This is a genomic window from Rhizobium sp. P2_G9, assembly GCF_056403475.1.
In genome coordinates, this window is sequence record NZ_JBFUFK010000068.1 from 1 (window position 1) to 44,880 (window position 44,880).

The 44,880-nt window shown below is 61.1% G+C and carries 44 protein-coding genes; 31 read left to right on the plus strand and 13 right to left on the minus strand.

Annotation, left to right across the window (positions count from 1 at the left end; genetic code table 11):
* Positions 1–335: 335 nt before the first annotated feature.
* From AC1DYF_RS36100 to AC1DYF_RS36160, 13 genes are all read left to right on the plus strand, one after another.
* A complete protein-coding gene (locus tag AC1DYF_RS36100) occupies positions 336–569 on the plus strand; it encodes a hypothetical protein (protein WP_477883183.1) in 234 nt (77 codons plus the stop codon).
* 43 nt (positions 570–612) lie between these two features.
* The gene (locus tag AC1DYF_RS36105; RefSeq protein WP_477883185.1) at positions 613–1,569 is read left to right on the plus strand and encodes a hypothetical protein; all 957 of its coding nucleotides are present in this window, start codon (positions 613–615) and stop codon (positions 1,567–1,569) included.
* Positions 1,570–1,599: 30 nt separating this feature from the next.
* Positions 1,600–2,595, plus strand: coding sequence for a DUF5309 domain-containing protein (locus AC1DYF_RS36110; RefSeq protein ID WP_477883187.1), 996 nt, complete (start codon positions 1,600–1,602; stop codon positions 2,593–2,595).
* Positions 2,596–2,608: 13 nt separating this feature from the next.
* Positions 2,609–3,037 carry a hypothetical protein gene (locus tag AC1DYF_RS36115; RefSeq protein ID WP_477883189.1) on the plus strand — a complete coding sequence of 143 codons (429 nt, stop codon included), beginning with the start codon at positions 2,609–2,611 and terminating at the stop codon, positions 3,035–3,037.
* Between the two features lie 64 nt (positions 3,038–3,101).
* Positions 3,102–3,275 carry a hypothetical protein gene (locus tag AC1DYF_RS36120; RefSeq protein ID WP_477883191.1) on the plus strand — a complete coding sequence of 58 codons (174 nt, stop codon included), beginning with the start codon at positions 3,102–3,104 and terminating at the stop codon, positions 3,273–3,275.
* The gene (locus tag AC1DYF_RS36125) at positions 3,272–3,598 is read left to right on the plus strand and encodes a hypothetical protein (RefSeq protein ID WP_477883193.1); all 327 of its coding nucleotides are present in this window, start codon (positions 3,272–3,274) and stop codon (positions 3,596–3,598) included. The genes AC1DYF_RS36120 and AC1DYF_RS36125 overlap by 4 nt, the downstream gene beginning before the upstream one ends.
* Positions 3,599–4,032: 434 nt before the next feature.
* Positions 4,033–4,635, plus strand: a complete 603-nt coding sequence (locus AC1DYF_RS36130; protein ID WP_477883195.1) for a phage adaptor protein — start codon at positions 4,033–4,035, stop codon at positions 4,633–4,635.
* Entirely contained in the window at positions 4,632–5,231 is a 600-nt protein-coding gene (locus tag AC1DYF_RS36135) for a phage adaptor protein (protein WP_477883197.1), read from the plus strand. Before AC1DYF_RS36130 ends, AC1DYF_RS36135 begins: the two co-directional genes overlap by 4 nt.
* Complete coding sequence (locus tag AC1DYF_RS36140; protein ID WP_477883199.1) at positions 5,228–6,841, plus strand: hypothetical protein; 1,614 nt, start codon at positions 5,228–5,230, stop codon at positions 6,839–6,841. Before AC1DYF_RS36135 ends, AC1DYF_RS36140 begins: the two co-directional genes overlap by 4 nt.
* Entirely contained in the window at positions 6,841–7,305 is a 465-nt protein-coding gene (locus AC1DYF_RS36145) for a hypothetical protein (protein ID WP_477883201.1), read from the plus strand. Before AC1DYF_RS36140 ends, AC1DYF_RS36145 begins: the two co-directional genes overlap by 1 nt.
* Before the next feature lie 4 nt (positions 7,306–7,309).
* Positions 7,310–8,740 carry a tail fiber domain-containing protein gene (locus AC1DYF_RS36150; protein ID WP_477883203.1) on the plus strand — a complete coding sequence of 477 codons (1,431 nt, stop codon included), beginning with the start codon at positions 7,310–7,312 and terminating at the stop codon, positions 8,738–8,740.
* Between the two features lies 1 nt (position 8,741).
* Positions 8,742–9,032, plus strand: a complete 291-nt coding sequence (locus tag AC1DYF_RS36155) for a hypothetical protein (RefSeq protein WP_477883205.1) — start codon at positions 8,742–8,744, stop codon at positions 9,030–9,032.
* The gene (locus tag AC1DYF_RS36160) at positions 9,032–10,303 is read left to right on the plus strand and encodes a phage tail tip lysozyme (RefSeq protein WP_477883207.1); all 1,272 of its coding nucleotides are present in this window, start codon (positions 9,032–9,034) and stop codon (positions 10,301–10,303) included. The genes AC1DYF_RS36155 and AC1DYF_RS36160 overlap by 1 nt, the downstream gene beginning before the upstream one ends.
* Positions 10,304–10,452: 149 nt before the next feature.
* Here AC1DYF_RS36160 and AC1DYF_RS36165 read toward each other — a convergent pair whose 3' ends face one another.
* Complete coding sequence (locus AC1DYF_RS36165) at positions 10,453–10,647, minus strand: DUF805 domain-containing protein (RefSeq protein WP_477883210.1); 195 nt, start codon at positions 10,645–10,647, stop codon at positions 10,453–10,455.
* 500 nt (positions 10,648–11,147) lie between these two features.
* Between AC1DYF_RS36165 and AC1DYF_RS36170 the strand changes: the two genes are divergently transcribed.
* Complete coding sequence (locus tag AC1DYF_RS36170) at positions 11,148–13,361, plus strand: hypothetical protein (RefSeq protein ID WP_477883212.1); 2,214 nt, start codon at positions 11,148–11,150, stop codon at positions 13,359–13,361.
* Here the strand turns inward: AC1DYF_RS36170 and AC1DYF_RS36175 are convergent.
* Positions 13,358–13,687 (minus strand): hypothetical protein, encoded by a 330-nt coding sequence (locus AC1DYF_RS36175; RefSeq protein ID WP_477883214.1) that lies wholly within the window; start codon positions 13,685–13,687, stop codon positions 13,358–13,360. The two genes, AC1DYF_RS36170 and AC1DYF_RS36175, sit on opposite strands and share 4 nt — an antisense overlap.
* A gap of 25 nt (positions 13,688–13,712) precedes the next feature.
* The gene (locus tag AC1DYF_RS36180; protein WP_477883216.1) at positions 13,713–14,072 is read right to left on the minus strand and encodes a hypothetical protein; all 360 of its coding nucleotides are present in this window, start codon (positions 14,070–14,072) and stop codon (positions 13,713–13,715) included.
* 87 nt (positions 14,073–14,159) lie between these two features.
* Between AC1DYF_RS36180 and AC1DYF_RS36185 the strand changes: the two genes are divergently transcribed.
* From AC1DYF_RS36185 to AC1DYF_RS36205, 5 genes are all read left to right on the plus strand, one after another.
* Positions 14,160–14,729, plus strand: a complete 570-nt coding sequence (locus tag AC1DYF_RS36185; protein ID WP_477883218.1) for a hypothetical protein — start codon at positions 14,160–14,162, stop codon at positions 14,727–14,729.
* A gap of 28 nt (positions 14,730–14,757) precedes the next feature.
* Positions 14,758–14,976: a hypothetical protein gene (locus AC1DYF_RS36190; protein WP_477883220.1), complete on the plus strand. Its 219-nt coding sequence runs from the start codon at positions 14,758–14,760 to the stop codon at positions 14,974–14,976.
* 83 nt (positions 14,977–15,059) lie between these two features.
* Entirely contained in the window at positions 15,060–15,293 is a 234-nt protein-coding gene (locus tag AC1DYF_RS36195; protein WP_477883261.1) for a spike base protein, RCAP_Rcc01079 family, read from the plus strand.
* Positions 15,294–15,305: 12 nt separating this feature from the next.
* Positions 15,306–15,482 carry a hypothetical protein gene (locus AC1DYF_RS36200; RefSeq protein ID WP_477883221.1) on the plus strand — a complete coding sequence of 59 codons (177 nt, stop codon included), beginning with the start codon at positions 15,306–15,308 and terminating at the stop codon, positions 15,480–15,482.
* A 3-nt stretch (positions 15,483–15,485) separates the two neighbouring features.
* A complete protein-coding gene (locus AC1DYF_RS36205) occupies positions 15,486–16,727 on the plus strand; it encodes an SGNH/GDSL hydrolase family protein (RefSeq protein WP_477883223.1) in 1,242 nt (413 codons plus the stop codon).
* 552 nt (positions 16,728–17,279) lie between these two features.
* On the opposite strand, the gene AC1DYF_RS36210 is transcribed toward AC1DYF_RS36205, so the two are convergent.
* Positions 17,280–18,050: a hypothetical protein gene (locus AC1DYF_RS36210; protein WP_477883225.1), complete on the minus strand. Its 771-nt coding sequence runs from the start codon at positions 18,048–18,050 to the stop codon at positions 17,280–17,282.
* A 236-nt stretch (positions 18,051–18,286) separates the two neighbouring features.
* On the opposite strand from AC1DYF_RS36210, the gene AC1DYF_RS36215 reads away from it, so the two are divergent.
* Together AC1DYF_RS36215 and AC1DYF_RS36220 are read left to right on the plus strand one after the other, a co-directional pair.
* Positions 18,287–18,751: a hypothetical protein gene (locus tag AC1DYF_RS36215; RefSeq protein ID WP_477883227.1), complete on the plus strand. Its 465-nt coding sequence runs from the start codon at positions 18,287–18,289 to the stop codon at positions 18,749–18,751.
* Positions 18,735–19,073 (plus strand): hypothetical protein, encoded by a 339-nt coding sequence (locus AC1DYF_RS36220; RefSeq protein WP_477883228.1) that lies wholly within the window; start codon positions 18,735–18,737, stop codon positions 19,071–19,073. Before AC1DYF_RS36215 ends, AC1DYF_RS36220 begins: the two co-directional genes overlap by 17 nt.
* A 6-nt stretch (positions 19,074–19,079) precedes the next feature.
* On the opposite strand, the gene AC1DYF_RS36225 is transcribed toward AC1DYF_RS36220, so the two are convergent.
* The 3 genes from AC1DYF_RS36225 to AC1DYF_RS36235 form a co-directional block, all read right to left on the minus strand.
* Positions 19,080–20,759 carry a diguanylate cyclase gene (locus tag AC1DYF_RS36225; RefSeq protein WP_477883263.1) on the minus strand — a complete coding sequence of 560 codons (1,680 nt, stop codon included), beginning with the start codon at positions 20,757–20,759 and terminating at the stop codon, positions 19,080–19,082.
* 272 nt (positions 20,760–21,031) lie between these two features.
* Positions 21,032–23,191, minus strand: coding sequence for a putative bifunctional diguanylate cyclase/phosphodiesterase (locus tag AC1DYF_RS36230; RefSeq protein WP_477883229.1), 2,160 nt, complete (start codon positions 23,189–23,191; stop codon positions 21,032–21,034).
* A gap of 252 nt (positions 23,192–23,443) precedes the next feature.
* The gene (locus tag AC1DYF_RS36235; protein ID WP_477883230.1) at positions 23,444–24,820 is read right to left on the minus strand and encodes a TadE/TadG family type IV pilus assembly protein; all 1,377 of its coding nucleotides are present in this window, start codon (positions 24,818–24,820) and stop codon (positions 23,444–23,446) included.
* Positions 24,821–25,489: 669 nt separating this feature from the next.
* Between AC1DYF_RS36235 and AC1DYF_RS36240 the strand changes: the two genes are divergently transcribed.
* From AC1DYF_RS36240 to AC1DYF_RS36250, 3 genes are all read left to right on the plus strand, one after another.
* Entirely contained in the window at positions 25,490–27,391 is a 1,902-nt protein-coding gene (locus AC1DYF_RS36240; RefSeq protein WP_477883232.1) for a HAMP domain-containing methyl-accepting chemotaxis protein, read from the plus strand.
* Between the two features lie 331 nt (positions 27,392–27,722).
* Positions 27,723–28,706 (plus strand): AraC family transcriptional regulator, encoded by a 984-nt coding sequence (locus AC1DYF_RS36245; protein ID WP_477883234.1) that lies wholly within the window; start codon positions 27,723–27,725, stop codon positions 28,704–28,706.
* Positions 28,707–28,846: 140 nt separating this feature from the next.
* On the plus strand, positions 28,847–29,863 hold the full coding sequence (locus tag AC1DYF_RS36250) for a helix-turn-helix transcriptional regulator (RefSeq protein WP_477883236.1): 1,017 nt from the start codon (positions 28,847–28,849) through the stop codon (positions 29,861–29,863).
* 36 nt (positions 29,864–29,899) lie between these two features.
* On the opposite strand, the gene AC1DYF_RS36255 is transcribed toward AC1DYF_RS36250, so the two are convergent.
* Both AC1DYF_RS36255 and AC1DYF_RS36260 read right to left on the minus strand, forming a co-directional pair.
* Entirely contained in the window at positions 29,900–30,322 is a 423-nt protein-coding gene (locus tag AC1DYF_RS36255) for a hypothetical protein (RefSeq protein WP_477883237.1), read from the minus strand.
* 107 nt (positions 30,323–30,429) lie between these two features.
* Positions 30,430–34,785, minus strand: coding sequence for a glycosyltransferase (locus AC1DYF_RS36260; protein ID WP_477883239.1), 4,356 nt, complete (start codon positions 34,783–34,785; stop codon positions 30,430–30,432).
* Positions 34,786–35,076: 291 nt separating this feature from the next.
* Between AC1DYF_RS36260 and AC1DYF_RS36265 the strand changes: the two genes are divergently transcribed.
* Genes AC1DYF_RS36265 through AC1DYF_RS36280 form a run of 4 tightly spaced genes read left to right on the plus strand, consistent with a single transcriptional unit; the run spans position 35,077 to position 39,381 of the window.
* Positions 35,077–36,726, plus strand: a complete 1,650-nt coding sequence (locus AC1DYF_RS36265) for a caspase family protein (protein ID WP_477883241.1) — start codon at positions 35,077–35,079, stop codon at positions 36,724–36,726.
* On the plus strand, positions 36,723–37,445 hold the full coding sequence (locus AC1DYF_RS36270) for a formylglycine-generating enzyme family protein (protein WP_477883243.1): 723 nt from the start codon (positions 36,723–36,725) through the stop codon (positions 37,443–37,445). The genes AC1DYF_RS36265 and AC1DYF_RS36270 overlap by 4 nt, the downstream gene beginning before the upstream one ends.
* Before the next feature lie 58 nt (positions 37,446–37,503).
* Positions 37,504–38,316, plus strand: a complete 813-nt coding sequence (locus AC1DYF_RS36275; protein ID WP_477883244.1) for a formylglycine-generating enzyme family protein — start codon at positions 37,504–37,506, stop codon at positions 38,314–38,316.
* Positions 38,317–39,381 (plus strand): NAD-dependent epimerase/dehydratase family protein, encoded by a 1,065-nt coding sequence (locus AC1DYF_RS36280; protein WP_477883246.1) that lies wholly within the window; start codon positions 38,317–38,319, stop codon positions 39,379–39,381.
* Between the two features lie 46 nt (positions 39,382–39,427).
* Here AC1DYF_RS36280 and AC1DYF_RS36285 read toward each other — a convergent pair whose 3' ends face one another.
* From AC1DYF_RS36285 to AC1DYF_RS36300, 4 genes are all read right to left on the minus strand, one after another.
* A complete protein-coding gene (locus tag AC1DYF_RS36285) occupies positions 39,428–39,919 on the minus strand; it encodes a GNAT family N-acetyltransferase (protein ID WP_477883248.1) in 492 nt (163 codons plus the stop codon).
* 1 nt (position 39,920) lies between these two features.
* Positions 39,921–40,193, minus strand: a complete 273-nt coding sequence (locus AC1DYF_RS36290) for a type II toxin-antitoxin system TacA family antitoxin (protein WP_477883249.1) — start codon at positions 40,191–40,193, stop codon at positions 39,921–39,923.
* 94 nt (positions 40,194–40,287) lie between these two features.
* Positions 40,288–40,908 carry a TetR/AcrR family transcriptional regulator gene (locus AC1DYF_RS36295; RefSeq protein ID WP_477883251.1) on the minus strand — a complete coding sequence of 207 codons (621 nt, stop codon included), beginning with the start codon at positions 40,906–40,908 and terminating at the stop codon, positions 40,288–40,290.
* Positions 40,909–40,992: 84 nt separating this feature from the next.
* A complete protein-coding gene (locus AC1DYF_RS36300) occupies positions 40,993–41,937 on the minus strand; it encodes a nucleoside hydrolase (RefSeq protein ID WP_477883253.1) in 945 nt (314 codons plus the stop codon).
* A gap of 99 nt (positions 41,938–42,036) precedes the next feature.
* On the opposite strand from AC1DYF_RS36300, the gene AC1DYF_RS36305 reads away from it, so the two are divergent.
* From AC1DYF_RS36305 to AC1DYF_RS36315, 3 genes are all read left to right on the plus strand, one after another.
* Positions 42,037–43,056 (plus strand): isopenicillin N synthase family dioxygenase, encoded by a 1,020-nt coding sequence (locus AC1DYF_RS36305; protein WP_477883255.1) that lies wholly within the window; start codon positions 42,037–42,039, stop codon positions 43,054–43,056.
* 127 nt (positions 43,057–43,183) lie between these two features.
* Complete coding sequence (locus tag AC1DYF_RS36310) at positions 43,184–44,041, plus strand: ABC transporter substrate-binding protein (RefSeq protein ID WP_477883257.1); 858 nt, start codon at positions 43,184–43,186, stop codon at positions 44,039–44,041.
* A 133-nt stretch (positions 44,042–44,174) separates the two neighbouring features.
* Positions 44,175–44,880 (plus strand): amino acid ABC transporter permease (locus AC1DYF_RS36315; RefSeq protein WP_477883259.1); only part of this gene is annotated, 706 nt, incomplete at its 3' end.

Below are 44,880 nucleotides of genomic sequence, written 5' to 3' on the forward strand. Positions count from 1 at the left end.
CGATGGCCGACCCTTGCCCCCTTGCCCCGCTCTGCGCGCGATGCCATACAAAACCGTAAGGTCGGGACGAACAGGAAGGCCAACCCGTCGAACAAACAGGAAATCCCTAACTCATACCTTGACAGCAAAATCCTCATGTGAGGGGGGAGAAGACTCGTGGCACTCTCCCGGCGTCAATCAGGACACAGCGGAGCCGCGGGTTAAGCTCCCCTTGTGAGGGTTCGACGGACGGGTCGAGACCAGTGGCTCGACTTTGTAAGTCGTGAGGGGTCTTTGCGTCATATCGATAGCTCTGCGGCCGATCCGGGCGATAGGCGCCGCAACCGGAGACTTCGATGACCGATGACGAACGCAGGCGCATGGCACAGGCCCTGCTCGATATGCCGCTGTTCAACCAGCTCTGGGACGAGCTCGAGACGTCGGCGATCGATCGCTGCATCCATGCGAAGCCCAATGACGACGAGACACGACGCGTGATGGCCGCCGAGGCCCGCGTCATCAGACTTTTCCGCGACCGGATCAGGAGCCTGGCTCAATCCGCCGTCGAGGGAAAGAAGGCGCCGGCATAGGGCCGGCGCGGAGCGACAAGCTCCCAAACCCAAGGACATGACCATGACGACAGCAACCGCCAACCCGGCCTCGGCCGGGAGCGATAGTGCATCGCAAACCCTTTCCCTCGACGATGCCGCAAGCCTGGATTTCCACGATCCCGAAGAGGACAACGGCGGAGCCTGGCGACCGGATGGCGAGGAGAGGAACGACGCCGTCAGCCTGGAAAAGGCGGCGCAAAACCTGAAGACCGATGACGAAGGCGATGAGCCGACCGGCGAGGCCGGGGCCAACAAAGCCGACGAAGCCGATGACGGTGACAAGCAGCCCATCCTGATGAAAGGCGGCGAGCAGGTCACGCTTGGGGAACTCAAGCACGGCTATATGCGGGACAAGGATTATCGACACAAGACGCAGGCTCTCGGCAATTCGCGCCGATCGCTTGAGTCGACGGCAGCTCGCGTCCTCAAATCCGTGGACGCCGTCGCCGGATTTCTTGCAGAACAGCTTCCCGACGAACCGTCGCGGCATCTGGCGATGACCGACCCAGGCGAATATACCCGCCGCAAGGCGATGTTCGACGCCGGCATCGAGCAGATCCAGTCCATCCTGTCCTTCGCCAACGACACCAAGACGGCGTCGCGGGAGATGACGGCTGAACAGTTGCAGGCGACGCTTGCCCAGGAAAACGCACTTCTCGTCGACGCATTTCCCGAGCTTCAAAAGCCGGACGTGCGGGAAAAATTCTTCGCCGATGCGTTCAGCACCGGCGGCGATTTCGGCTTCAGCCCCGACGAGATGCGCGCATTCAACGACCACCGGTATTTCAAGGTCATGCATTGGGCCATGAAAGGACTGGAGGCCGAGCGGGCGCGCGCGAAAGCGATGAGCAAGCTGGACAATGCCCCGCCGCTCACGCCCAAGGCGCGGCAGGCGGGCAAGACTGCAGGAAGTCGTGACGCGATGCGAAAGCTGTCTCAAACCGGGTCGATCCACGACGCGCTCAAGATCGACTTCTGATCCGACACTTCCATCAAAGGAAAATAGGCAATGGCTGTTATCGCCAATACCTTCACCACCGCCAGTGCGGTCGGTAACCGAGAAGAGCTGTCCGACGTGGTGTCCCGCATCACGCCGGAAGACACGCCGATCTATTCGCTGGTCGAAAAGGGCAAATGCGTTTCGATCCATCCCGAATGGGAAACCGATGATCTCGCCGCCCCCGGCGCCAATGCGCATGAGGAAGGCGAGGATTATACCTTTGCCAACGTCACGCCGCCGGCGCGGATGGGCGACTATACCCAGATCGTGCGCAAGGACTGGATCATTTCCGGCACCCAGGAGGAAGTCTCCGAGGCCGGCAATGTGCAGAAGCGCAAATACCAGCGCGCCAAGAAGGGCGTCGAAGTCCGCAAGGACATCGAATTCGCCATCGTCTCCAACACCGCTTCCGTGGCCGGCGCGACACGCTATCTCGGCGGCCTGCCGTCCTGGCTGGTCACCAATGTGTCGCGCGGCGCCAGCGGCGCCAATGGCGGCTTCAGCTCCGGCACCGGGCTGACGGTGGCGGCGACCAACGGCACGCAGCGCGCCTTCACCAAGACGATCCTCGATAGCGTCATGCAGCAGGGCTACAATTCCGGCGCCAACCTGCGTTATGCCGTCACTTCGCCCTATGTGAAGAGCGTCTTCGTCACCTTCATGTCGGACACCAATGTGGCGTCGTTCCGCTATGCCGTCTCCTCCGGCGGCGAGAAGAACACGATCATCGCCACCGCCGATTATTATGAAGGTCCGTTCGGCAAGGTGATGATCATGCCGAACCGGGTGCAGGCGGCCGCTGCCGGCGTCGCCCGCAACGCCTTCTTCCTCGATCCCGACTTCGTCTCCTTCCTTTGGCTCAGAAAGATCCAGGACGACAACGATGTCGCCAAGACCGGCGACGCCGAGAAGGGCGTGATCATTGGCGAGGGCACGCTGAAGGTCAGCAACGAGAAGGGCCTCGGCGTCGCCGCCGACCTCTTCGGCCTGACCGCCAGCTCGTAAGGGAGATCTGACCATGGATAGCTACAAGCCTTATTCGCTCACCGCCTCGGTGGTGCTCGACCGCACCCGGCATATGAAGACGCCGCTGGTGCTCAATGCCGCGGCCGGCCTGACCGTGACGCTGCCCGCCTCGACCGGCGGCGGCGACGAATACGAGATCATCGTCGGCACAACGGTGACCTCCAACAATGACGTGATCAAGGTCGCCAATTCGACCGACATCATGCAGGGCGTCTGCTGGCAGGCGGCCGATTCCGGCTCGACCTCGAATGCCTGGGAGGCCGGCGCGACCGACGACACGATCACCCTGAACGGCACCACGACCGGCGGCATCAAGGGCGACCGCATCCTCATCAAGGATGTCGCCTCCGGCCTCTGGGCCGTGCAGATGTGGGGCGCGGCCACCGGCACCGAGGCCACGCCGTTCTCGTCGACGGTGTGATGATCTGACACGAAGCGGGCGGAAAGTTCTCCGCCCGTTTCCACATCCCTTAACGGAGGCTCATATGCCCGCATCCAAGACAATTCCGATCAAGCTTCTCTATGACACCTGGTTCCAGGACGATATCCGCACGCCGGCCGGCACGGTGCTCAACGCCGATCTCGATGCCGCCAAGGCGCTGATTGCCGACGGCAAGGCCGAACGCGCCGATCCGCTGCCGGGCGACGACCAGGCATGATCATCCGCGACGGCGCCTGGACCCTGTTCGACTATGATTTCCGGACAGGGCGGCAGGTCTGGCACATGAATGACGGCGAGGGGCGGGACGTGTTCCGCACCGATTATCGCGTCGACGATGTGATCGACGCCAACCGGCAGGCGCGCAATATCGCCTCGGCCGGCTGGGCGGGGGACTGGCACCATGTCGCCTCCGTGCCGCTCAATGTGGCCTTCGATAGCGGCATCGCGCGGGCGCATGCGGAGGGGGATGACCGGTTTGTCAGCCGGTTCCTCAATGATGCGGATAACCGGGCGTGGCGGAGCAAGGACGGGCGGGTTTGAGGGGCTTGGTCGTTGATTTCAAACTCATGCGGTCTTCTGCTTTGTGGACGGCGTGGTTGTCGTCTGGGGCATACCCCCCTCTGTCCTGCCGGACATCTCCCCCTCAAGGGGGGAGATTGGATGGGGCGCCGTTCTGCCCAAAACAGCTGCCTCATGCCCGGTTCTCAGCGGATATTTGAGCCGGGGTGTGCGCCTCCTGCCAATCTCCCCCCTTGAGGGGGAGATGCCCGCCCTTCGACAAAAGCTCAGGAGGGCAGAGGGGGGTATCACAGCCTCTGCGATTGCCTGCATTCCAGCATTATGGTTGCGACGGACCCTTCGAGGCCTAATTCCGCTTCGCGCACCAACAACGCCCCGGCACCTCTAAGTCGAAAACCCATGCACAAAACTGAATCTCGAGCCACCCGGCTCAATCCCGCAAAGGCATGCATCTGATGTCCGGAATCACCGACTATGTCTCCTTGATGCTCGATGCGGCGGAATATGCGTCGCGAACCAACATCGCCCATGTCTTCCCGCGCTATCTCGGCATGGCGGAGACCAAGCTCAATCGGGCGCTGCGGGTGGCCGATATGGAGGTCGAGGGCACGGTGACGATCACCGAGGGGGATGGCACGCTGCCTACCGATTTTCTGGAGGCGCGGCAGGTGCTGTCGCCGACCGGTGTGCCGCTGCGGGCGATGAGCCTGCAGCAGATGGTCAATGCCTATCGCGAGCAATCCGGCACACCGGCCGGCTATGCGGTGGTCGGTTCGACGATCAAGGTGCGGCCGAAGGCGACCGGCGATCTGGGGGTGACCTATTTCGGCAGGCTGCCGGCTTTGACGCCGGCCAATCCGACCAATTGGCTGCTCAGCAAGGCGCCCGACGTCTATCTCTATGCCGTGGTCGCCGAAATCGCCATCGCGGCGCAGGATGCGGCCAAGACGCAGGCGGCGATGCAGTTTCTCGGGCTGGCGCTGCAGGGCCTGCAGGTCGAGGACGAGCGCCGGCGCTGGGGCAATGCGCAGGTGGTTGTCGGAGGCCTGACGCCATGACGCTGCTCTCTGCCGCCAATGAGGTTTGCGACATCGTGTCGCTCGATCGCTTCGCCAGTCTCGTCGGTGTTCACGACGAGGCGGCTTACAACATGCTCGCCATTGCCAATGAGGCGGGGCAGGAGATTGCCCGCCGGGCGGACTGGCAGGCGATGCTGCAGACGGCCAATATCGTCTCGTCGCCGTCGAACCTGCCGGTGGATTTCCAGCGCGTCGCTTCGGCCGGCGCCGTGCGCGCCGCAGACGGTTCGCCGATCCGGCCGGTGATCGATGCCGGCCAATGGGCGATGATCCAGACGACCTCGTCGAGCATGGGTTTTTATTTCGTCCGCGGCAATCAGATATGGTTCTCGCCGGCCTCGGCGGCCGTCGGTGCAGTCTTCGACTATTTCTCGCGCAACTGGGCGATGAACGCCTCGACACCGATCGAGGTCCTCAATGCGGATGACAACACCACGATCTTCCCTGAGCGGCTGCTGGTCAAGAACATGATCTGGCGCTGGAAGCGGCAGAAGGGGCTCGCCTATGACGACAACCTGGCGGAATTCGAGGCCGATCTGGCCCAGGAAATCGCCGCGGACGGAGGTGTGATGTGATTACGCCACGTCCCGGCCGCGTCGGGCAGAGCAATCGCGGGCCGGTGACGGTGGGCCAGGCGCAGCTGTCTCAGCCTATGGTGTTTCCGGCGCCGATCGGCGGCCTGGTGACCAATATCGACATCGCTTCGGAAGCCCCGGGCAATGCCTCGGTGCTGACCAACTGGTTTCCGACGCAGACCGGGATCCGCATTCGCGGCGGCTGCAAGAAGCACGGCATCGCCGTCGGCGGCGCGCCGATCGTGCGGCTGCTGCATTATAAATTCGGCTCGGTGGAAAAGCTGTTTGCCTCGACGGCCACATCGATTTTCGACATGACGTCACCGGCGGCACCGCCGGCGACCGTTTCGGCTTCGGTGACCGGGCAGACCAGCGGCGACTGGAGCGTGTTCCAGCACACCAATACCGGCGGCTCCTACCTGGTCGCCACCAATGGCGCCAATGCGCGGCAATTGTTCAACGGCACATCCTGGACGGCGACGCCGGCGATCACATTCACCGATTCCACCGTCATGGCCGATCTGAGCTATGGCTGGCTGTTTGCCAATCGCGAATTCTTCGTCAAGAAGAACACACTCGATGCCTATTATCTCGACGTGGCCGCGGTCGGCGGCGCGGCGACGCTGTTTCCTCTGGGCGGTACGATGAAGAAGGGTGGCTCGCTGCTAACAGGCTTCTCATGGTCGCTGGAAAGCGCCGGCAGCGGCCCGACCGAATATTGCTGCTTCGTCTCGACGGAAGGGGAGGTGGCGGTGTTTGCCGGCACAGATCCATCCAGTGCCGACTCCTTCGCTCTGCAGAACGTCTACCAGGTCGGCAAGCCGCTGGGCAAGAATGCTTGGCTGAAGCGTGGCGGCGATGTGTTCATCGGCACGGTCGACGGGCTGGTGCCGCTGTCACAAGCTCTGACGCGCGGGGTCGAGACACTGTCGCAGGTGTCGGCCTCGAAGAATATCGATGATCTCTGGCGTGCCGCGGCACTGGATTCGCCGACCGGCTGGATCATTTCGGAATGGCTCGAGGAGAGCCTGATTTTCGTCGCCTTCCCGGCCAGTCCATCCTTCGCCGATACGACCTTCGTGATGAACGCGATCACCGGCAAGTGGTCTGTGATCCGCAACTGGAACGCCACCTGTTTCGAGCGATTCCAGGGGGCGCTGTTCTTCGGCAGTTCCGGCGGCAATGTGTTCCAGGGCGATGTGACCGGCGCCGACGATGGCCTGCCCTTCCTGGCCGCCTATCTGTCCGCCTTCGTGCCGAGCAAATTCGGCCAGCGGATCAGCGCCGGGCTTGCCTCGATGCGGCTGATCAGCGCCACGGCGATCTCGGTCAAACTGTTCGCCAAGGCGGATTTCGACATCGCCTATCCGACGCCGGCCGACACCAACGAGGCGGAGACGGATTCGTCGACCTGGGATGCCGGCCTGTGGGACACGGCTGTGTGGGATTCCGCACCCGGCCATGCGCTCTACCGCTTCCGGCAGAATGTGCGGGCGAGCGGCGATTTCCTTGCAGTGGGCTGCGTCATCCAATCCGCCGGAGGGCAGAAATTGGCGATCACGGCGGATATCGGCATGCTGCAGGCGGCCGTTGGCGAGGCGAGCGCCTGATGCTTTCAGATGACAAGACGGCGCGCATGGCGGCCTTCCTGCGCTGGGCCAATGGCAATGCATCGGCGGCGGATTTCCTCGCCCAGATGGCGGAGCTCGCCCGGCTGGCGGACGACATCATCGACGAGGATGAAAACCGGCAGCGCAATATGGGCTGGCTCTTACACCGCGCCTTGGTGGTACTGCCGCGCAACGAATTCTTCGTCGCCCATGCCGCGGCGCTCGGGCCGCTGATGGATGTGATCATCGTGCAATGGCAGCAGAGCGACGAGTGGCGCAGCTCGCACAATGCGATGAAGCGGCAATTCGGCTTCGTGTTTCGCGAGGCGGTCGGATCGCTGGTGACGGCGGTGGCGTCGATCACTGGAGGGCTGGCGCATGCCAAGGCCGCGTCCGACGATTATTTCGAAATCTGTCATGCGACGTCTTCCGAGACGGTCGCGCAGTGGGCAATGGAAAGGTAGCTTCATGTACGGCTCAGCCCCCCAACCGCCGGACCCGCAAGAGACGGCCGCGGCGCAGACGCAGACGAACCTGTCGACGGCGATCGGCAACACCTATCTCGGGAATATGAATCAGATCACGCCCTACGGCAATCTGACCTATGCCCAGACCGGGCAAAACTTCGTCAACGACCCGAACGGGCAGACCTATTATATGCAGAAGGGCGTCAAGGGCGCTTCCGACCAATACGTCCTTGGCGACTCGCACAAGGATGACGCCGGCTGGTCGAAGCTCACCGGCTATCAGGTGCCAACCTTTACGGCGACGACAACGCTCAACGATACCCAGCAGGATACCCTTAACAAGGAACAGAACGCAGAGAACAATCTCGCGAAATTAGCGAGACAGGAGTCCGCCAATCTCGGCGACATCCTCGGCAAGCAAATCAACCTCGACAAGGCACCGGACGCCTGGGACCCCACGAATCTCAACCTGCCGAACTACAAGAGCTATCAGCAAGGCCCACAGCTTCAGACCAGCGTTCCAGACGCCGGCAACGTCCAGGACAATTACAAAGTCGATTTCAACACCAATGACTATGCCAATGCGCTGCTTGCGCGGATGAACCCCCAGCTTCAGCAGGACTCGGACGCGCTCAACGCAAAGCTGGTCAACCAGGGCCTTCAGCCAGGCTCGGAAGCCTATAACCGCGCCTTCCAGCAGCAGGGGCAGAAGGAAAACGACGCGCGCTACGGCGCGATCCTGAATGCCGGCCAAGAGCAATCGCGTATTGCCGGCCTTGCGGAGCAACAGGCGCAGTTCCGCAACGCTGCCCAGGCGCAGCAATATTCGCAGAACCTGCAGAGCGCGAATTTCAAAAATACCGGCAAGCAGCAGATGTATGCGGATGAGAATGCCCAGACATCGGCCAACAACGCGCTCCAGGACCAGTCGTTCAACGCTCGCCTCACCCGTGGCAATGCCATGGACCAGGCGCGGGCGAATTATCTGAACGAGCAATACGCGAACCGCAACCAGAACATCAACGAAATCACATCGTTGATGAGCGGCGCGCAGGTGCAGAGCCCGAATTTCGTCAACACCAATCCAGGGCAGATCGCCAATGTCGATTATGCCGGGATCGTCAACGACGCCTACAAGGACAAGCTGGCCGCCTACCAGCAGGACCAGGCCGGCATCGGCCAGCTGCTCGGCGGCATCGGCAGCCTGTTCCAGCTCTCCGACAGGCGGGCCAAGAAGGACATCAAGCGTGTCGGCACCGCTGACGGCATGGGCCTCTACGAATATTCGATGCGCGGTAAGCTCGACGACGGCAAGCGTCACCTGGGCGTGATCGCGCAGGAGGTCGAGAAGAAGCGGCCGGATGCGGTGATCACCGGCCACGACGGCATCAAGCGCGTCAACTACGGCAAGCTCTTCGCAGCGGGGGCGTGACATGGGCTATATCTTTTATCCGCAGGCCCCCCTGAACCAAAGTCAGAACCAGGGCCAGATGACGCCTGACGCGCGGCGCCGGGCGCTCCAGCAGCAGTTCGCGCAGCAGATCCTCGGGCAGCCGGCGACCACGGCCGCGGGCGGCGTGGGGCAGCTTCTGGCCGGCATCGGCCAATGGCAGCAGCGCCAGCAGGACAGCCAGTTTCCCCAGGCGCCGGGCGGCGCGCAGCCGTCCTTCCTCACCGGTCTCGGCAATCTCTTCACCGGCAACAACAATGGCGGGCTCTACTGATGGCTTTCGACTATATTTTCGGTGGCAAGACCGGCGAGACGCCGGAAACGCTGGCCCGCCGGCGCGCGGTTCAGGATTCGATCGCGGCGCAGATCCTCGGCCATCCGCCGACGACCGCTTTGGGCGGGCTTGGATCGATCCTGTCGGGACTGGCGCTCGGCTATGCGCGCTATCGCGACAACAAGGCTGAAGATGCCGAGCACAAGAGCGGAACGGAATCGCTGCAGCCGTTCTTGCCGGGCAATAGGTCCGGCACCCTGCCGGATGCTGCCATGACGTCGGTTCCGAACAGCACGTCCGTGCCCTCGGTCCCCGGCACCATGGCGAACGCGCGCAATGCCGACCGTGCCGCGAATCCGGACTATGCCCCGTCCTCCATGGCGGGACTGAATGCGAACGACATCTACAACAGCTTCATGGGCACGGTGAGGAACGGGCTGACCAACCCCTATGCGCTGGCCGCCGTGGCATCGACGGCAAATGCCGAAAGCAGGTTCTCGCCTGATAATGCCAACCGCACATGGAATGACCCCGGCGCCGGCAATGCGCCGGGAACGGCCGGCGGCATCATGTCCTGGCGCAATGACCGGCTGAAGAATCTTTATGCCTATGCGGCGGCCAAGGGCGAGAAGCCAGGTGCAATCAGCCCGCAAACACAGGCCGAATTCTTCCTCGGCGAAAACCCGAAGCTGACCGCGGCGCTTGAGAATGCTGGGAGCGTCGACGAGGCGCAAAGCCTGATGAACAATGCCTGGCGCTTCAGGGGGCATGACCGACCGGGCGGTGAAACGGCGCGGCGCCTGCAGATGGCCAATGCCTTCCTGCAGAAATCCCAGACCAACGATGCTGCAGTGCCGGGCCAGACTTCGTCTCAGACGCCGGGGGCCACTACGGACAATCCTCTCCAGTCCGCCGACAATGCCCTGTCGACGACGCAGACGCTGCGCCAACCGACGAACCCCTATGCCGGCGTCGATCCGCGCCTGATCCAAGCGCTGTTTAACCCCGGGCTTACCGCCGAACAGAAAACCTTCGTCCAGGCGATCATCACCCAGCAGATGCAGAATACCGACCCGGAGCATCAGCTGGCCCTGCGGAAGAGCCAGGTCGAGGTCAAGGCGCTGGAACACCCGCAGCCCAAGTGGGAGATCGTCAAGGGTAACGATGGCTCCATTTACAGGGTCGACCCCCAGACTGGTGAGAAACAGATGCTCTATGGGCCGCGGGGCGGGCAACTGCCGAACGATCAGACGAGCCCGGCCAACCCGTAGCAGACAACATCTCAGACGCGGGGTCTGAACAACGCACACACGGCCATGAATCCTGCCTTGTGGAACCGCATGACGCCGGCCAAAAAGCAGCGACTCCTCAATATGGAGACGAAATGAGCCATGGCTGAACGGCAATCCAGGTCGAGCTGCTACGGCCGCCGTTCAACCGGCCAGCTGCTGAAGGCGAACACCCAGAGCATGACCAGATTGACCAGGGGAACAATCATGATCAGGCACCACCATCCGGAATAGCCTGCCTTCGAAGCGATCTTGGCCGCCGGGACCAGATAGATGGCCAACATGATCAGAACAATCAGCCAATGCCAGATGCTCAAGCTACCCACGCGATTCTCCTTCTGTCGTCAGTTGCAAGCCACTATCGGGCGAAATTCGAAAATGTAAATCGCCGTGGCACACGCGGCTTCCATGCTTCTGTGGACAGCAGTTGATCGGCTTGGCTGCAAGGGGAAAAACTCCGGAACGCCGGTCATTCGTGCGGTTTGTCGCAAATGCCGTCTTCGGCCGAGGGATGCTGATCGTCGCCGGTCACGGGGGATGCAGGAAAATATGCTGACGAGTGGAAGGCTCTGTCCGATGCCGACATTCTCGCTCGCGCTGCTTCCGTGTCCCTGACGTCGATGCGTGCCGCAAGCCGATGGGCTCGCCTTCCGGCAATCTGTTCATTGACGCGCTATGGCAGGCGCCAATGTCACCGGGTCAATTGCCGGCGGTGGCATGGAAAGCCTGCCCTGAAATCCGTGCGATTGTCCACCGTCTTTCGATCCAACGCTGGGCAGCGCCACAGCATTGATCCCGCGAACATTCGAACCCAGTGAGGTAACTTATGCCCCGTACAGGCGGAGTCTACTCCGAACCTGCCGGCACGAAAGCCGTGTCCGGCCAGACGATCCAGTCGGTGCCGTACAACACCTTCGTCGACGACCTGGTGACCGACGCCAATGCGGCGCGGCCGGTCACGGCCGGCGGCACGGGCGCGACCACGGTCACCGAAGCACGAACCAATCTCGGCGTCGCCAATTTCGTCGACAAGGACGCCGTCCAGACGCTGACCAACAAGAGCCTGCAGGACGCCACGACCTTCATCGTCGACGAGACCGACGGCACGAAGAAAGTGCAGTTCCAGGTCTCGGGCGTCGCCACGGGTGCGACGCGAACCTGGACGTTCCCGAACACCTCGGACACGTTTGTCGGGACCACGGCCACCCAGACCCTGACCAACAAGAACCTCGATGACAACACGACCGTTTTCGTCGAGGCGGCCGACAATACCAAGAAGATGATCTTCGAACTGCAGCCGATCACGCCCGGCAATACGCGCGTGCTGTCGGTTCCGGACGCGACGACGACCCTGGTCGGCACCAATGTCGCCCAGACGCTGACCAACAAGACCATCAGCGGCGGCAGCTTTTCCGGCACGATTTCCGGATCATTCACCTTCGGCGGAACCGTCACGCTGACGCGGCCGGTGATCACGCTGCAGGACAGCACCACCACGTTCCAGGATGAAGGCGACAATACGAGGCAATTCCAGATCCAGTTGTCGGGTCTGACGCCCGGCGCGACGCGCGTCTGGAACGTTCCGGACAGCAACGACGCCTTCGTCGGCGTCAATACTCCGGCGACGCTGACAAACAAGACCCTGACCTCGCCGACCATCAATGCTGCCGCACTTATCGGCACGTTCAGCGGTACGCCGGCCTATTCCGGCAGGCAAAAAATCTCTGCCAGTGATGCCTCGACGGCAACGACCTATCTGAGCCTGTTTCCCACCGACCGGGGTGTCGGTAAGCCCAATCTCGACTGGATCAAGACAGCTACGCCCGGCAAATGGCAGCTGCAGATCGACGATGGGGCCGGGAATGCGGGGAGTATCATCGATATCCATTCCCCGACATTGACATGGAATGACGCTTCTCTTGTCGATGTTGTTTCCGGGCAGGTGCTGAGAAACAAATCGCTGGAAGACATCTCCACCGTGTTCTTCGACAATGGCGACAACACCAAGCAGATGATCTTCGAATTGCAGGGCATAACCACCAGCACCAAGCGGGTTCTGACGGTCCCGGACGCCAATACGACGATCGTGGGGACGGATGTCGCGCAGACACTGACCAACAAGACGCATTCCGGCGGCTCGATTACGGGCACGATTGCAGGCACGCCCACCTATACGGGTTTGCAAATCTTCAGTCTGAATACAGCGACCACAGCGACTGATTATCTTGAGTTGAAGCCGACCGATTGGGCCACCGGCAAGCCCATGCTGGCCTTTAACAAGGCGTCCACGGCCAACCTCTGGAATATCGGCCTGTGGGACGGCACGAACGCCAGCGGCACGATCAATTTCAACGCGTCGACTGGGCTGAATTGGAACGGCAACCAGATCGCCGACGTCTCGACGTCGCAAACGCTCTCGAACAAGACGCTGGCATCACCAGCGATGACTGGCACGCCCACGGCGCCGACGCCGACCGGAACAGACAACAGCACAGCTGTCGCGACCACGGCCTTTGTTCAGGGGGTGGTTGGGCCTAGCAGCTATATGAAGATTAGCAGCGCGGCAGCATCCGGTTCTTCGGTGGTGTTTAGCAGCATACCGTCATCCGGTTATGAAAAGTTCATTCTGATTGCCAAGAACGTGGCGAGCAACGCTGTGGCGACGCAGGATGGCTGTAGCATTTATTGCTCGACGGATAGTGGATCAACATTTCACAACACGTCTGGAGATTACCGAAGTTCGGCAGGCGCTTCGCGAAATTCTCTGATCACTTTCAGTATCTGCGGCGCGAACTCCACATTCCAACACAGTTCTAGCGAGATCGACCTTTTTGGCCTCGGAGACTCCAACATGGCTACCTATGCGAATCTGGCGGCTGATGGGGCTTGGTCAAGCACAACGAGTGGGCCGTCCGTTAGCGTATCAGTGACCGACTCGGGCCGAGCAGCGGCGGAGGCAGACAATGCGATCAAGCTTCAGCCGCTCAGTGGAGCGACTTTCACTGCCGGGACTTTTACTCTTTACGGTGTAAAAAGCTAATTCGATCGGCTCTTTTTTGGTGCCTCTGGTGGCGGTTCTTGTGGTGTCGACTGCGGCGCAGGTACTCGCCGCTCCATTCCGCTAACGCAATGTCCGAGCAATTGATGGAGTTGTTGCGCCGTCGCCAAATTGAGCCTGAGCCGACAAGCAACCTCTATTTCCGGATCCGCGCCCATATCCTGGAATACGGCACCGAAAGATAACAGCAGCGTGCCGTTCGAAATGACAGATTCTGTGATCGTGTCGACATAGAGGGGTGGCCCTGCGCTGTTCTTGACTTTTTTTGGCTTGCTCATCGCGCTCATTCTGATCGGTTGTTCTGCCATCGTCACACTCCCTTTGCAGCGAAAATCAATAGCATGTCGTATCGAAGCGTGTAGGCGTTCCATTGACGAACGTGCTACTTGCCGTCGTCGTGCAGGACCGCGGCCGGTTCATTGCGGCCTGCATTTGCATATTGGCGCCTATGTTCTGCAGCCCGACGCCGGCATGCTGAAACGCCAACCTGTGGCTCTGCTCTCGTTGGGTGGTCTGAAACATTCGGCATTGCACATAGGCATCAGATCCTGGCTTTGCTCCAATGGAGCGGCAGTATTGGTCGTCCATCGCTGCAAGCTTTTTCTGGCCAATAATGGCGTCACCCACGGGCGTGCCTTTGCACCCGGTCAACACCGGCAATAGAGCTAAAGTAGCGATCGAAAATCTCTTCATGGCTGCCTCTGCTTCATCCGAGGGCATCAAGCACAACCTCATTTGGAAGTCGAGCGGCTTCCGTCACCATCAACAAGGACTGACATCATGAACCGCGCGAACTTCTTCGCCAGCGTGCGCACATCGCTGTTTGCCAATCACCTGACACAGTCCCAAGTCGACGGCATCGACGCAATCCTTGATGAATGGGACGCCGAAGGGCTGACGGATAACCGCTGGCTGGCCTACATGCTTGCCACGGCTTTTCATGAAACGGCGCAGCATATGCAGCCGATCACTGAATTCGGCGGCGTCCATTACTTCGACAAGTACGACACGGGCGAACTGGCCAAGCGCCTCGGCAACACGCCGGCGGCCGATGGCGACGGTTTCAAATACCGCGGCCGCGGCCTGGTGCAGATCACCGGCCATGCGAACTACCAGAAATTCGGCCTCGCCGACGATCCCGACAAGGCGCTCGATCCGCGGACGGCGGTCAAGATCCTCTTCGTCGGCATGAAGACCGGCATGTTCACCGGCAGGAAGCTCTCGGACGTCTTCGCCGGCGCCAAGGCCGACTGGGTGAACGCCCGCAAAATCATCAACGGCCTCGATCGCGCCAACGACATCGCGGCGCACGCGAAAAAGTTTCTCGCCGCGCTGGAGGCGGCGGTCTGATTTCAACTCCCTCCAGAAAGGAAGCATCATGAACAGCAATGCAATGCACAATCTCCTCAACGTCGCCCAGGTCATCCTCGGTTCGCTGCTGACCTTCGACTGGACTTCGATCGGCGCCTCCACCGGCACTGCCGGCAAGATCGCCGGCGGCCTGGTGCTCGCATCCAGCGTCATCAAGCTCGGCATCAATGTCGCGCGCGACGGCCTTGGCGGCCTCATCGCGTCCCAGCCGTCCGTCCAGAAGTAAACCGGCCCGGAACTCCGCCGGCGCGTTTCGGCGCGCCGGCGCGTGCATCGCCTTCTTAAAAGCACGGCAGAAAGGACAGCGATATCAGCGCTCCGGCGCTGCAGTTCGCCGCCGTGACGCCGACAGATGCCGCAGCATTCAGTTTCGGCCTGGCGCGCGCGCTCTATATCGGTACCGGCGGCAATGTCGTCGTCTATGACGCGGACGGCAATGCGGTGACATTCAAGAATGCCGCCAGCGGCTCCGTCCTTCCCATCCGCACCGGCGGCGTGGCCAGCACCAATACGTCGGCCAGCGATATCGTCGCGCTCTACTGAGGGGGATTTTTGATGGCTGCTATTTCTCTCGGCGCCGGCGTCGGCGTGTCGTCGAATGTGGGCGTGGTCGGCGCTGCGGCCTCTGCGCCCTTTCCCGCACCGGCGGGCCTGCATTGGGAATTCGTCACACAGAATGGAACCAGCGTTTTGAACGCGCGCGGGCCGGTTCTCATCTTACGGAGCAATTGATCCATGACCACCTGGGATGCGGCACAGAGACACCCCAATCATATCTGGCTGATCGGCGACAGCCGGCAGGCCAACGCCTTCACCGACGTGACGACGCAATTTCAATTCAGCGCGATGCATTGGCTCAACCAGGCCAATGCCCGGATGGGGCAGAGGCTCAGGATTGTCGGCAACAATGCGACATCGGGCTATCGCTCCGACCAATATCTGGCGCAGGCCAATATCAACCAGGCGATCGCCTCCGACGCCAAGTTCGTGATGATTTTCGGGATCGTCAACGATATCACCCTCAATGCCGCCAGCGATCCGTTCATCAATATTGTCAAACCGGCTTGCGAACAATTCATTGCCGCTGGAATGACGGTCATTCTGGTGACCGATCCGGGCTCGACCGGGCTCAATGGCAGCACTTCCGCCCGCGCCGCATTCCAGCGCTACAATTCTCTCGTCAAGGCCTATGCGGCGCGTTCGCGCGCCAATGGTTCGGTCCTCTGCTTCGATCTCGCGGCCGTCATTCTCGATCTGACGACCACGTCGATCGCGTTCAAGAGCGGCTACTCGGCGGACGGAACGCACTATCTGGTCAACGCCGCCGTTCCGGTCGGCCGCGCCTTTACCGCCTTCATCTCGCCGCTTGTCCCGGCGCTGCCGACGCGCAAAGTCTTCGGTGGCGAGACGCCATCGCTGGGATTGCAGCTGTTCAGCAATCCGGGTTTTTTGACAACGACCGGCGGCACGAAGGGATCATTCACCGGCACCGCACCGGCGGGCGTGACCAACACCGCGCTGGATACCGGCATCAGCGGCGTCATGGGCACCGCGGCCAATGCCGACGGCACCAACGACCTGACGCTGTCGCTGACGGCAACCCAGGCCGGGCGCGCCCGCGTGATCATGGACATCAGCGCCGGCAATGACAGTCCCGGCGATATTTTCGATCTCTATGCGCAGGCGACGATCACGTCCGGTGCCGCGAACCTGGTTTCGGCGGAGTTTTGGTCTTCGTATAATCAAACGACCAACGTCCCGAACAACGCCGACTATTCGTGCCTCACCGCCGCGACGACGGGATTTGGTTCAGCTGGGCCTGGCGATATCACAGAGACGCTGGATTACTATATGCCAGTGATCATCCAGCCGGGAACGCGGAGTTTTTGGACGGTGCGGTTCAATCACTACTTTTCGGGGGCGGGGAGCGCCACGATCAACTGGCGGCATTTGGCGATTGATAAGCGGCAGTCTTGAGGACGAATATAGGTATCGAAAGGATCAATCCGGCGCATGACGCCAATCCGTCCGGTTGCTTGATGGGCCGGCCGACACCGCGCTCGAGACATTTGTGGCTCACTAACTATCCGGACATGATGGTGATCTACCAGATGGACGAGATGCGCGTAGCTCTGCAGCTTGCGGCAATGCGGTGAGAAAATGTTCCGAGCGTTCACAGTATACCAGTGATCGAGCTCTTAGTGTTAAGGCATCGGTGGCCTCAATTCAGATCTGAAAGGCAGCAGTTATGAGGTGGAGTAGTCAACAGATCGAGGCGATCATCAATGTATTATTGATGTTCCAAGGCAGCCGGATTGAGGACGAGCCAACAGAAGATCTAGCGGCCGAGGCCCTGGAGCTTTTGGAAGCTTCTGGTTTCCACTTGGTTCCAATCAACCCGGATGTCATTTTGCCGACTTAAGGAAATTTCGAGGAATAACTGCATCGAATTTTAACTTAGAAAGCCGCGTGGAGACTGCCTGCTACCGAAAGGCGCTCCACTTATTTCCCCAAGTCGCCTAAGACACTCTATCGGCAATAATCTTCGAATTTTTCCAGAGTTGTTTTTGCCTTGGCGAGACAATGTCGAAGCGTAGGGGCCAGTGGCTTTCTGCTCAACCGTCCATTGCCAAAGGCCAGATAAAAGACGTTATGGACAGCAATGCTTATGGGCGCGCTGTTTTTGTCGACTGTCAGAATCATATATTTGCCATCGCGAACTTTCGTAGAAGGCTGCATGATGTGCACTATGGCGTTCCCGGCCTTCTTGAATTTGATCTCAAGATCTTTGGATTCTACCTGCGCGTCGATCGAAGCTATCATGACGTGCTTACTGTCATTTATATCGGCAGCAAAATCGCGCGCTAGATCGTCTCCTTCGCGCCCATCCTCAGTCCAATATGGACGAATAGTCTCCGCTATGAAGTCAAACGGCTCGCCATCAACTTCGAACTTTTCCAAGTATCGCTTTAGATCTGGATAGGATGCTCTCCAAGGAAAATGAGCGTTTTTTGGCGCTTTTCCATTACGATGGGATACCAATAAATGGAAAGCTTGGTCAAAACCGTGCCTGATACTCGTTGATGCGCTGTGCACCAACTGCGTTATTCTCTCAGGCAATGGAGCCTCTGTCTCGACGTAAAGGCGTGTGATTTTGTCGATAGGATGGAGTTCGTTCAGGTATTTCGGAGGATGCTCAGCGCCATACTTCTGCCAAAGCTTATCGATCTCTAGAAGATCTGTTTGCGCCCAATCAAGCATCTTTGCTGGAGAAGCGAATTTATCCTTGAAGTCTTGCACTATGATACCTCGATTTTGTGCGTTCGACAAAGGCGCGGCGCACGGCATCGTATATGGTATGAATCTTTTTTCAACCAGGTAAGCTGGCTTCCTGCCAGCCAAAAAGCAGACAATTCAGCCGCAATAACCACAAAAACAGCCGCCAACTAGTGCGGCTTTTTTCATTCCCAATCAGCGGCAGGAGATATTGCCGTGGAAACCGTCGACGCCGATCATCTCAGGAGTGCGGGCAGCAAATGACTGAACATCCCCTCGCGAGAGGATACCTGTGGCCTGGCATCTGGACCCGTATCCAGCACCGGTTCCGCACGCGCTTGACCGAATGGCTGCTGGCCCTCATCACCGCACTGTGGGGCGTGGTGATCCTGCTGCCCGGCGGTGCCTTCAACGAGCCGGCCTTTTCCGGCTTTCGCTCGGTCTTCGGCAGCGAAGACTATCTCGGCGCCGGCATGCTGGTCCTGGGCCTCATGCGCATCGCCGGGCTGATCGTCAACGGCGCCCGGCAAAACGTCACGCCTCACATCCGCATGCTGTCGGCCGCCTGCGGCTGCCTGATCTTTTTCGGCATATCCTATTGCTACATGCTTTCCGGAATTGTGAGCACCTGGCTCGCCATTTACCCGCCCTTCGTGCTGGTCGAGCTCGTCAACGCCTATCGCGCCGCTCACGATGTCGGAGAAAATTATGGAAGAACTCATTGAGTTTGTCGGCCACCTGCCGGCGCCGGCGGCGGTCGCCTTCGCCGCTGTGCTCGCCGCGGTCATCGGCGTCTCCTGGCGCGGCATATTGAAGGGCAGGGAGGGCGATCCGGGACGGGAGGTGGCGGCGGCACAGGTGGCTGCCGTGGTGCTTGATCCCTCTGCGCTCAATGCGCTGACTGCTGCGGTGTCCAAGCAGACGGATGTGATGGAAGAGATGCTGGAGACCGGCAAGGACCTGGCCAAGACCTTCGATCACATGGCGATCGAGCTCGACCGCGTGCGCGAGGAGATGCGCATTCAGCGCGAGGTGCGGCGGGGATAGGGTCCGTTACGCCACGACCCGATTGYGGCCGCTTTTTTTCGCCGTGTAGAGGTTCTGGTCGGCGATCTCCAAAATCGCGTTTGGGGAGCTGGCGGACGGGGTGCCGGCGACGCCTATGCTGATCGTGACCTTCAGTCCGTTGCAGATTTCCGACCAGTCCCAGTGCTCCACGGCCGAACGCAGCCTCTCGCAGACATCGGCGGCGGCTCGCGGCGTGCCCGCCATGAGAACGACGAATTCCTCGCCGCCGAAGCGGATGGCCTGGTCGGTCGGTCGAACCTCGTTGCGCAATATAGTTCCGATGGCGCTGAGGACCTGGTCGCCGATCATGTGAGAGAAATTGTCGTTGATCGACTTGAAGTGATCCGCATCCAGCATGGCGATGCAATAGGGACGCTTTTCGGACGCCAGCTCCTTGAAGCGGCTGTCGAGGAATTTGCGGTTATAGAGCCCGGTCAGTGCATCCAGGTAAACGGCATTGGCGAGGATGTCGGTCTGCTCCTGCAGTTTTTGGTAGGAGACTTCCAGCGTATCGGCGCGCTTCGATTCCGTCTCGGCGACCTGCTTGAACCGCCTGGTTTCATAGTAGATCTCGGCGAGCCGGGCGCGTTGCTGGGTTTTCTCGGCACTGTGGCGCAGATAGGCCTGATGGTATTTCTTATGCGCCTCCAGCGCCAGATCGAAATACCCCAGACCCTCATGGGCTTGCGACAGGTAGAGATAGATCTGGATGCCGGAATCGAAACTGCCGCCCTCGTCGATCAGCGCCTCCGCCTCGATCAGCAGCACACGGGCTTCTTCGAATTTTCCGCAACCGTTGTAGATCTCGCCCATTGTATAGAGATATTGCTGCCTGTCGCGGAGATAGCTGTTCTCCTGAAACAGCTGGTAACGCAGCATGCACTGCAGCGCCTCGTCATAGGCGCCGAGGTGATTGTGGTAATCGGCTTTGTTGCCGAGACAGAGGCGGGCTGCCCAGCTGTCGCCGATCTCGATGGCGAGGTCGAGCGCCTGATCGGTCAGTTCCAGCGCTATGATCAGCTTCTGGTGGCCTTCCTCGGGCTGGCCGAGCGCCTGCGCGATATAGCCGCCTTCCGAATGCGCACCGCCGAGATTGATCAGCCACCAGCATTCAAAGGTCTTGTCGCCGATCGACCTGGCGAGCTCGACGGCCCTCTCGCACATGAAGATCGCCCGCTCCGGTTGCTTGTTGCACCAGAAGATGATGCCGATGACATTGGTGGCGAGGCTCTGTGCTTTCGGGTCTGCGCTCCGGTCCGCCAGATCGAGCGCACGGGTGGCCTCTTCGATGGCTTCGTCCGCCAGGCCCAGTTCCAGGAGCAGCCAGCCGAAATAGGCTCGGGCAAAAGCTTCCTCAGCAAGCTCTCCGCTCGCTTTCCAAAAATCCACCGCCCGGCGGACATGCGTCAGTCCAAGTTCGGCTTTGCCGATTTGAAAACAGTACCAGGCCATATCGGTGTCGCATCGCGCGGCGAGCCGGTCGTCGCCGCACGCCATGGCATGGTTGAGAATTTGGCCGGCAAGTGCGAGTGCCTCGACGGAGCGGCCTGTGCATCCAAGGCGCCACGCCTGTTCCAAGCTGAAATCTGACTTTTGAGAAATTGCCTCAGTATCAACAACTTGCATCGTGAGCGCCAACGTTGGTCTTTTGGATACCGATAGCATCAGAAGTTTAACAATGATGCAAACGGACAACAAAACTTCCGAAAAGCCGGTCCTTATTGCGTCTCGCCGGCGGGCTGTCCCGACGTTTCTATCGGCGATGCCGAAGCACATTGCGATCTCGAGGATGCGCCGCCCGGTGCTCTCGCCATGTCTGCCGAAACCGCTGACCACTTTCGCGCGACACGCTTTTGCTCAAGCGAGCAGGATTGATTACGGCGGTGGCGGCCACCCGTGCGGATAAAGTCAAAGGTTCAGGGCGCTCGAAGGCGTCCCTATGCGGTGGTCACTTTCGCCGGCCTGGCAGCCTTGCCGCAGACCAGTTGACCGGCCTCTTCCTGCGGCATCGGCCTGGCAAAGAAATAGCCCTGGCCCAGGTCGCATCCCATCCGGGCCAGTATCGCCAGCGTTTCCGCATCCTCGACCCCCTCGGCGACGGTCCGGATGTTGAGGCTCCTCGCCAGGATCTGGATGGCATCGACAATCTTTTCGCTTTCCGGCTGCCGGGCCACCGAAGCAACGAAGGAGCGGTCGATTTTCAGGCAATCGAATTCAAGTTCGCGCAGGTAGCCGAGGCCGGAATAGCCGGTGCCGAAATCGTCGAGCAGGACTTTGATGCCGACGCCGCGGAGCGCCGAAACCACTTTTTTCGCCCGGGAGAAATCCTTGACCAGCGCCTGTTCGGTGATCTCGATACTGAGGCGCTCGGCCGGAAAATCGCTTTCGCACAGCACCGCCAGGATACGCAGCGGCAGCGCCGGATCGCAGACCTCGTCGGCCGAAATATTGACGGCGACCGGAATATGGGCGGGCCACTGAGCCGCCGCCAGGCAGGACCGGCGCAGCATATAGATGGAGAACTGGCTCATCATGCCCGCCTGTTCGATGATCGGCAGGAAACGATCGGGCGCGATCGGGCCGAATTGCGGATGCGTCCAGCGGGCCAGGACCTCGAAACTCGACACCGCGCCGGTTCTGATATCGACAATCGGCTGGAAATAGGGTTCGATCTGCTCCTCGGCGACGGCGCGCCGGACATCCGCCACCAGCCGTGCCCGTGCTTCCGCATCGCGCCCGACATCGGGGGAATAGATCTGGGCAAAGCCGCGGCCGTTCTGCTTGACATTGTACATGGCGATGTCGGCATGACGGACGAGCGTCTCGGCATCCGTGCCATGCTCGGGATAAAGCGCAATGCCGATGCTGGCGCCGACATCGGCGTCGATATCCCCCAGGGGAATCGGCACCCCGAGCGCCTCGATCAGCGCGCGCGCCTGGCGAACCGCCTGTTTTGCAGCCTCTCCCGCATCGGCAATCGGCATGACCAGCCCGAATTCGTCCCCGCCCATGCGGGCGACGAGCGCACCGCCGAAGGCCGCTGCTTCCAGCCGCGCCGCCGCCTGCCGGATGACGAAATCGCCGACCGCATGACCCAGTCCGTCATTGATCGGCTTGAAACGGTCGAGATCGACAAGCAGGACGGCGCAGCCCTCGTCAGGCCCGGCCTCGACGCTGATCCGGCATGAGATTTCCTCGACAAACACCCGTCGGTTTGCCAGGCTGGTCAGCGGATCCTTGCGCGCCATGATATCGGCCACCTGATGCGCAGCTTCGGCGGCGGCATGTGCCTCGGCAAGTTCGGCCACATGCTGGCGGTGCGCCGCGGCAACCTCTTCGGCACGGCGCCTTTCCTCCTCCTTCATCTCGGTGATGTCGATATCGGTTCCGATCAGCCGCGTCGGTACGCCATTGCCGTCCCAGGCGACGGCGCGGCCGCGCGCGAGAATCCATATCCATCTGCCGTCGAGCCGCTGCTCCCGATATTCGAAGTCGAACCGGTCGATCTCGCCGGCATTGTGGGCACGGACATGCTCCATGACGTCAGCGATGTCATCGGGATGCACGCGCTCTTCCCAGACATCGATCGTGTCGCAGATTTCGCCCTCGGGCGGAAAGCCGCGGATCTTGCGCCATTCCTCCGAATAGAACCGCGCATCGGTCAGCGCATTATATTCCCAGACGCCGTGGCCGGCCGCCTTCATGGCGTGGCGCCAGATGCTTTCCTGATAGGCCAGCGTATCGCGCTCATGGATCAGTGCGCCGACATCGGTGATCTGGACGAAGCAGCCATCCTCTGCCGGACTCGTCTGCAATGTCAGCCAGAGACCAGCGCCATCCGCTTTGCGAAAGCTGCGCAGGCCGAGATCGAGAGGCGCGTCGCCGTTCATCACGCGCAGGCCCGGCAGTTCGAACACATCGTCGAGGTTTCTTCCGACGATCTCGTCCTGCCGGAAGCAAAGCAGCATTGCGAAGCCCTCGGTGATGTCGGTGATCCGCCACTGCCGGTCGCAGAGCGCCAGCGCCAGAGAGGATCGGCCGACGGATCGCCACGGATTTACGTCTAAGCCATTATGAATATTAGAAATTTCTATCATAAAATTCCCCTTTTTGCGGATAATAGGCGCCCGATCCGTTAAAATTGTTGCCATCGGCATCCCTGGAACGCCGATTGATCTCCGGGGGAGATCGATTGATGCGCAATCTGGATAAAAATCTGCGCCGGACGGATAGGCGCATGCCTCCGTAAGATCTTCAAATCGCAGATGAATCAGGCTTGTGTGATCCCGGTAGAGTGGCATCCGGCCCCGCTGACGGCAGATTATTGCGATAGCGCATGCTGTTCTTCATCACTGCGTCAGATGCACGCTTCCGGCATATTGGGTGAACAGGGATGACAGCCCCGATTCGATCTCGTCGGGGTCGTTTGCCATGAGGAACATGTCTTCGGTGGAGGCGCAGTCCTTAAGGGCATAGGGAATATAGGCCTGGCGGGTGGTGCTCGAAGAAACGCCGCTGCGCATGGTCGCATTCCAGGTCGATTTGTAATTGCTCGATGCCATGGTGGCGCCCACGGTGGCGTTATAGCCCCAGTCCGCCGTGACCGGCAGATATTCGGTATAGAGCACGCCGATCGTTGCGCCGTTGGTCTTCATGCCTTTGCACCAATTGGGGTTCAAGGGTGTCACGACATTCCAGATCTTCTTCTTCGTGGCGTCGGACTGGCTGGAGGTCCAGTTGAGGACATTGTAGTTCGGCTGCAGCCACCAGAGGACCCAGTTTCGCTCGGACTGGATGCCATCGGTGAGCAGCAGGACCAGCTTGAGCGGGGAGGCCGCCGAGGTGCCGTCGCCGGCCACGCCGACCTTCTTCTGCAATGCCGTCAGCGAGACGTCGAAATAGGTCCCGGCTTCCGATGTGGCGCTGGTCAGCCGCGTGTCGCTGCTGAGCGTGCTCTCGGCTTGAGAGATGGACGTCGTCGGGGCGAGAACCTCGGTGATGTTTTCCCCGAGCGTATAGAGGCCGACCTTGATCCGCCCGTTGGAAGTGTCGGCGGCATCGATGACATCGAGCACCTCGGAGACGGCACTCGCCGCGACATCGGCTCTGAGCGAAGCGCCATACTTCGCTTTGATATAGTCATAATAGCTGTTGGCGAGCTTGGTGGTGGTGCCCTTCTTATAGACCGGATCGGTTGTATCGTGGCAGGCGAACTCGCATGTGATGTTGGCGTCGGCGCGCAATTTGGTCTGGTAAGCCGTCGTCGAGGCCAGCAGCATCGACGCCGACTTATCGATGACGATATAGACTTCCATGTAGGCGGTGGCCGGGCCTGCAACGGCAGACGTCGCGGCGACATCGACCGTGTTGATATTGGCAATCTTCAGGAAGGAGGTTTCAATGGTGCCCGTCGCCGATGCCTGGATGGTCCTGTCGGTCTTGGTCACGGAAATGCTGACATTGGACAGGGAATAGGTCGCATCGCCGAGATTGGCTTGCGCGGCGAACCATTGGGCGACTTTTGCCTGAAGCTTGTCTTCGGTAAGCGAATCCACCTCTTTGACCGCCGCAATCAAGGCCGCATCGAGGTCGCTCTGCATTTTCAGCTTGGTGTTCCAGGCGCGAACGAAATCGACGCTGCAGCCAATGGCGATGATCATCGGGATCAGAAGGATTGCCGCCGTTATGGCGAAATTCCCTGATTTTTCCTTGATCAATGCAGACATCCGATTCCCGAACATCTTCATTGGCTTTGCTACCAGGAGAAAGACCTCGTGCATTCGCTTCCTACTTCCTTTTCGCGGTGCAGGGGGATTTGGTGGAGCGCTCGGAGCAATCCGTCGCCAGTGAAGCGCGTTGCGATCGCCGGGATCGCCCGGCACGTCCTGTGCCTTCGCGTTAGCAACGTTCATGCGACGTGGTTAACGAAACGTTGATTCCGGAAAGGGGAAGCTTGCCGCGAGCGGTTTGCTGCGGATTGTGGATAGGTCGCGCGGCTCTTGGATAGGAACAAGACCAGAGATGTTTGAAATGCCTGTAAACGACCCATCCTTTGATATGTCGGTCAGGCGATGCACTGGTTGCGCGCAGCCGGTCTGTCGGAGGGAGGCGATGATTCGCTTGTGCCTCACCTCCGAAAATTGATAAACCGCATTTAAGTTGTTGTCACCCGTTCACCAGAAGAATATTTCAGCCTCTCAAGACCAGTCTGCTGGCCTAGGCTATGAACAGCTGCTGTTTAAGCATCCCGTTGTGAATATCCATGATACGCAGGAATGTCCGCAAAGCGCTTCTTCCTTGGCCGCGGGTGGGCAGGTTGTCGGTCGATTTAGCGGTTATTAACCTCATTATTCGGAAACATACATTGGTATTCATTTTCTAGTCGGAGATTTTACATGAAGCGCCCGTCAATCAAGGTCGCCCTCGTTTCATGCCTTCTGGGCATGTTCACCATGACTGGCGGACTTGCCTATATGTCCGTTTCATCGCTGATGACGATCGACTCCCATAATGACCAGCTGGTCGATGACCTCATGCCATCAGCTCTGCTGATGAAGGAGATCAACGTCAATATGGGCGATATCAGGATTGCGCTGCGCAACCATGTGCTGGCCGTTACGGACGACGAACAGACGGCAGCGGAAGCGCAAATCACGGACGCGAAGAAGATATTCGAGACCAATATGGCCGTCTATAAAAGGGACCTCAAGCCGGGCGAGGAGCAGCAAAGGTTCGAACTGCTGGAGCAGGATTACGCCGCCTACGTGAAAGCCGCCGATGGCATGCTTGTCTTCTCCCGAAAGAACCAGGACGACCAGGCCAAGAAAGTCATCAATGGCGACATGAAGGCGCTTGCCGGTAAAATCGACGAGCAACTCGATGCACTGGTTGCCTTCAACGCAAACGGCGCGAAAGCCGCCGGCGCCGACAACCAGTTGACGTTGCAATACACGATCAATGGCACGTACACCATTGTCCTGGGTGCATTCTTCATTGGCATCGGTGTGATCGCCTTTGCCTTGACCCAGATTTCGCGGCCGATCAACCGCATTACCGACGCCATGCGCCGGCTCGCCGGCGGTGCCCTTGATCTTGAAATCCCCTATGCCGGACGCGCTGACGAGATTGGTGCGATGGCGGGAGCCGTCGATGTCTTCAAGCAGGCGGCGATTGCCAATCGCAGGCTGGAGGCGGAGACGGAAGCCACCCGCCGGCAGGCCGAGGCCGACCGAATCGCCGCCCAGGAACAGGCCGAAGCCCAGGCGACGGAACGGCTGCGTATTGCCACTGCCGGCCTGGCGGACGGCCTGCAGAAATTGGCCGCCGGCGATCTCTCGTTCGAGCTCAGGGAGGCTTTCGCGCCGGATTTCGAAGCGCTGCGGCACAATTTCAACCAGTCCGTCGAGCAGCTCGGCGAGGCCCTTCGTGCGGTGACAGGCGGTTTCGGCACCATTGATAGCGGCACGAGCGAGATCGCGTCCAGCGCTGCCGACCTTTCCAAGCGCACCGAGCAACAGGCTGCGGCGCTGGAAGAGACGGCCGCGGCCCTGGATCAAATCACCGTCAATGTCAGCAATTCCACCCAACGCACCCAGGAAGCGCGATCGGTGGCCGTCAAAGCCAATCAGTCGGCCCTGGAATCGGCCGAAGTGGTGTCGCAGGCCGAGAATGCGATGCAAAAAATCGAGACAAGCTCACAGCAGATCGCCAACATCATCAGTGTCATCGACGAGATCGCCTTCCAGACCAACCTGCTGGCGCTCAATGCCGGGGTCGAAGCGGCACGCGCCGGCGAAGCGGGCAAGGGTTTCGCCGTGGTCGCCCAGGAGGTGCGCGAACTGGCGCAGCGATCCGCCAACGCCGCCAAGGAGATCAAGGCGCTGATCCAGAACTCCACGGCAGAGGTCAGCAGCGGCGTTCGCCTGGTGCGCGACGCCAGTGTCGCGCTCAAGACGATCGGCCAATACATCGCCGAGATGAACAACCATATGGAGGCCATCGCGGTGTCGGCGGCCGAGCAAGCCACCGGCCTGTCTCAGGTCAATGCCGCCGTCAATCAGATGGACCAGACGACGCAGCAGAACGCCGCGATGGTAGAGGAAACGACGGCCGCGAGCGCAAGTCTGGCAACCGAGGTCGACAGCCTCAAGCGCCTGCTGCAGCAATTTCAACTTGGCCGGGGCTCTGGGGCCACCTATCGGCCGACGCCTGCCGCATATGACGCCGCACCGGTCGCCTCACCGAGCCGGCAGATGATGGGCCGGATCGCGCAGGCCTTCGGCAGCGACCGGCGATAGGCCGGATCTGCATTGCCGGACACCACGGCGATCCTGATGCCCGCGGTTTTCGCCGCGGGCGACGTGTCCGACACTATGCCCGCAGCACGCATTTCGAAGGTGACGGGGCGTGAATTCTCGCAGGGTGAGGCCGGTCCTCAGCAACTTTCTGCGGATTGTGGATATTTCGCGCGCCTCCTGGATAGGAAATCCAGCGAAGATATTCGAAATGCCTGCCCAAACCCCTTGTCTCTTGATAGGTAGGTCAGGAGATGCGATGGCCGCGTGCCGCCGGTCCTGTCAACGGCAGGCGGGGCGCGGTCAATGACTGCCCGCCAGATCATAGAGGACGATGGCTACAAGACCGCTGGTTTCCCGCTATAAATTCGTCGAGACCGATATCGACCAGGTCAGAGCCAGCATGCCCAAGACCCGAACCTGTGTTCGGTTGAAGCCGATCGGCGATACATCCGTGCTCTCGATCGAGGGCTGTCAGTTCTCGGTGCCGGGCTTCGACATCTGGAGAACCGGGTGCCGAACAGGCATCGAAGCACGGTTTGCCGAGCCGCCGGACGCCTATGCCCTCTATCTCCCCCTCGATGGCGTCATGGAGGTCAGCTGTCACGGCAAGCCGCTGGTGTCGAATTCCGGCCGGTTAATCGTTTCCGAATTTGCCCGCACCGACTCGACGCGCAAGCATGGCGGCCGCTCGCATATCGGCATCAGCTTCGATCGAAATTCCGTCCGGCGCCAGCTCAGCGAACTTCTCGATGCGCAGATCGGCCCGGATATCGACCTGGCTCTGGAGGTCGAGAGCGGCACCCGGCCCTTCGAACAGCTGATGTCGCTCGGCGGTCTGCTCTGGACAATGCTCGCCAGAGACCCCGAGGAAGAATTGTCGCTGCACTCGACCGTGCAACTGTTCAAGACGATCCTGGTGACGGTGCTCGACAGTTTCCCGCATCGCTATTCCGCGGCGTTGGCCGGACCCGTTTCCGCCGCGACGCCACGTCACGTCAAACGGGCGATCGACTTCATGGTGGAAAATCTTGGCAGCCCGCTCGAAATGCAGGACATAGCCAGGGAGGCTGGTGTCAGCACGCGCGCCCTGCAAGCCGCATTCCGGCAATTCAAGGATATGACGCCGCAGCAGCATCTGCGCGAATTGAGGCTCAATGGCCTTCGGCRTGATCTCATCGAAGCCAAGGGTGAATCCATAGCGGAACTTGCCAGGCGGCAGGGTTTCAATCACATGGGCCGCCTTTCGGCGCTTTACCGTGAGGCTTTTGGCGAGTTTCCCGCCGAGACGCTGCGCAGACATCGCAGGGCGCCGTGAATGCGACGGGACAGGTCGCCGACTGACGTGTCGGAAAACCGGGCAGCGATCTCAATCCAGCGCCGCATTTCACCCGGCACACAAAATTGCTATGGATTGGCGATCCGAGTCTGCTGCGTTTTCACAGAGAACACCACGAGATGCGAAAATCCCGGTTCGAGGTCGTAGAGGCAGACGTCGAGCAATTGCGCGATCACTACAGGCGAACGCTAAAGCCCGTTCAGGTGTTTCCTATCGCTCGGGCCAGCAAGGTGTCGGTCGAGGACCTGCACTTCTCCGTCGGCGAATTCGATATCTGGTCCGGCCGCTGCCGATCGGGAATGGAGGTCAGTTTCACCGAACCTCCGGATGCCTTTGCGATCTATCTGCCAAGCTCAGGTGCGATGGAGCTGGCATCGGGCAACAAGTCGCTCGCCTCCACTTCCAAAAGCATATTGGCTGCCGATCTTGCGCGTTGTGAACGTCTGAAACTGCATCAGGAGCGTTCTCATATCGGCATCGCATTTTCACGCGCCGCGATGAAGCGCGAGCTCAGTGCGCTCCTGGATGGCCCGGCTGTGCATGACCTCGACATAAGTTTGGAAATTCCGCCGGGCCAGGCGGCGCATGACCGTCTGGCGGAACTCGGCCGGTTCCTCTGGAAGAATCTGCAGCAGGATGGCGACGACGCGCTGTCGTTGCGCTCGACCGAATATCTGTTCCGCACGATCATGATAGCCCTGCTCGAAAACGTGCCGCATCGCTATTCCGGCGTGCTGGAACGCCCGGTGATCGCTGCCGTGCCGCGGCAGGTCAAACGCGCCATCGACTATATGGCGGCCAATCTCAGCCGGCCGCTCGATGTCGACGACATCGCCCGCGAGGCCGGCGTCAGCGTACGGGCGCTGCAAGTCGCCTTCCAGCAGTTCAAGGGCATGACGCCGCTCGAATTTCTACGCCTGCTTCGTCTCCAGGCGGTGCGCGAGGAGATCGCTTTCGGTGCGGCGGGCACCGTTTCGGAAATCGCCCGACGCTGGGGTTTTGCCCATATGGGTCGTTTCTCGGCTTTGTATCGTCACGCATTCGGAGAGCTGCCGCTGGAGTCGCTGCACCGCAACAGACATTCCGGGCCGCCACGCCCACGCGGAAGAGCTCGCTCCGATGACGGGGAGCGATAAAGGGCCGATAAAGTATTCGGCTATTACTGACGGCCTTTAATACTGGCGCCCTTGGCCCGACTCGGTTCTTTTCGGCGGGGCAGACTCTGCCTGGCCGATTTGCGCCAGTATCGAGCGCGGAATGGCGTTGAGCTGCGCCGGCGGCAGCCGCATGACGAGATGCCGGTTGACGCGCGCCAGCACGTTCGGTGGAAGCGCCGACAGCATGGCCGGAATGCAGGGATCGTCGGGCGCATGGCGCAGGACCGAATTGACGGCGGCGGGGCTGTTGCTGGCAACAGCGGCCGAGCAGCGATCCCTGTCGGCCATCGGCGCATGTCTGGCCTCCTGGTCGGCATGCATATGTCTGGCTTCTGGGCCGGAATTCGTGGTGCACCCTGCCGTCAGCAGGCCGCCCACCGATACCGACAAAAGCAGCGATCTCAGCGCGCGCGCTTTGTTTTTATCCTGGTCACCCATGCCGCCACTACCTTTCGGCTCAAAACCGGTATGCCAACATCTGCCAAGTAGAGTTACGGCATTGCTTTGGGAAGTCAAGTCTGCAAGCGCAGCGCGGCAATTCAACATCACGTGTTGCCGGACTGTCCTTCGTCCGAAAATGGGGAAGGTGAGGCGTCAGGCGCGATATGCACGCCACGCTCCGCCGCAACCGACAGCAGCCGGTCGGCGAACGCGGTTGCGAATTCGGAATTGCCTCGGTGCCCTGGTCCGGCGGCAAGATAGGCTTCGATCCTGGCGCGGGCAGCGGCCCTGATATCATCGGATTTGCCCAGGCGTATGGCGGTTTCGACATAGTCGTCGACCGTCGACGCAACCTCCAGGCCGGCCTGCCTGACCCAGGCAGCGCCTTGCCTCGCCCTTTGGGTGGCCCCTTCCAGCGCGACCACCGGGCAGTTCTGCTCCAGCGCCTCGACGACCGTCGTCGCGCCGGCATAGGGGAAACTGTCGAGGTAGACATCGGCGCTGGCCAGGAGATCCGCGACCTCCTCTCGCGACAGCGGCGCCAGGATGCGGATGCGCTCCGCCGGCAGGTTGCGCGACGCCAGCGCCTCTCTGACGATGCGCCGGAAAGCGGCGGGCGAGAATTTCGTCAGCCAATTGGCCGCGAAAGGATAGAGGACGATTGTCGCGTCATCGACGTCCTGCAAGATCCTGGCAAAGGCATCGAGAAGGTCGGAACCGATTTTCTGCACCATCGCGCCGCTGACATAGAGCGTGGCGTCCGGCGGCAGGCCATGCAGCGTTCTGATTTTTGTCCGGAAGTCAGGGGTGCGAAGGACCTTGGATACCGGCTCATCCGGACCAGGCTGACCGAAGCGCTGAACCGGGCCGGGGAGCCGGATGATCCGCTCGCAATAGCCCGGCGGCGCCGAGCTTGGGTCCAGTTCCTCGCTGGTCAGCATGCCGTCGAAGGATGAAAACCCTGTCGATGTCGGTGAAATCGCCGCCATGGCCAGTTGCACCGGTGCCAATCTGTGGGCGGCGATGGTCGCCAATTGGTCGAGACCGAGGAAATAGGAGCCGAGCAGGACGACGTCCAGTCGTGCCGCGCGGATGGTGTCGACGGCTTCTCCCACAGCGAGCCCGTCGAGATTGATGACCGCGTCGAAATCGCCGCTGTCGAGCGTCGGATCGGGTGTCGTCAGCGTGATCCGCACCGTTTGCAGGCGCGGGTCGGCGGCGGCGAACAGTCCGGCAATGATCCGCGGTTCCGGCGCGTGGTCCCAGGCGCGCATGACCACGCCGACACGCAGCCTGGAGCGTGCGCTATCGGGGACCGGCGGAAGCCAGGCGAGCGGATAGTTTTCCTGGAGCAACTGGCGCTCGATCGCTCGCCCCATGGTCGCGACGGTGGAAACCGCCGTGCCGGTGGAGAACAGAAGATGCCGGGGCTGAAGGCTGCGAATGATCTCGGTTGCCAGCAGGTGCAGCGCAGAATTTTCGGGTTGCCGTGCCAGGCATTCGTCGGCGCTGGCCACCAGGCGTTCGACGAAGCGGGCATAGGCCTCCCGGTCTTCCGGTTCCGGGATATGCGACGGCGATCGCGTCAGAAACCCGGCCAGCGCCGGAACGTGCCAGAGGAGTTGCGGCGGAAAGCCGGTGAGGTCGGCCAATGCGGCGCTTGCCCAGGCCGGGCCGCCGGCGAGCGCGATCAGGGCCCGTCCCAGCGCCTCGGTCGGCTCGCCCGGCCATTGGTCGAGTCCGTCCGCATGCACAGTGTCGCCGCAGACCATGTCGATCGATGACTGGAGGCGAAAAATCTGCCTCAGCGTCGTCTCACTGGTGAGAATGCCATTGAGGCCGATGTCTCCCAACCGGGAAAGTGCGGCAATCAACTTGCTGCGAAATTTTATGAGCGTGTGCGCCGAGGCGTCGCTATCGGAGCCTTCGAATTCCCAGGCCGGCATATTGTCGATGAAGGCCACGGCCGCCGACAGGCAGGCTTCGACGCTTCCGGCCCACAGGGCGTGGTCTTCGCCGGCGGGCTGGGGCGCTGCGAAGATCGCCGATGCCGGATGGTCGGGCATTGCGCCTGCGAAGTGGATGCTTTCGAGACGGATCGGGCCGGGGCGGATGCTGTCATCGCCATCCGCCACCAGGAAGGAATGCAGCGACAGTTCGACGGCACCCTGCCTGCGTCCGACCAGACCGGCCAGCGGAACGTCGATTTCGGCGGCGCCTTCGAGCAGCGTCTGCACCAGCAGATGGCCGTCATGCGACACGCCGATCACATGCTTGAGCCCTTCCATCGGATCGAGAATAGGTGTCACTTCCATGACCGCGCTCGCGGGCCCGCCGCGTCCCGGCAGACGCAGGATGAGGTCGGCCGTGCCTTCGGTGGCGACAGGCATCATTTCGTGATCCTGGTGCCAGCCCTTGGCCAAAGCCGCCTGGGCCGGTGAATCTCGGAAGAAGTTGAAATGCTGGCCTGGATTGACCGAGGGCGCGGCAATTGTCGTGCCGGTCTGCAAGCCGAGATGATATTCGCTGCGCGTCTTGCGGAAGGCGATCGCCGCGATCACCGGCCGGCGCATGTCGAGCATGTCGCTGGGCTTGAAGGCGAATGTCAGCACTATCAGCCGATTGTCGACGCCGGCCATGGCTGGCAGGTCGATCTCCAACCGATCCGCCACCCCCCATTGACCATAGTAAAATTCCCGCCCGTCGCCGCTGATGCGCATGAGACCGGATGGTTGCTCCGGCGGCAGATGCAGGGTGAGGACGAAAGGCGCTTGCGTCGTGAGAAGCGACAGCCGCGCCTGGCCGGTGGGTTCGCTGAGTTCGCCCGATCCGGATGGGAGGGCGACAAATCCGGTTGACTGCCCGGCATCGAGCAGGTCGGCAAAGGGGCGCAGCGCGCCGTCTTCGATATAGGCCGAGCGCCAGAGGGTCTCTGCGCGCTCGACAGCGATGCTTTCGAGCGCGATGGTCGGCACGGCCGCCCTGAGACGGTGAAGCCGGTTACCACCGCGCACGGCTTGCTTTTCAAGCTCCAGTTCCAGCAGAACCTCGCCGCCATGCGCGGTCGCCCGTTCCGGCAGCGGCACCTCGACCAGGCAAGCGCCTGAGATCTCTGAGGAGACCAGGACCTGGCCGTGCAATCTCACCAGCAGCCGCATCGATATGTCCGGCCGGGCATGATGGGGCAGGACCGAAAGCTTGACCACATGCGCCGCAGGCGAGGGGTTGAAGCAGATCGACAATTGCGCCCTGGTGCCGGTCATCGAGGCGAAATCCGGCAGCGAGTGCATGCGCCAGCCATGGCGCAGGATCGGCAGGCCTTCTGTCGTCTCGGTAAAGTTATAGATCCGGCCGGGCACTTGTGGCTCCCGCCAGCGCGGAACGCCGGCGTCGCGTCGCAAGGCGGCAAAATCTTGGTAACCGAGACGATCGAGCGCCCAGAGCACCGCGGCAGGCCTGTGGCCCGGTTCCACCAGCCAGCGCCGCAAGGTTGTGGAGCGTTCGGCCAGCAGCGACGTGGCGTAAAGCGCTGCGGGCAGGCCGAGCCTGGCGCGCAACGGCAGCGAGGCGCCGGCAATCCTGCGGCCCAATCGCCTCAGCGCTCCGCCGGTCGCATGCATGTGGTCGAAATTGGCGGCACGGCCGGCGCGGGCGCGAATGCCGGATGTCATCAGCACGATGGCATTGGCATCGCGCTCGTGCCGCTCGTCCTCAGCGGCGCCTGCCGAGCCGAAGTAGCGCGGCGCGCCGGCAAATCCCTCGGCCAGATCCGAGAGGTCGCGCATGCCGCGGCGGTCGCGCCAGAGATCGGATGCGCCCTGGATATAATAATTGTTGTTGGGGTGGATGCGGTAGGCGGCCAGTGTACGGCGAACCGGCATGATCCGGCCTTCGATCGCCGCGGCCCTGAGCAGGACCGCATCGGCGCAGATGCGCCAGCGCGCTTCTTCCATCGGCATCAGACGCTCGAGAACCCGTCTGGCAAAGACATTGCCTGATGTCGGGAGGAAATCGAAGCTGGCGGTGTTGAGGAAGATCTGGCGGTTGTCGATATCATGCGGCAGGATGTCATATGCGCCCATGTGGCGGCCGCCGGCATCGATCAATTCGAGGCCGAAGCACAGCGCCGCGAGGCTCTCGTGCCATAGACTGGTGACGGTTTCCACGAGCTCCGGCCTGGCAATGTCATCGGCATCGAGAAAGTAGACGAGATCGCCGCGCGCCGCCGCAAATCCGGCGTTGAAAGCCGACGCCTGACCGCCATTGGATTTGCCGATAACGTGAATGTGACTGCCGAACTCTTCGAGCACCTCCATGCTGCCATCGGTCGAGCCATCGTCGACGACGATGATTTCCAATGCCGGGCGCGTCTGGCGTAGCGCACTGCCGATGCACGCCCCTAAATAGTTGCCGTAATTATAGTTTGTGATGACTATGCTCAGGGATGGATGTTTGCGCATCGACTTGTCGGGGGCTCTCCTCGAAAGATTGCATGCGGAACGTCCGAGACAATCCCACCGACCTGAGCTGCCGCCGCTGTTCCCGATGTTACTTTATGCTTTCCCTGAACTGTGGTAAGAGTTACGTCCTAAAGTCAAGCCGGAAAACCGAGCAGAAAGACGAGAGTCGAGCAGGAAACGGCCATGCAAGATCGTCGGTTTTATCAGTTCAAACCTTGCGGCAGTGATGGGATTGGAGACGACTTGAGGCGCGATCACAGTGGTTTCCGATTTGCGGTTTGGAACGGCAGCTTGCTCAGAAGTCTATTAGCGCTGGTTGCTTTCACGCAATTGCTTTTCCTGTTTTTGGTCAGTCCTGCTCTCAGTGCTGTTCTGGACAAGCTTCCGCCCGGCTCGCGCGTCGCCCTCGTCATCGGCAACGGCGCCTATGAGCAGGTTCAGCATCTGCCAAATCCGCGCAATGATGCCGAGGCAATCGCCAAGGAATTGCGTTCGATGGGTTTTGTGGTCCAAACCGCGCTTGACGTCGATGCACAGGGCTTTCGCGGCGCGCTGCAGAAGTTCGAAACGGTTGCCGACAAGGCTGATATCGCCCTGTTCTTCTATGCCGGGCACGGCCTCGAAATGCATGGCGTCAACTATCTCATTCCGACGGATGCCCGGATTACGCGTGCCAGTTCGGTGCAGGACGAAGCGATCTCGCTGCCACGGGTGATTTCGGCCCTGGATGGTGCGCACAAGCTCAGACTGGTGATCCTCGACGCGTGCCGGAACAATCCGTTCCTGGCAAAAATGCAGGAGGACGGGGCGTCGCGATCGGTGACGCGCGGGCTTGCGCGGGTCGATCCCACGGGCGTGACGCTGGTGGCCTTTGCGGCGGATGCCGGTGCTGTCGCCATGGATGGCCAGGGCAATCATAGTCCTTACACGACCGCACTGCTGAAAACCCTGAACGAGCCAGGTCTCGAACTGAATTTCGTGTTCCGCAAGGTTGCCGCCCGGGTGCGGGAAGAGACCGACAACGAGCAGACGCCCGTCACCTATGGCACGCTCGGGGAAGACGAGATCTATCTGGTTCCCAAGCCCATCGAGACCGCGAAAGTGGAGGACCATGGCATATCGAAAGCCTGGGATGATGCCTCTCGCGCCGGGACCGAGACTGCGATCGTGGCGTTTCTGGGAGAATATCACGACACGTTCTACCGCTCGCTGGCGCTCGACCGGCTGGACTCGCTGCGCACATCCGACAAGCAGCGCGACATGTCCGCCGCCTCGCTCGACGATGTCTATTGGATGACGATTCGCACCAGCCGCAATCCGGAAGATTTCAGGGCCTATCTGCGCCGGATGCCGTCCGGTCCCAATGCCGACCTGGCGGAGGCGCGGATCAAGGCGCTTGAGCGGGCGGCCCAGATCAGGACCGAGCTCGACACGAATTCGGACACGCCGGAAGATCTGGCGAGCGCCATACAACACCGCGCCGACACGCTGCCGGTCAATATCATCCAATATGGATTGGATGCGCTGGGCTATCCGCCGCAGGACATCAACGGCGTGCTCGACCGCTCGACGAAACAGGCGATCAGGGCCTACCAGGCCAGCATCAATGAGCCCCAGACCGGGCGCCTGACCTCGCAGCAGGTGATTGATCTCGTGGTCGCCGCCGCCGCCACGGGCGAGACGCATGCACAGACGGCAGTCGGCGTCATGCTGGCGAGCGGCGACATCTGGGACAAGGACTATGTCGTGGCGCGCGCCTGGCTGGAGCGCGCCGCCGACAAGAACAATCCGACCGCTATCGTCAATCTTGCCATCTTCTATCGCGACGGCCTCGGCATCGGCAGAAATCTCGGACAGGCACGGCGGCTGCTGATCAAGGCGAAGTCGCTGGGCGCTTCCGAAGCGGATCCGATGCTGGCCAAGTTAGGGTCACCCTCATGAAATATGCATTCTGGTCCCTGGGGCTGCTGCTCTGTGCCATCGCACAAAGCTGGTTGGCGCCTGCCTTTGCCGACGACTTCGTGCTGCCACGCGCCAAGATCGTGACCAGCAGCGATTGCAATGATGTCTGCCCGGTCATGGTGACCTTGCCGAGCGGGCTGCGCATGAGCCAGACGCAGATCACCCGGGCGCAATACGGCTTTTTCATCCACGAGACGAACTACCAGCAGCAGGACTGGGGATGCCGGTGGAATTATCCGGGCATCGCCCAGACCGACAAGGACCCGGTCGTGTGCCTGAACCTGCCCGATGTCGAGGCCTATCTGAAATGGCTGAGCGCCAAGGCGGGCGTCACCTATCGCCTGCCGACCGTGGCCGAATATCGCTATGCCGCGATGGCGGGCGAGGATGGGCCCTACTGGTGGGGGCAAAGCATCGGCGAGGGGAGAGCCAATTGCCTCGCCTGCGGCTCGGCCTTCGATACCAAGGGGACGTCGCCGGTCGGCAGTTTCGAGCCGAACCCGTTCGGTCTGGAAGACGTTGTCGGCAATGCCTGGCAATGGACAGCGACCGCCGTCAACAATGGCGCCGACCACTATCTCATCGGCGGCAGCTGGGCCAGTCCGCCGGCCGACTTGCGTGTGTCGAGGGCGATCTGGAACAGTCCGAAAATTCGCTTCAACACCTATGGCCTGCGTGTCGTCACCGACCCGCAATGAGGTGCAGGGATCTCGCTAAAAATATATGATGCGCTTGGGTGCCGTGAGGGAGACGACTTTGAGACGTAAGACATCTGTGGCCCGCTCCGCCGGGCGGGGCCGGCCGTTTCGCACGGCAATGACGCTTCTGGCCATGGTCTCCTGGACGACAACCACCAGCGCCGCCGAGATCATCAAGGACTGCAGCGATTGTCCCGAATTGATCGCCCGCAAGGACGGCACGGCGATCGGCCAGACATTGGTGACCCGCAAGCAATTCGCAGCCTTCGCCCAGGACACCGACTTCGTCGCGAAAGGCGGCTGCCTGCTCAATGACGGCGTCAACTGGAACAATGATGACAAGGCAAGCTGGCAGTCTCCCGGTTTCGAGCAGACCGACGACCATCCCGTCGTCTGCATCAGCTGGCTCGATGCCGTCGCCTATGCCGACTGGCTGACGAAGAAGACCGGCAAGCCCTACCGGCTGTTGACCTTCGCCGAATCCGACGCCATGGCGCATCCGAACAAGACGAAATATCCCTGGGGAAAGAAACTCGGCAATGTCTGCGCCCGCGGCAACATCGCCGACGGGAGCTACAAGAAGGTGTTCGCCAAGGACCCGCGGCCGGTGGTCCATTGCAGCGACAAATATGTCTATACCTCACCGGTCAAGGCTTTCCCGCCGACCTCCGAGGGCTTTTACGATGTGGCTGGCAATGTCTGGCAATGGACCAATGACTGCCTGAAGGGCGACTGCTCCAATGCCGTGTTCCGCGGCGGCGGCTGGAACGACCCGGAGACCAAGCGCTTCGGATTGGGCGACAGCTGGGCCGATCGCATCATACTCAAGAATTTCGTCATCGGCACGCGCGTGATGCGGGACAAGAACTGAGTGGCATCTTCGATTGCAGTCATTACCGGCTCGGCCGGCCTCGTGGGCGCCGCCGCCGCGCGCCGGTTTCACGCCGAAGGCTTCGACATCATTGGCATCGACAGCGACCGGCGCCGCCACTTCTTCGGCGACGCCGCCAGCACCTTGCCCGAGCGGCAACGCCTCGAACGCGACCTCGCCCGTTACCGCCACCATGACGTCGACATAAGGGATGCCGAGGGCATCGAGGCGATCTTCAAATCGCTCGGCAAGGACATTGCCGTCGTCATCCACGCCGCCGCACAGCCGTCGCATGATTGGGCGGCCGGCGATCCCGTGCAGGATTTCGCCATCAATGCCGGCGGCACGCTGAACATGCTCGAAGCCACGCGCCGCCACGCGCCATCAGCCGCCTTCGTCTTCCTCAGCACCAACAAGGTCTATGGCGACCACCCCAACCGGCTGCCGCTGAGGCCGGAGGGCCGGCGTCTCGTGCTCGACGAGGCGCATCCGTTCCATGCGCGCGGTATCGACGAGAGCATGTCGATCGACAATACCGCACATAGCCTGTTCGGCGTCTCCAAGACCGCGGCCGACCTCTATGTCCAGGAATATACCTCCCGCTTCGGCCTGTTCACCGTCGGCCTCAGAGCCGGCTGCCTCACCGGCCCCGGCCACCGCGCCGCCGAACTGCACGGTTTCCTCGCCTATCTCACCAAGGTGGCCGTCAGCGCCGGCTGCTACCGGGTGATTGGCCACAATGGCTTCCAGGTGCGCGACAATCTCCACGCCGAAGACCTCGCCGACGCGCTCTGCCGCATCGCCAGCGAGCGCATCCGACCCAAGGTCTACAATATGGGCGGCGGCTATGCGCTCTCTTGTTCGGTCAACGAGGCCCTGGATACCGTCGGTGCAATGCTGGGCCGGCGGATCGACAGGGTCGAAGAACCTGTCGAGCGCTATGGTGATCATGCCTGGTGGATTTCCGATACGAGCCGGTTTCGGGCGGATTATCCGGGATGGCGGCCACGGCATGACCTCGATGGGATATTTGCGGAGTTGATTGCAGGAGCGCGGCGGGATTAGGCTCTCTCCCAGAGAAAGAATGAAATCCCGACAAAACGGGCGTGCTCTAGGTATCCAGCAGGCCGTCCATGGCTGTGATGGGCAAGACGAGCCGGTTCGCGGTGCCGGCCAAGCGGTGGAAACCAAAGCCCTGGTAAAATCTCGCGGCGTTCTCATCTTTAGCGTCGACGACCATTCCGAGGATGCCGACAGCCTTGGCCGTGGTCCGCGTCGTCTCAAAGGCGTGGACGATCAGGGCGTCGCCATAGCCTTGACCCTGCCATTTGCTGGCGACCGCGAGGCGACCCAGCAGGAGAAAGGGGAGTTCCGTGTACGCGCCGACACGCATCGTCTCCGGCAGAGCATCGCGCGCCACTGCATGTGCACTGAGCGAATAGTAGCCGATGATCTCCGCGTCGTCGGCCAGCACATAGACCCGCGTCAGACGGCGGGCGATATCCTGGCCAGCGAAGCGCTTTAGATAGGTATTGAGCGCGGCGACGCCGCAATCGAAACCCTTGCGATCGTGGCGTTTCGGATCGAGCGCCAGGAATTCCATGTCAGGCCGAGATGTCGCGGAATTTTTTGGCCGCCTTGCGCATGCGCTCTGTCGGCGGCGCCGGTTGCTCCAGCGCTGCAAAGAAGGAAAGCCAATCCCCGCCGGTGAAGCGGGTGCGTTCGTGTTCGGCGATCACCGCAGCCGCCTTCTCTCGCACGCTTTCGCGGATGAATTTGCTTTTGTCGAGGTTGAGATAGGCGCGTGCGGCGTCCATCATGGCAAGTGTCTCGCCATCCATCCGCACTTTCAGCGTATCGTCTCCACTCGTTTCCATCGGCTTGTTTCCAAATCCCATAAGATCAATATACCCACATTTGTGGGTCTTTTCAACCGTTGCCCATCTCGGCGCACTGAACTTGTCTCACAGGTCAGGGGCTTTTCCCCAGCGGTCCCAGCAGCACATCCCCAAACAGCGGCTGGTAGCTTTGGCGCACCAGCGGGTCTTCCTTGAACGACAAGGCGTATTGGCCGATCTGATGGAAATAGGTGATGCGGGCCCTGACGACGCTTTCATTGTCCGGATAGCCCATCTTGAGGAAGGCGCGGACGAGAAGCGAGATGCGCAATTCGTCGATAGCGGTCACTTCGGCATTGAGCTCTTTCGAGCCCCGCGCCCAGTCCCGGACCGCCAGATCGAGCTTGGGGCTGAAGGGTTTTTCATCGACCCAGACATGCACGATATCGCTGAAGAACTGCACCCCGTCGACGACCTCCATGTCGACCATGGCCTGGAACGGCTGGCAATTCGTTCGTCGCCAGTCGTCCAGCAGAGCCTGTTGCAAGGCTTTGAGGCTCGAGAAGTGAAAATAGAAGCTGCCGCGGGTGATTTTGAAATGACGTGCGAGGCGATCTATCTTCACCTCGGCAATGCCGCGCTTCTCGAGCGCCTTGCGCGCGGCCGCGATCCAATCCTCGCGCGTCAGCGTTTGCCGGGGGGTGGTCTTCTTCGATGTTGCGGCAGCGTCACGTGACGGGTCTGATTTTGCCAAGGGTTCTTCTGCTCTCCAGCCTGCAAAGTGGCTGATAACGGCGGATGTCTGTCTTACAGCCGTTATCAACAAGGGTAAGCGGAATCAAGGAAGTGCGCTGATCCGCTCCAGCATCAGTGCGAAGAACGGCGCCGGATCGATGCGGCGCAACACATTGCAGTTCCTTGGCTGTTTGGTGACGTGCCACCAGTCGACCACTGTCATGCCGATCGTCACCGGAGACGAGATATCGACAGTCACATAGCACTGTTTCTTCTCGAAGATTTCGGGGGCGAGAAGATAGCCCGTGACGCAGGCATCGTGGATCGGCCGGGCTTCGGTGGGAAACTTGTGCGATCCATATTGGCGATAGAAGTCGGCGAGGTTGGCGGCTTCTATCGCAGCCCGGCTGCCGGTCCGGCGCAGCGTGTCCAGCCACTCGGGCGTCATCTGCGCCGTATAGGTGCAGTCGATCCCCGCCATGGTCACCGGCACACCCGAGGCGAACACCTTGTGTGCGGCATGCGGGTCGACATAGATGTTGAACTCCGCCGCCGGCGTGGCGTTGCCGCCTTCGAAGAAGCCGCCGCCCATGAGCACGACCTCACGGATTCTTGGGATGATGCGCGGCTCCATCACCATTGCCATGGCTAGATTGGTCATCGGACCGAGCGTGCAAACCGTGATCTCGCCTTCCGGCGCGGCCATGATCGCACGTACGATGTAGTTGACCGCGTGCTCGGCCTGCAGCGGCGTGACCGGATCCGGCAGATCGGCGCCGTCGAGGCCCGTTTCGCCATGCACATATTCCGCCGTCATCAGCGGCCGGACCATTGGCGCCGGGCAGCCGGCATAGACGGGGATATCGGGCCGGCCGGCCAGTTCGACCACTTTCAATGCATTCACCGCGGTTCGGGCAAGAGGCACGTTGCCGCCGACGGTCGTCACGCCAACCACCTCCAACTCCTTGGGAGAGCCGAGCGCGAACAGGATGGCGAAAGCGTCGTCCTGCCCGGGATCGGTGTCGATGATGATCTTGCGTGGGGTCATTGCGGTGGGCTTCCGATCATTGAATATTAGCTATTGCCGATATCATTTTCCTGTGTAGAAATACAATACAGTATCGTATGTTCAATAGAGGAGTTGGCGATGAACCCGAACGACCGAGGCGATTTTTCCGAGATCCCGATCCTCGATGTCTCCCCGCTCTATGGCCAGGACGAGGCCGCCATCCGCGCCACGGCTGMAACGCTGCGCACCTATCTGGAACAGATCGGTTTTCTCTATGTGGTCGGCCACCCGATTCCGCGCGCCGATGTCGAGGCGGTGCGCGACGCCAGCAAGCGTTTCTTCGCGCTTCCGGACGAGCAGAAGCTCAGGCTCAAGATCGACAGGAATTTCCGCGGCTTCCTGCCCTTTGCCGGCTCGACCATCGTCACGTCGTCGGTTGCCACCGTCAGCAAGCCGAACCAGAGCGAGTCGATCTTCTTCATGCACGAAGTGGATGCGAACGACCCCAAGGCGTTGGCCGAAAAGCCGCTCCAGGGGCCGAACCAATGGCCGGAGGAGGCTCTGCTGCCCGGCTTCCGCGACACGGTCGAGCATTATGTCGACGAAATGAGCACGCTGGCGCGCAAGATGGTCGGCGCGATCGCCCTTTCGCTCGGATTGCCGTCCGATGACCTCGACCGCTATTTCGACGACCCCACCACCTTCCTGCGCCTGCTGCACTATCCGACGCAGCCCCAGGAAGAAGGGCTGTTCGGCTCTGCGCCGCATACGGACTATGGCTTCATCACGCTTCTGGCGCAGGACGATGTCGGCGGCCTCGAGGTCAAGAACAAGGCCGGCGAATGGGTGCCGGCCCCGCCTGTGCCGGATTCCTTCGTGATGAATGTCGGCGATATCCTGGCCCGCTGGTCCAACGACCTGTTCGTGTCGACGCCGCATCGCGTCATCAATCGCACCGGTCGCGAACGCTATTCGCAGCCGTTCTTCTTCGACCCGTCCATGGACGAGATGATCGAGGCGCTGCCGGTCTGCGTGCAACCGGGCGCGACGGCCAAATATCCGCCGGTGCTCTATGGGGACTATCTCATGGAGCGGATCGACAAGAATTATCACTATCGCAAGCAGCAGGCGCAAGGCGCCATGGCCGCGCGACACTGATGCGCCGGCCGGCGGGCCGAGGTTTGGGAGGATTCGACCGGTGCGCCGGATCGGACATCGCGAGGGACGGGCAAAGCCAAAACCTTCGCAGCTGGGAGTGACAACAACAATGAGAGGAACGTCTGACATGAGAAGACATCTGGTAGTGGCAGGCATGACGCTTGGCGCGCTGCTTTCCGTATGGAGCGGCCCGGCGACTTCGGCGGAGGTCAAGCGTTCGCCCGATGTCGAAAGCTCCGGCAAGCTCTCCGTCGCCAACACGCTTGATTACGCTCCGTTCGAATATATCGACGCCGATGGCAACCAGGCCGGCATCATCATCGAACTGGCGGGCGAAGTGGCCAAGCTGGTCGACGCCAAGCTCGACATTCAGCGCACGCCCTTCCCGTCAATGATCCCGGGCCTTGCCGCGGGACGGTTCAAGATCGCCTGGGAGACTTTTTCGGCCAAGCCGGAGCGGCTGCAGCAGGTCGATTTCGTCATGTTCATGAAGGCCGGCGTCGCGGCGTCGACCACACCCGACAAGAAGGCCAGCTTCTCCGGCGACCTGCCGCTGTGTGGCAAGAAGATCGGCGTGTCGGCGGGCACTGCGTCCGATTTCCTCGTCGACACGCTCAGCAAGGAATGCACCGACAAGGGCAAGGCAGCGATCGCGAAATCGGTGTTCAATTCGTCGACCGACATCGTCCAGGCCGTGCTTTCCGACCGCATCGATGCGCGCATGGACGACGCCACGGCATCCAGCTATTTCGAAGTGACCAGCAAGGGCCAGCTCGTCGTCCTGCCGACGCTCTATGACGTCGCACCGCTCGGCATGGCGATCGCCAAGAACGACCCGGCCACCGCCGACATGATGGTCGCCGCTCTCGGCGAACTGTTCAAGAACGGCACCTACAAACAGATCCTCGACAAATACGGCATGGGCTCCTACGCGATCAAGGAACCCTATTTCGTCAACAGCATGCAGTCGCTGCGTGCCGATTGATGCAGTCGTTCGGCACATGCGTCCTATTCAGCGCGTCTTGAATGATACCGAGCGCCGTTGCATCCTCCGATGCAGCGGCGCTCGATGCTAAAATAGGCTCAGGCGTCGGTTTCGACGCTGCAGGGATTGAGACATGAGCATCGCAGATCCTCTCGGGGGCGGCGCCCACATGGCCGTCGCGGATCAGGTCTTGCGCCTGAAGGTCGTTCCCCGGCGACATTATGGCATCTGGGTCGGGACAGTGCTGGCGCTTGTCCTGGCCGGCCTGATCATCCGGGCATTCGCGGTCAATCCCGCCTTTGCCTGGGACACGGCCTTGCGCTACCTGCTCCATCCGCCGATCCTGCGCGGTCTTGAAACTACGCTTATACTGACCGTGCTGATCATGGCCGTCGCTATCGTCGTCGGCACGGTGATTGCCATCATGCGCGTGTCGCCGAGCCCTGTTCTCAGGGCCTTTGCCGGCCTCTATGTCTGGTTCTTCCGCGGCGTGCCGGCTTTGATCCAGCTGATCTTCTGGTTCAATCTGTCGCTGCTGGTGCGCGAGATTTCGCTGACGCTGCCGTTTTTCGGCACGATCTTCTCGGTGCGCACCAATGACCTGATGACACCCTTCCTCTCCGCCGTGGTGGCGCTGTCGCTGTGCGAGGCGGGCTATATGGCCGAGATCATCCGGGCCGGCATCAAGTCCGTGCCGAGCGGCCAGGCCGAGGCGGCGAGCGCGCTCGGCATGTCCTATCGCAAGATCCTCAGACGCATCATCTTGCCCCAGGCGATGCGCTTCGTCGTGCCGCCGACCGGCAATGATGCGATCAATGTGCTCAAGCTGACCTCGCTGG

Coding starts and splice junctions, on each gene's coding strand:
- AC1DYF_RS36100 (WP_477883183.1), top strand. CDS start 336: ATGACCGATGACGAACGCAGGCGCATGGCACAGGCCCTGCTCGATATG.
- AC1DYF_RS36105 (WP_477883185.1), top strand. CDS start 613: ATGACGACAGCAACCGCCAACCCGGCCTCGGCCGGGAGCGATAGTGCA.
- AC1DYF_RS36110 (WP_477883187.1), top strand. CDS start 1,600: ATGGCTGTTATCGCCAATACCTTCACCACCGCCAGTGCGGTCGGTAAC.
- AC1DYF_RS36115 (WP_477883189.1), top strand. CDS start 2,609: ATGGATAGCTACAAGCCTTATTCGCTCACCGCCTCGGTGGTGCTCGAC.
- AC1DYF_RS36120 (WP_477883191.1), top strand. CDS start 3,102: ATGCCCGCATCCAAGACAATTCCGATCAAGCTTCTCTATGACACCTGG.
- AC1DYF_RS36125 (WP_477883193.1), top strand. CDS start 3,272: ATGATCATCCGCGACGGCGCCTGGACCCTGTTCGACTATGATTTCCGG.
- AC1DYF_RS36130 (WP_477883195.1), top strand. CDS start 4,033: ATGTCCGGAATCACCGACTATGTCTCCTTGATGCTCGATGCGGCGGAA.
- AC1DYF_RS36135 (WP_477883197.1), top strand. CDS start 4,632: ATGACGCTGCTCTCTGCCGCCAATGAGGTTTGCGACATCGTGTCGCTC.
- AC1DYF_RS36145 (WP_477883201.1), top strand. CDS start 6,841: ATGCTTTCAGATGACAAGACGGCGCGCATGGCGGCCTTCCTGCGCTGG.
- AC1DYF_RS36150 (WP_477883203.1), top strand. CDS start 7,310: ATGTACGGCTCAGCCCCCCAACCGCCGGACCCGCAAGAGACGGCCGCG.
- AC1DYF_RS36155 (WP_477883205.1), top strand. CDS start 8,742: ATGGGCTATATCTTTTATCCGCAGGCCCCCCTGAACCAAAGTCAGAAC.
- AC1DYF_RS36160 (WP_477883207.1), top strand. CDS start 9,032: ATGGCTTTCGACTATATTTTCGGTGGCAAGACCGGCGAGACGCCGGAA.
- AC1DYF_RS36170 (WP_477883212.1), top strand. CDS start 11,148: ATGCCCCGTACAGGCGGAGTCTACTCCGAACCTGCCGGCACGAAAGCC.
- AC1DYF_RS36175 (WP_477883214.1), bottom strand. CDS start 13,687: ATGGCAGAACAACCGATCAGAATGAGCGCGATGAGCAAGCCAAAAAAA.
- AC1DYF_RS36180 (WP_477883216.1), bottom strand. CDS start 14,072: ATGAAGAGATTTTCGATCGCTACTTTAGCTCTATTGCCGGTGTTGACC.
- AC1DYF_RS36185 (WP_477883218.1), top strand. CDS start 14,160: ATGAACCGCGCGAACTTCTTCGCCAGCGTGCGCACATCGCTGTTTGCC.
- AC1DYF_RS36190 (WP_477883220.1), top strand. CDS start 14,758: ATGAACAGCAATGCAATGCACAATCTCCTCAACGTCGCCCAGGTCATC.
- AC1DYF_RS36200 (WP_477883221.1), top strand. CDS start 15,306: ATGGCTGCTATTTCTCTCGGCGCCGGCGTCGGCGTGTCGTCGAATGTG.
- AC1DYF_RS36205 (WP_477883223.1), top strand. CDS start 15,486: ATGACCACCTGGGATGCGGCACAGAGACACCCCAATCATATCTGGCTG.
- AC1DYF_RS36215 (WP_477883227.1), top strand. CDS start 18,287: ATGACTGAACATCCCCTCGCGAGAGGATACCTGTGGCCTGGCATCTGG.
- AC1DYF_RS36220 (WP_477883228.1), top strand. CDS start 18,735: ATGGAAGAACTCATTGAGTTTGTCGGCCACCTGCCGGCGCCGGCGGCG.
- AC1DYF_RS36230 (WP_477883229.1), bottom strand. CDS start 23,191: ATGATAGAAATTTCTAATATTCATAATGGCTTAGACGTAAATCCGTGG.
- AC1DYF_RS36235 (WP_477883230.1), bottom strand. CDS start 24,820: ATGTCTGCATTGATCAAGGAAAAATCAGGGAATTTCGCCATAACGGCG.
- AC1DYF_RS36240 (WP_477883232.1), top strand. CDS start 25,490: ATGAAGCGCCCGTCAATCAAGGTCGCCCTCGTTTCATGCCTTCTGGGC.
- AC1DYF_RS36250 (WP_477883236.1), top strand. CDS start 28,847: ATGCGAAAATCCCGGTTCGAGGTCGTAGAGGCAGACGTCGAGCAATTG.
- AC1DYF_RS36255 (WP_477883237.1), bottom strand. CDS start 30,322: ATGGGTGACCAGGATAAAAACAAAGCGCGCGCGCTGAGATCGCTGCTT.
- AC1DYF_RS36260 (WP_477883239.1), bottom strand. CDS start 34,785: ATGCGCAAACATCCATCCCTGAGCATAGTCATCACAAACTATAATTAC.
- AC1DYF_RS36270 (WP_477883243.1), top strand. CDS start 36,723: ATGAAATATGCATTCTGGTCCCTGGGGCTGCTGCTCTGTGCCATCGCA.
- AC1DYF_RS36285 (WP_477883248.1), bottom strand. CDS start 39,919: ATGGAATTCCTGGCGCTCGATCCGAAACGCCACGATCGCAAGGGTTTC.
- AC1DYF_RS36290 (WP_477883249.1), bottom strand. CDS start 40,193: ATGGAAACGAGTGGAGACGATACGCTGAAAGTGCGGATGGATGGCGAG.
- AC1DYF_RS36300 (WP_477883253.1), bottom strand. CDS start 41,937: ATGACCCCACGCAAGATCATCATCGACACCGATCCCGGGCAGGACGAC.
- AC1DYF_RS36310 (WP_477883257.1), top strand. CDS start 43,184: ATGAGAAGACATCTGGTAGTGGCAGGCATGACGCTTGGCGCGCTGCTT.